Consider the following 54,680-nt stretch of genomic DNA (forward strand, 5'->3'; position numbering starts at 1 on the left):
GCACGATCCACGGCGGCTGTTCACCCTTCCTCACGAGCGGATCAACGATCAGCAGGCCGCCTGGATACGGTGGAGATCATTTTGTTAGGAGTTGTAACTGGGATCAACCTGGACCTGTGCGGTTTCACTCCCTTCACCGGCAGGCTCCATTGCGGCTATGCAGAGGCATACTCTGCTCCAATCAGCAGGCCCAAGTTTCACCCCCGGCCTCACCACCGGGTTCCATTGCGGCAGCGTCCAGCCGCGCTGGGTGACGACGTCGCTCAACCGCTTCTCCCCGGACTCACCGCCGGGCCCCATTGCGGCCGGCACGCCACGCGAAGTGGTTCGGAACCTCAAGCTCTCATGGTTCCCCTGATAGGTTCCGAACTACAACGATCCGTTTCGGGCATAAATCGCCCTGCGATGTCGTGTTATGGCGCTTACCTTCAGCTATTTTCGCAGCTTGCGAAAGCCGAGCATGTGAGCCCACTGGGTCACCCGAAGCTCGGCCAGTTCCTCGAAGCGGCTGCCCGGCATGCCCTGGTGGACATGCTGGCCTACCGGAGGGCGTTCGATCCGGCATTGGCAGCCGCGGGCCAGCCCTTCGGGGTGGGGGTCGCCTGGGGTGCAGGTTTGACCCCGGCAGTCCAGGAGGAAGTGGTGCTGTGTACACCCGACACGCTGAGCCAGGCCATCGAGCAAATTGTCCTATAGAGGTCCGCGTTGCCTTGCCCGGGCACAGTCCCTAAACGTGGTCTTCTCCCTGCAAACCCGGTTGGGTGCGAGCGGCCGGATCGCCTGGTTTCTCGCGCGGTGTCTGCGCTTCGGGCGGAAATATGATTGTGGGGTAGGAGCCCTCGGGTAGTAAGGGAGGCACATCCCAAGACGCGACCCGGGAAAAGTCTAGTGTAAGGTGCCCGTTGTCGGGAAAGTATGCCGGCCTTAAGTGAACTTCGCCACCAGAGAACCTTGCCCTATTGAAGGTTATTCCGCCACGGGAAAACTCTGAGGCGGCAAAGGATACTCTGCCGCCCGAAAATGTGACGTCTGTGAAAAAGATATGGGGCACCCTTTCGAGGTGAGTGAATAGAACTTCTCCTGCGGAAAAAGTTGCGGACTCAAAAAATAGGTCAGCGCGCGTGAATCTCGCACCGACGAACGAGACTAGTGCTCCAGAAAACTGAGCCTCGCGGAAGAACGTCTCGCCGCCGTCGAACTCTGCATCGTCAAATGAGACTCGCCCGCCAGAGAATACCGCCCCAGTGAAGTCAGGGCCTGAATTGAAGGTGGCTCCTGTGAAATCGAAGTTGTACCCGTGCCAAGGAACCGAAGCATCCGCACGTAGCCGAGAGGCTATCTCTCGCACTGCAGTGGCGCGAACCTCGGTTATGCCCTTCCAGGCGGCCACGGCTGCTGGTTCATCTTCATCCTCCGGTTCTGGTTCGGCCGGTATGCGAACGTAGGCGCACAACACATCGATGCACATCTGGCGTTCACCCTCCCAGTCGTCCGCTAGAGCAGCCAGGGCGTGGATGCCAGCCAAACGTACTGCAGGGCTGTCGTGGCCAAGTTTGTCCGTTGCCTTATCAAACCGTTCGATGTACAGCTTCGCCTGTTCGCGCTTCTCCCCATCTTCGGTGAGGCGCTGTTTGCGGTAGGCGACGACCAAGGCGACTACCCCGCCGATGCCAGCCACGATGCTGAGAGAGATTTTTATGACTTCCAGCAGATTGGCCACGGTGGTGGGCTGGGCGGGCCTATTGGGTATCGCAAGCCAGACTAGCGCTGCCCAGGCTAGACCAGCTGCCGTGATAATCGCTACCAGGAGGGTAAGCGTAAGCGCCACCCACATGGGCATGAGACCCTTACTCCTGGACGGCGCAGAAACGTGTCTCGGTCGCGTCGCTAACCTTGGCATGGCCCTACAATGCCACAAAGATCGGGCCCGTGGACGGCTGCAGTGACTACTGCAGGGTTACGGCTGATCCGAGCGCTAACCTAACCCTTAAGACGGTGCACCTCGGCTCTACGATTTTCCTTTCTAGCTGCCTACGGCTGAGCGGCTTGGGCTAAAAGGGACTGCGCACCAGCTGAGCGGCAGACCGTCCTTGAGGCTATGCGTGACCACGTCGATAATTGGCTGCTGACGCTGCAGATGCTTCCATGCCAGTATGCGATCTGTAGGGTGGCCGCACCCGTGCGGCCACCCTTAACACAGCTACGCCGCCTGGCGGCGGGGCGTCCACGACCGCCCGCCCACAAGCGGGAGCCGGATGTTGTCGAGCGGATCGAGGGCACGTCCCGCCCAGCCTTCGCAGAGCAGGACTTTCTCATGCCGCAGCTCATCCGGTACTCGGATCAGCCCGACACCGGTCCATGCCTGCCGCGCGATCGTGCCGGGGGCAAGGTGGGCTCTGATCCTATTCCGCAGGGCGGGAGAGGAGCGGTCGACCGAGCCGACGTAGCGAACCGTGTAGGCGTCGTCGGTGATGACGTACACCGCGCTGGTCACCTCGCCGTATACGTGACCGCGGAGGACCTCCTCGACCGGGACGATGATGGGGAAGAGCGAGCCCGTAACGACGCCCAGGGGGTTGTACGGCTGCGGATGGCCGATCCCCGGGATGAGGTTCGACAGGACGTCATGGACCTGGCGGGCCCGGGCCATGTCGAAGGTGATAGCCGGACGGGTCACTCTTCGTCACCGTCCCCGATGTCCATGTTGCCGTTGAGGACCTCGTGCGCCGTGTGCCAGTTGGACAGCTGCTTGCTCAGCCTGCTGAGGCGGTGCCTGAGCTTGTCGGGGTCCTGCAGGCCGTGCAGCGCAACGTACGGCTTGCCCTTCTTATCGGTATCCACGGCGTCGGCATGTGTCCCAATCCGGCCGACCGTATCCTCAAGTTCGTCGGTGAGTTCGCGAGCATGGAGTGCGTCCTGGGCGACGCGGGCCCGTGCGCTGTCATCCTCTCCTTGCCGATCCTTGTCGGCCTTAGCGGCCGCACCGGCGAGCCAGGCTCGCAACTTTGCGTCGGTGAGAACGTCGTCCTCTGCAGGCTCGGTGTCGAGATCCTGGACCGCGGGGGCGTCAGCGTCCAGCAAGCGCACCTTAAGCCCTTTGCGTCCGTCGAATATAGCCTGCGCCAGTTGATTGAGGCCGGCCGTGGTTGTGCCGAGGTGCTCGATGATCTGGGTGGGCTCACGGTTGTCCCCGCCCGCCTTGCCGCCGACCGGGCTGCGGCCCAGGCCGAGATTGCGGCCGAAGAACAGGTAGAACCCGCCCCGCAACGTGATTTGCCGCATCGCCGGACCCCACACAGGCGGATCACCACGCCGCTTGACCCGCTCGAACTCCTCGAGTTCGGCGAGCGCAGCGGAAAGCAATTCCGGTACAGGCGCGTCGTCGAAGACGACGCCCTTGAGTCGGGGGTTGCGCAGCGCGCGTTCCAGCGCGGACTTGCGCAGCTCCCGATCCCCGACACCCGAATCGACCACGCGCATGATGACCTGCGCAGCGAGTTCGGACCGCAACCCCTTTCTCCGGTCGTCCGGGGCGATCACGCCACGGCTGGCGATCGCCGGAAAGATCAACCGGTCGATGGGGGACCGGGGCGTGGGCAGGAAGACCGCGGCGGCCACCACGGCGACGTCGTCGCCGTGGAAGTTGCCGGCGTCGACGAGCGGGCGGGGATTTTCCAGCAGCTCCAGCAGGTCCCGCTGCGCGACGGTGGGGTGCTCGGGCAGAAGTCCCCGACGGGCTACCTCGGCGATCACTGCCTCAGCGCGCGTCTCGTTCTTCGTGTCGATGGTGAACTCAAGCTGCTTGTCCAGGTGCCGCTCGCTGACCAGACGCCGCCGGACCTCGTCGATTCCCAGGCCTTCGGTGTCACGGACCGCGAGGACAAGCATGGTCTTGGGCATCACAGCCCGCAGCACCGCCTGGGACTCCTCCTCGCTGACCGGCTTCCCCGCACCGATCTTCTCGGCGACGGCCACGAGCTTGTCCCGCATCAACTTGAGCGGGTGATCCTTGAACTCCTTGGTAGTCGTCGGCGGGTACTCCAGCCACCAGTCCAGCACGTCGGGCACCGTGATGCCGCTGTGCTGCTGCGCGAACAGGGTCCTGCTGTAGCAGTCGGTGCTGTCGAACCCACCAATCCGCTGCTTGCCAGGCAGGTCGATAACCACGGGGAAGAGCACGCCACCGCGACGGATACCGTTGCGGCGAATGTCTTCACCGTACGGGCTGCGGCGGTCGATGTGACCATCGACCACCTGCAACTGCTCGGCGATATAGGTCCTCGCGGCAGCCACCGACGCATGCGCCGACAGGTCCGCCCGCAGAGCCCTGTTGTCTTCGAGGCTGGTGTACCGCGGAAGATTAAACTTGCCTCGGTACCGGTGTTCCTCAGCGCGCATGTTCTCCAGGGACCGCAGGATGAATGCGGTCAACACGTCGGCCTCGATCGCGTGGCCGAGGACCCCGCGCACGATGATCTCCTCGCGTGAGGCCGCCGCGCGCAATGCGGACACCATCGCCTGCGGGTCAGCTGCCAACCACGGCAGGGTGGACGCGACCTCGGGCGGCGATCCCAGGTCGATCGCGCTCTGTCGAATTGCCTTGTATTGCCCAAAGGTCATCTGCTTGAGACGTTTTGCGCGCGCCTCCAACTCGATGAGGGCGATACCTTGCACCTCATCCTCGGAGGTCTGGGAGATGAGCTCCGTCATCTTCGCTCCTTCGCGGATCTAGCACGCCGTGCGCTGCACGGCGCCCCTACTGGCCGTGCGATCAACGCGAAGGGCAAGCTCCCCTTCATGCCACGTTCCCGTCCGCGGGGCCCTGGCAGGGTGCCAAGGCCTGACAGCCGGAGCACTTCCACTTTCGAGCGAGGCTGTCCGAGCGCCACCGGCCTGCGATGGCGTAGTCGTCCGTCCCGTATGAGATCCACGGAGCGGGCCCGTCGAGAAGGGGGAGCACTATCGCCGTCGAAGACGGTAGCAGCCATCTCCGACAAAACCTCTCGCTTCTCAACAAGACGCCCGCCGACGGAGGTGATGGTCACCACGGACGCCTCGGTTAACCTTCCCGAAGTGACTGATAACCTGCACGGTCCGCCGTCATCGTTGATCTCGTGGTGAACCGTGACGAATCAGGCCTCAGCCTGGACCTCGGGAGACCCGCTCGCGGTGAAGGACTACGACTCGCCCGAATCGGATCCGTCCGACGGCACCGACAGTCAGAGAGAGCAAGCAGACCGATGGCCATGGCTGAGGTGACAGCGGTGGTGACAGCAACGTCGGCAACCAATGAGACCTTGCGGCAGTCGTACGCGACCGTCTGACCACGGTCTTCAGTGTGCGGACTGGGTGATCGTTCCGCCTGAAAAGCGGACGTTCACTAACCTGGCTCGTGCCTGATGCGGCCGAGTGTCAGCCTTCAGTCGAACTGGGCTTCCAGCGTGCCGCTGCTACGCAGATCTTCCAACTCCGCTGAGGTGATGGTTACAGCCCGGGCAATGCGTTCACTACATGGGCAAATCCAGACGCCCGGGCCGGACTGCACGTCGACCACCGTGCCAGGCGGTGTCGGCTCTCTGCTCGGGTTCTCCGGATGGGGTTCCCGGAACACCACCACATGCCCGCATGGCTCATGCCGATATCCAACGTCGACCTGCTTCACGGCAAGCCATGCTAGGCCTCTGCGAGCCGCAACGCAGAGGTGTCTTACTCATTGAGGCTTCAGATGACTGGCAGCACGGGGTTACTTCTGAGGCCGTTCCCGGGGGTCGTACGGAAACAACCGCGACGACTTCACGATCTCGAACATCGCCCTCACCCGGCCAGCGGCACGGCCGCAGGCCAGATGCTGACGTCTTCCTACGGCATGGGGGACGGCAACTGCGGCAACAACGTGAACCCGCTGACTGGGTCGACCTCGAGTTCCTTGTGGACGCGCCGGCCCGCGGCCTTTCGCGCGGATCCCGACACCACCGCCCTCAAGGACGGCAAGCACACCATCGCCGCGGCGTCGGCCGCCGGCACGGTCGCCACACGCGTCCTGATCACCGAGAACGATCGTCAGTCACCGAGCCAGGTGGTGACCGATTGTGGGCGTGCGAGACATGCACGGGATGATCAAGCACGACGTGATCAATGAATACGATGTCGTCGCAGGTCGAGACCACCTGCCAACCAGAAGAACCAACGCTCTCCTAAAGCGGGTGCCGTAGGTCTCCCTTCAGCCACCGGTTGGAAAGATGCCTCCGCATGCAAAACACAGAGGCGTGTGACTCCTTGGGGCGGCGGCTGTGCCAGCCTCCAGCACCAAGGTATCCTCGGCGCAACCTGGACACCTCTGGATTGGCCAGGTCGCTAAATCTTCGTAGCCCGGCTCCCATTCTTTGCCTAGAGCAATCCCGACGTAGAACTGCGCCAAGTTCACGGGATTGCGGTGCTCTTCATCACAGAATCGGCAGCGAAGCGGTGCAGACCCCACGACCAGGGCCAGTTGGCCGCAATCGGGGCAGCTCACAGTTCGCTCGGCATGTGGGGCAAGCACGGGACTGAGCCGGTCCATGCGGGCCTGAATGAGGGCTCGTATGTGGCTGAGCCGACTGCGGATGTGGTAAGCGGTCTCGTAGGCGTACTCCGCATCCTCGCCACTCAGACCTGGCATCAGGTACTCGTTGATGAACAGTAGGAGGAAGTCCAGTATGTGCGCGGCGCGCGACTCCACTGCCGGCGCCGGCGCTATCAGACCGTAGTGCTGGAGGGCATTACGCCACTTGGTGAGTTGGCTGATTTCATCCGTGGCCGACTTGGGGAGTTCAACCGCGAGGATGTTGCGCAGGCGAATGATGGCCTCGCTGGTAGCGCAGCTCTCGAAGGCACCGCTCTCGAAGCGACCTCGGTCCGCGCGTCCAGGATCCTTGAAGACCAGGCTCCAGTGCTCCTGGAGTAGACGAGCCTTCAAGAGCACTTCAGTAGCGGCCTGCAGGTGCAGTACCGCATACTTCAGGTTGCGTGGGTTGGGCTCCCCGGACAAGTGATCCACCACGCTGTCGAGGTAGTCCAGCCCATTCAGGATCGGCGGGTAGTACAGGTGTGCGTGCCCGTCAGCTTGCCTCTCCGTCATGGCCGGAGCTTACCGGCGAGATGCAGAGAGATATAGGGAGCGATCATGGAGACCGCGGGCGCAGTAGGCGCGGGATATATGCGGGATGATCTTCCTGGGCTCTTCCTCTACTCGAAGCTGAGCCCCAGGTCAGAGGTCGTACGGGTGGAGTAACCGTAGTGCTCTTGAAAACCGCTAGGGGCTTGACGCTCCTCGTGGGTTCGAATCCCACGCTCTCCGCTCCCATCTCCGACAACGGCGTCTGACCAGCGTTTCGCTACGGTTGGACGCCGTTGATCGTTTCCACCCATGTGCAGTCGTAGGCCACCGAGAGCAGCCCCCGGCCGCTGTTCCCGGGATATATCCGGGATGGATCACGGCGCGTTTTCGCAGGTGGGCTAGCCCTTCGAGGCCGGCTTCCACTCCTGGACGAGGAGCCCGAGCAGCACCTGGTCCAGGAACTCGCCCATCACCCAGGCCGAGGAGCGCAGCACGCCCTCGCGGACGAAGCCGTTGCGCTCGGCGGAGCGCAACATCGCGGCGTTGTCCGACAGCGTCTCGATCTGCAGTCGCTGCAGGCCGCGCACGACGAAACCGTAGTGGCACAGCACCGCGACCACGTCGGTGCCGTAGCCCTTGCCGCGGGCCGACGGCAGCAGCCCCAGCCCGATGTGCGCGGACCGGTGGTGGTTGTCGATGCCCCACAGCGTCGCGGTGCCGATCAGCGTGCCGCCGTCCAGCTCCACCACGGAGAACGGGACGTGCCCTTGCTCCTTGTCGTCCACCACGAGCCGCGAGTCCTTCGAGCCGGGCGTGATCGGCCGCCACGGCCGCCCTTCGGACCGCGCGGAATTGACCACGTCGTCGTAGAGCTCGGTCCGCAGGATCGGGATGTCGTCCTCGTGCCGGGCCCTGAGCCCGACTTTGCTGCCTTTTAGCACCCAAGCTTCCTATCCGGCCAGGCTGGCCGGCGGCAAACAAATTAGCGGGGGTTTCGCCCTGGATTCGGCGGAACAGGGGAGGTGCATGGGCCTGTTGGTGCGGAGCGGACATGCGCGGGAAGACCGAGCTGGGAGCTACCGGCCAGGTCCGATGGTGCTGTGCGCAGTCAGCTCGGGTTTCCGGTCAGGCGCCGTTCGCGATGCTCTCCTGTTGTCAACGACGCTCAGTTTTCACGTGTCGTCGACACCTGTTTCGTGCGACTCCTTCGGGCAGGACTGTCGGAAGTCGCTGTTAGGTTGCTGCACAAGTTGAAACGGCCAGGTGATAGGGAGAGAGTCGATGTCGGGTGTGGCGTTGCGGGGTGTTGAGGACGGCGACCTGGATGCGCTGTTCCACCAGATGCGCGATCCCCAGTCGGTTCAGATGGCCGCCTTCACTTCCAAGGACCCCGACGATCGCCAAGCGTTCGATGCGCACATGTCGAAGCTGAGGACGTCCCCCGATGTCATCCTGCGTGCGGTGACCCGGGATGGTCACCTGGTCGGCAGCATCGGCAGCTTCGTCATCGAAGGGGACACCGAGGTCACCTACTGGATCGACCGCGCGGCGTGGGGGCAAGGAGTCGCCACCCAAGCTCTCGCCCAGTTCCTTGAGCTCGTCCCCGTCCGCCCGCTGTATGCCCGTGCCGCCAGTGACAACCTCGGTTCGCTCAGGGTCCTGCAGAAGGCCGGTTTCACGATCACCGGCACCGAGACCTCGTACGCGCCCGCGCGAAACGCTGAAATTGAGGAAAGCATCCTGCGCCTGGGCTAGGCGAAACGAAGAGGGCCCCGGGATGACCGGGACCCTCTGACGCTACCTTGCGCCCTCATGTCTCGAAGGCGTCGTCTATCCGCCGGTTGGCGATCTCTACACCGGCGTCGATGCACTTCGCATAGACCCTGAGCAACACGTCCGCGCCATGCCCGGCGCGTTCGGACACCTCTGGAGCGGCTACCCCTGCGTTGAGCCAGAGCGAGACGGCTGCGTGCCGGAGATCGTAAGGCCGGGCCGCCGGTGGGGACGCGACCTGTTCCGGCGTCAGCGCCAGGATCTGAGCTTTGTGCATGCCTCGCAGTAGGTGCCGATGGAAATCACGCCACCCCGCGAGGTACGGAACAGTCGCCCGTCTTCGTGAACGCCGAACTCTGCGATGTGCTCGCGGAGGATGGCCACACACGACGGGCACTGTCGATTACCCTCGACCCCAGGTCTTCGATGGGCAACAGGGCGACTGCTACACCTGAAAAGCGGAAGGTCGGCAGTTCGACAGTGCCCCTGACTACACTCTCTGAACAGCCCAATCGCCCCAAACCGATCATCGTTCGGGGCTTTTTGATCTCCAGTGGCAGCAACGCTGACAGCAACGGATTCGCAGTCCACCTCCTGTGCGCCTCAAGCGGCCGCGGCCCGGACAGGCGACCGGCCTGTCCGGGGTTCGCGCCCGCACCTGGATCCACTCGCCCTCGTCCGCCACGTTCTTCACGACCAGTGGCGATAACCCGGAGAACACCACATTCACAAGCTCGTCGAGATCATGCACGATTTACCGTCGTGCCGGGACGTTCCGTCACCACCGAATCTGCGACAGAGCCGTTGTTCTTACAGTCCCGCTCGTTTCGTAGCGGTAGGAGTTCAGGGCCGTGTCGTGAGGTCTGACTTCGTGTCGGCGTTCGGCGGCGGTGCGCGGCGGTGGCTCCGCCTCGGCGTACGTGGTGCGGCGGCGCCGGTGGTCGCGTTTTCGTCCCGGGGCGGGTCAGCGCGTGATCATCTCGTCCGGTTGTCCCGGCGTGTTTGGTTCATGTGGTCCGGGGTCCGGCCGGCGCCCGCGGTTGCGTAGCGACCTGAACTGATCGGCCGCCTGGCCGAGCAGGTAGTACAACTGATCGGCCGCCTGGCCGAGCCGGTAGTACAGCCGTGGTGGGACGTGCGGGAGGAGCGGGGAGCGCCGCTGGCCGAGCAGTTCGAACAGTTGCTCCGGTGGAAGGCCGACGTAGCGCGGGAGGTTCTCGTACCATCGGGCGCTATAGCGGGCCGCTCTCAGGGAGAGGCGGATCGCGGCTTGGCGTTCCCGGTCGTAGCGGGCGAGGGCGGCCTGGAGTTGCGTCTCCCCGTGTAATGCGTTGACCAGGAAGGCGGCGTCTTCCAGTGCGAGGGCGGTGCCGGCGCCGATGGAGTAATGGGTGGTGTGCGCGGCGTCTCCGAGCAGGACGAGGTTGTCGTGGTACCACGTCCGGTTGGTCAGGGTACGGAAGTTCAGCCATTGTGTGCCGTCTTCGGTGTGCGCCTGGGCGATCAGCGGGTGTCCGTCCAGGATGTCGGCGAAGAGTTTCTCCAGGAGGGCCAGGCTGTCGGCTTTGTTCGCCTGGTGGAGTCCGAGTCCTTTCCAGGTGGTGGGGGAGCATTCGATGACGCAGGTGCTGTGGTCTTTGCTGAATCCGTAGCCGTAGCACCAGATCCAGCCGTGCTCGGTCTCCACGAAGGTGAAGGTGAAGGAGCGGAAGACCTTGGTGGTGCCGAGCCAGGCGTAGACGTTGCGTCCGACCGTGATCTCGGAGCCGAAGTGGTCGGTGTGGCGTTCGCGCAGCAGGCTGTTGACGCCGTCGCCGGCGACGACGAGGTCGGCGTCGGCGAGTTCGTCCTTGTCGGTGATCTCGTGTTCGAACTCGATGTGCACGCCGAGGGAGCGGGCGCGTTCGGTGAGGATGTCGAGCAGTTGATGCCGGCCGATGCCGAAGCCTTCGCCCCAGTCTTCCCCTGCCACCGTCGCCACCGTGGCGCGGTCATAAACGTGCATCTCCCAGCTGTCCCAGTGGACTGAGTTCTCCTCGATGGTGCGTGCGGATTCGGGGTCGGCGCCGTGGAGGTAGTCGAGTAGTCCGTCCCAGTAGGTCACGCCCCAGCCGTATGTCGAACCGGCTGGGTTCCGCTCGTGGACGGTGATGTCGTGGGATGGGTCCACCCGTTTCATCAGGATCGAGAAGTACAGGCTGGCGGGTCCGCCGCCGACGCAGGCGATCTTCACAATAACCCCCGTTGTTACGCATTGTGATTAATTAGCATCATAGAGTAGCAGGCAGTGGTGTCTACCCAGGTCATCAAGCCAGGCGCCGAGCCGCCAGGGCACGTGCGCGTCCCGGTGGTCGCGGAACTCCGGCACGAGCGGCTCGTCCGGCCCGATGTGTTCCGGGAAGATCCGGCGAGGTAGGCGGAGAGCAGGCTCCCGGCGTTCGGCGACGACGGCCACGCTGCGCGCCCCGGTGTAGCCCACTCCCAGCCCGACGTCGAAGTAGATGTTCGGGTACACCTGGGCGAGGAAGCCGGCGTTGCGGTGGAAGGGGTAGCAGTGCAGCAGCAGCGGGTCGGAGCGGTGCAGGTCGACGTCGGGGTCGCCGTAGCCGATGTGGAGCTGCGGTGGCAGCCCGCGCTCGACGCCCTTCCATGGGTCAGACTCCGAACGCGGCCGGGTAGCGGATGGTGCCGCACGGCACGGGCCGGGTGGTCGAAGACGAGCGCCATCATGTACTTGTCCTCGACGTCGAAGGGCGGCCGGATGGCATGGCGCGAGGCCGGGCCGAAGCCGAAGCGGGGATAGTACTCGGCGTGGCCGAGCGCGAGCACGAGGTTAGCGATCAGCGGATTATGGAAGTGCGCGCCCATCGGGTGCCGTCGGTGATGTTGGTGAAGCCGAGCAGGCGTAGCGCGCCGATCGCGTAGCTGCGATTTCGACATTCGCCGACGCGACCGACGGGGAGGCGTCCTCAGGGAGTACCACCATGCGGATTTACCTGGCCGGATGAATAATCGGCACCCGCACCGTATCGGACATCAGGCTCAGAGAAGGGCGCTTCCGGTGACTCCCGTCACGCCGGCCACGTCCCGCGAGTCCCCCCGCGGCCGGTGGCCGCGGGGGGACGGACGTCAGCTTCCGGACCTGAGGGGCCGGAAGAAGGCGCGCAGCTCGTTGGCGACCTGTTCGGGTTCCTCATGAGCCATGAAGTGCCCTCCCCGTTCCGGGGTGCTCCAGTGGCGCAGGTCGGTGCAGAGACGTTCGGTGAGGCTCCGGGGGATGTTCGCGTAGGCCGGTTCGTTGCTCAGCGTCACCGCGCTGGGCACCGTGATGTTCGGGACCGGTCTGTTCTGGGGGTAGTCGTAGTACTGCCGGAAGGATGAGCCGATGGTGCCGGTGGCCCAGTAGAGGGTCGCGATCGTCAGCAGGGTGTCCTTGTCCCAGCGGGTCTCCAGGTCGCCGCCGCAGTCGCTCCAGTCGCGATACTTGTCGATGATCCATGCGACGAGTCCCGCCGGGGAGTCCGCCAGTGCGGCGGCGATCGTGTCCGGCCGGGTGCACATGATCTCGCTGTAGCCCTGGTCCGTGGCGTCGTACGCGCTGAGGGCTTCGAGGTATGCCGCCTCCTCGGCGGTCGGCGGCTGCTCCCGGAAGTCGGTCGTGATCACTGCGGAGGTGACGTGGACGCCGACGACCTCGCCCGGGTAGAGGGCGCCGAGCCACTGCGTCACCCCGCCCCCGATGTCACCGCCGAAGGCCCCGAAGCGCGGGTAGCCGAGGGTCTCGGTCATGAGCGTGTGCCAGGTCTCGGCGACGCCCCTGCGGGTGAACGGCCCTTGCGGCAGCTCGGAGTACAGGAAACCGGGCAGCGAGGGAATGACCACGTCGAATGCGTCAGCGGGGTCACCGCCGTGGCCAGCCGGGTCGGCCAGCCGCTCGGCGACTCGCAGCATTTCCACGAAGCTGCTTGGCCAGCCGTGGGTCAGGATCAGCGGCAACGGCGCGGGCGCGCCTTCGGCGCCTCTGCCGCGCAGGTGCACGAAGTGCACCTGCTGTCCGGCGATCTCGGCGATGTGATGCGGGTAGGCGTTGAGCGCCGTCTCGGCCGCGCGCCAGTCGAATCCGTCCGCCCAGTACGTGACGAGCTCGCGCAGGTAGCCGGGATCGGTCCCGGCGGCCCAGTAGGTGGTGTCTGACGCCGCCGTGAAGAGGGTGCGGGCGAGGCGCGTACGCAGGTCGTTCAGGACATCATCGGATACGGAGATCTGAAAGGGCTTGACTGTCATTGTTCCTTCGTTCAGGAGTGCTCGACGGGCGGGCGCTCCTGAGTGCCGGTCAGACAGACGCAGCGGCCAGGAGTGCCCGGACAGGGTGGTTCGTGGTCATCGGGCTCACCTCCTCGCGTTACGTGGCTTGGGAGACTATATCCCTATTGGGTTCGCAGATCATGACTTTATTGCCGTTTCGGGGTGGCCTGCGGCCTCATCTCGGTTAATCCGCCTGCTCGGCGGGCCGTCACGCAGACAATGACGAGTGGGCTTGCCTCGACCGCGCTCTTGATCGAGCCGGCCAGGGTGGCGCCGTTGGCGACGAGATCGTCAGCCTTGGCCGACGAGCGGTTCCAGACGGTGATCGGGTGACCATTCGCAAGAGGTCCGTGGCCAACGCATGGTCCATCAGTCCCAGTGGTGGTCGATCCCGCGGCCGATCACGTGTGGCCGGCGGGTGGCGGCTGGAGACGACGACGGCGGGGACCGGCCGCCTGATCCGGGGGAATGACGGATCCCTCTCGAGAGGGATGTGGGAGTTCGCTCGCCTCGGCGATGTCCGTGCGGCCGTGGGAAACCAGGATTGGGGAGGTCATCGCAGCTAAGGAGTCAACGAGATGAACCCCCGTATCGCCTTCGTCGCCGCCCCCGTCCTCACCTTCACCTACGGCGTGATCCGCATCCTGGACGGCCTGGACGGCAGCCGCGGTCCCGGGGTCGCCTGGACGACCGGGCATCTGGCCTTCATCGGCGCCCTGGCGTTCTTCGCCGTGGCCTTTCATGAGATGCGGAGGCTGGCCGGTCGCGGACGCCTGGCCACTGGGCTGGCCTCCACCGGATATGTCGGCATCGCCACGCTGATCGCTCAGTTCGTCATCGACATCGTCTTGGGGTTCCGGTCAGCCGACCACGCCGCGATGGGCGCGCTGTTCGATCAGGTCCAGGCGGTTCCCGGGGTGCAGCAGGTGATCTACGACTTCGGGCCGCTGCTGTTCTTCGTCGCCCAGATCGGCCTGGTCCTCCAGCTTGCGATCCGGCGCCGCGTCAAGGCGTGGACGCCCGTCCTGGTGATCGCCGACGTCCTGGTGCCGTTCGTGGAGAAGGACCTCATGCCGCTGGGCGCCGCCTTCCTGCTGATCTCCTTCCTGGCGCTGGCCCGTGTGTCCCGTGCGTCGCGGCTGACTGACGGCCGGCACCGCGTGGTCGAGCCCGCCGTACCGGCTTCTGTGTGATGAATTGAGAATGCCGAGTCGTGTCCCTTTCGATCGGCTGCGTGCCATCCCACCTACTGGCGCAACGGCAAATGGTTCGGCAGTGACAGCCTCATCAAACGGATGATCGACCATGGCCACCTCTCCGACGCCGCATACGCGCTCCAGGAAAGCAACAAGGTGCCGCGCTCTTCTGAGAAGGCGGAGGCGGTGCGGAAGCGCCTGCGCTCGGGAGAAGAGAGGCTGAAGGTCCGCTGGTGGTGATGTGGGACAACCTGAACACGCACGTGTCGGCGGAGATGAAGAGGTTGATCGCCAGCCGGCCCTGCCTGATTCCAGATTCCCTGTCAGATTATGTCGCTGACTGTCCAGAAGCTGGCAGGAACCCAAAAGGGTGCTTTCTATACAAAAACTATATATGTCGCTGATACCGTTTCGCCGTCGTGATCATTCAAGTCTTGTAGGGAGAAATACTCTTATGGCACTGACTGGCGGCGGCGGTTCATCATCGAGAATCCTTCCCGGCCTTCTGCCACGTACCGCGGCGCTGACGATCGCGTTCGGACTGGTGTTCGCGCAGTTTGGTCAACCGGCGACTGCCGGCACCGGCGCTCACAGCGCCCAAACCATCGCCTCGGTTGAGGGCGACGACATCGGACCAGCCACCGGGGTCGGCACCGACATCATCGACGAGTCGGATGTCGGTGCGGCGGCCGCCTCAAATTGCCAGTGCGTCGCGTTCGTGCAGCGATACTACGGGCTGACCGGACAGATGAGGAACGCCACCGACATGGGAGCCGTTCTGAAGCAGAACGGGTTCAAGTATGTCGGGTACGGCATGGCGCCCAGGAAAGGTGATGTAGCCGTGTGGAAGGACACCTACTACCCACGCTATGGACACATCGCCATCGTCGAGTCGGTGACCTGGGACTCGCCTGGTTGGATCGTCAAATTCCGCGGCGCCAACCAGGGCGGGTCACTCTTCACGCAGAAGAACTGCCGAAATGTCAGCATTAGGGGAAACATGGGCTACACGGCGGCGTACTACTACCGCCGCTAGGGAGCGTCTGACAAATGCTGTCCGTCGCGAGCGCGGATCCAGATGATGCATCGCAAGGCGGAGGAGGAGGCCGTAGCGGAGCCTACGGCTGACATTCCCGGGCCCCGCGGAAATTCCGAGCCTGGCCGGCGGAGGTCCTGACGGCGATCAGATCTGATGCGGTGCCGTGTCAGCGGCCGCGTCAGCACGGCAACGGCCCGGTATCAGAGCGGTCGGCGATCGTGGATGCCATGAACGGTTCAGCGATCGTGGCCTCGGGGCTGCGAAAGGCATACAAAGACAAGATCGTGCTCGACGGCATCGACCTGGATGTTCAGACTGGCACGATCTTCGCCCTGCTCGGGCCCAACGGCGCTGGGAAGACCACGACGGTGAACGTGTTGACCACGCTGCTGGCCCCCGACGCTGGGAAGGTGGTCGTCGCCGGGCACGACGTGGCCACGGAAACCAAGGCGGTGCGCGCGGCGATCGGGGTCACCGGGCAGTTCGCTTCGGTGGATGACCTGCTCACCGGCGAGGAGAACCTGCTGATGATGGCGGATCTCCTGCACCTGCCCAAGGCGGAGGGCAAACGAATCGCCGACCGGTTGCTCGACCGGTTCGATCTGGTTGAAGCGGCGAGCAAACCGGCGGCGTCCTACTCCGGCGGCATGCGCCGCAAGCTGGACCTTGCCATGACGCTGGTCGGCGACCCGCAGATCATTTTCCTGGATGAGCCCACGACGGGACTCGATCCGCGCAGCCGCCGCACCATGTGGGAGATCATCCGGGAACTGGTCGCCGTCGGTACGACCATTTTCCTCACCACCCAGTATCTCGAGGAGGCCGACGAACTCGCCAACCGCATCGCCGTGCTCGATCAGGGCCGGCTGGTCGCCGAGGGCACCGCCGATGAGCTCAAGCGGCGGGTTCCCGGCAGCCATGTCCGGCTACGGTTCACCGATCGGCACGAACTCGACGTCGCGGCGCGGGTCCTGCACGAGTCCACAAGGGACGACGAAGAGCTGACCTTGCGTGTACCCGGCGACGGCGGGGTGAGGTCACTGCGAGAGCTGCTCGATCGACTCGATGCGCAATCCATAGAAGTCGAGGAATTGTCGGTGCATACACCGGACCTGGATGACGTCTTCCTCGCCCTCACCGGTCACGGAAACAAGGAGATCAGCGCACGATGAACGCCATCGCAGCTTCCCTGGCGGATTCCGCGACCATGATGCGGCGCAACTTCCGACACACGATGCGGAACCCGCTGACACTGCTCAACGCCATCATCATGCCGATCTTCGTGATGTTCCTCATGGTCTACGTACTCGGTGGCGCATTCAGCGTCGGTACGGACTACGTCGACTACGCGACGCCAGGAATGATCATTATGACCATCGGCTACGGCATCGGTCCCACCGCGACCGGGGTGAATTCCGATATGACGACCGGGTTCATCAACCGGCTTCGCGTCATGGACGTGTCACGGGCCGCGGTGCTGAACGCGCACGTGATCGCGACCATGCTACGGACCCTGGTGGCCATCGCGTTCATCATCGGGGTCGCGTTCCTGATGGGATTCAGCCCGTCGGCGAGTTTCCCGGAGTGGCTCGGCGCGATCGGCATCGTCGTGCTGACGGTACTGGCGATCAGCTGGCTGACCATCGCCGCGGGTCTCGCGGCGAAGTCACCGGAAAGCGCGGGCATCCTCGGCGTCCCGTTGATGCTCCTTCCCTTTTTGAGCAGCGCATTCGTACCGGCCGACAAGATGGGGCCGGGTGCGCGGCAGTTCGCCGAGTACCAACCGTTCACCCCGATCATCGAAACCCTGCGCGGGTTTCTGACCGGCACGCCATCGACGGGCACGGCCCTCACGGCGGCCGCCTGGTGTGTGGGACTCGCGCTGATCGGCTACCTGTGGGCGCGCGCGACGTTCACGAAGCGAGCGTGATCTCGGCCAGCTCACGCCAGTCCCGCCGCTGTCCGTCGCGGGTCGCCTCGGCGAACACCACTTCGCCGAGGCGATTTCGCGTGTCCGCGGCGATCCTGGAGACGTCCGGCTGCGAACGATCCGGCGTACCGCGCACGCCGTCGCTGGCCGCGAGCAATCGCACGGCCTGCTCGTACTGTCCCTGGCGCAGTGCGAGATCCGCGATCCCGATCAACACCTCGGCGATCAGCGGCGGATACGTCGCACCCACAGCAGCGCGGTACGCCTCGCTCCGATGCGCGCGGGCCCTGTCGAGGTCCTCGGCGAGGTAGCCGTACAGGTCCATGGCCTTGGCGTGGATGAAGTCGCTCAGTTCCTCGTTGCCCAGCACCGCCGGCACCGTGGCCAGGTGCTGGCGTGCCTCGTCCGGCTCGCCGCGCCGGCGCGCCAGCTGCGCCTTCGAAAGCGCCAGCTCGGCAAGCACGTCCGGCCAGGCGATCCCGCCCGCGCACCGCTGCGCTTCCTCCATGGCGGACGTGCTGGATCGCTCATCGCCGAGCAGCCAGTACAGCTGAGCCTGCCGCGCCCGCAGGCTGACCACGTCCTCGGCCGCGCCTACCTCGGTCAGCGCCGCGACCGCCTCTTCGTAGTGCTCACACGCGCGGGCGAACTCGCCGCGCATGGCGAGCCGATCGGCCAGGAAGGTCAGCGCCGTCGAGATCCCCCACCGGTCACCCAGCGTGCGGAACTCGGCAAGGGCGATCTCGATGTCGGTGTCCACGTCAGTCTCGTCGCGGCCGAGCGTGAGCCGCAGTCGGCCACACGTGAGCCTGGCCTGCGCGCGCACCCACGGATCGTCGGCGGCGATGAGCGGCTCGAACGCGGACAGGAAATCCGTCGGCTCCCGCAGCATCCGCTCCAGCGGAGCGACGAACCCGAGGATCGCGTGGCGATACCCGCTGCGCTGGGTGAGCCGGTGCGCCTCGTGGATCCACTCCCGCGCCTGATACTGATCGCGGCCGGGTCCGGAAGTCACGAACACTGCCACGATGCTGTACGCCATCGCCCGCACCTCATCGGACACCTCACCGTGCAGCGAGGCCGCCGCGATGCTCAACTCGGTGCCCTCGGCCCTGTGCCCGCTGAGGAACCAGTACCAGCCCACGGCCGCGACCAGCCGCATCGCCTCCTGGGCCCATCCCTCGGCGATCGCCCCGCGCAGGGCCGTACTGATGTTGTCGTGCTCGGCCCTGAGCGTGGACAGCCATTCCAACTGCTCGGCCCGACGCAGGTGCGGGTCTGCCGTCTCGGCCAGCTCGGTGAAGTAGGCGAGGTGCGCCCGGCGCGCCAGTTCGGTTTCCCCGGCTTCGGTGAGCCGGTGCGCCGCGTATTCCCTGATGGTGTTGAGCATCCGGTAGCGCGGCGCGCCCTCGCCGTCGGCGAGCAGCAGTGACTTCTCGATCAAGGCGGTCAGCACGTCGAATACGTGCTCCCCGGCGAATGCCTCGTCCCCGCACACCCGTTCGGCCGCTTCCAGGCTCGCCCCACCGGAGAACACCGAGAGCCGCCGCAACACCACGCGTTCGGCCTCGGTCAACAGATCCCAGCTCCAGTCCACGACCGCGCGCAGCGTCTTGTGCCGGGGAAGCACCGTACGGCTGCCGCTGGTCAACAGACGGAATCGGTCATCGAGCCGACGTGCCAGCTGATCGATGGACATGGTGCGCAGCCGCGCCGCGGCCAGTTCGATCGCCAGCGGCATCCCGTCGAGCGCCCAGCAGATCCGCGCCATGGCCGACAAGGTGTGCGCGTCGGAGCCGATGCCCTTGCGCACCAGATCCGCACGGTCCCGCAGCAGCCGCACCGCGGGCGAGGACCCGGCCTCGGAGGGGTCCGCCTTCTTCGCGGGCAGCGCGAGCGGCTCGACCTGCCACAGCACCTCCCCGGTGATACCGAGCGGTTCCCTGCTCGTGGCCAGGATCCGCAGCCTCCGGCACTCCCCCAGAAGCCGATCCGCGAAAGCCGCGGCCGCCTCGATCACGTGCTCGCAGTTGTCCAGAATCAGCAGGATCGAGCGCTCCCGGACCGCGGCGATGAGCCGATCCATCGGTTCCCCACCCCGCGCACCACCGAGCAACGCCTGGTCACGCAGGCCGATCGCGGTAAGAGCGGCCTGCGCCAACTCACCGCCTGCCCGCACCGAGGCCAATTCGACCAGCCACGCCCCATCCGGCAGCTCGGCGAGCATCGTCCGCGCGGTCTCCGTGGCCAGCCTCGTCTTGCCAGAGCCACCCGCTCCCGTCAAGGTAACCAGTCGGTGCTTGATGGCCAGACCGGCGACCGCGGAGATGTCAGCGTCCTTGCCGACGAAACTCGTCAGCTCGGCGCGCAGGTTCGTCCTGCGGTTCTCCGCCCGCTCGCCCAGCTCGCCACGCAGCAACGCGGTGTGCAGCGCGGAGAGCTCGGCCGATGGATCGGCGCCCAACTCCTCAGCGAGCCGCTCGCGCGTCCGCTGGTACACGGTCAGCGCCTCAGTTCCACGCCCCGCCTCGGCGAGCGCTCGCATCAAGGCCGCCACGAACCCCTCCCGCAGCGGGTACGTGGCGACCAGCTCGGTCAGCTCGGAGACCAACTCCGAGCCACGCCCGAGGTGGATGTCTGCATCCACCCGATCCCCGAGCGCGGCAACGTGGAGTTCGTCCAGACGCGCGACCGCGGCGTCGAACGCATCGCTGCCTTGCAGTGCGATGTCCGCCATGGCCGTACCGCGCCACAATGCCAAGGCCGAGCGCAGCTGGTCCGCCCGCGCCGCAGGCTCGGCGGCACGGGCCTGGCCGACCAGGTGCTCGAACCGGCACACGTCCACGGCATCAGGAGCCACGGCCAGCCGGTACCCGCCGGAATCCGCCTCGATCACACCGTCTGGCAACACCCTGCGCAGCCTGGACACCAGCGCCTGCAAGGCATTCACTTCGTCCGCGGGCGGCCGTGGCCCCCAAATCCAGTCCACCAGCCTCGCACGCGTGACGATCCGGCCAGATTCGAGGGCGAGTGCAGCAAGCAGTGCGCGCAGTCGAATCCCAGGAACCTCCACCACGGACCCATCGCGGTTTCGGACCTCGAACGGTCCGAGCAATCCGACTCGCACATCGGCAATTGTGCCGAACTGTGACGACGACCGACTAACCGCCACCGCGCGCACACCGCCGACCTTCATCGGACCGTTATCCTCGCAGGTCGGGCGAATAAGGTGGATATTCGGCGTAGGTGGCCGGCCCAGGAAGCGTCTCGTGGGCCCGGCTCAGGAGATGTCGCGGGTGGCGGCGGTCCGGATCCTGGCCACCTGGGATTCCAGGGCCTGGACGTCGAACGGCACGGCTGAGCTCTCGAACTCCCGGCCCAACGCGTGCAGCATGTCCATGCCGTCCCAGCTCGCGGCGAACTCGTCGTCGATCGGCTGCATCAGGTCACCGAGCACGCTCTCGACCCGGTGACGCAGCACGAGGATCCGCCACTTCCCGAGGAACCTGCGGAACTCGGCCAGCCGTTCGCCCGCTTCGGCGACGTCGGAGACCACGTCGCGCAGTGCCTGGTTCACCTGCTGTGCCCTGGCCGACATCTCCAGCACGCTCTCATGTACGGCGTCGCAGAGCTGGGGCACCTCGCGCAGCGAGGTCGGTGGCGCGATGCCGTCCACGACCTCGGCCGCGAACGCGGCGCCCATGTCGTTGTGCAGGCTCGCCAGCGCGATCCGGAACCGCAGGTCCGAGACGTACGAGCGAAGCGCGGCGAGCCGTGGCACCAGCCGCTCCAGCGTGACCACCGCGGTGTGCGTCGGCGTGGCCATCACCCGGGCGACGTTGCTCAGCACCGGCGCGGTGTCGGCGACCACCGCGGAGGCGTCCTGGGCCTTGGCGACCGTGCCGTCGAGTCGGCGGGCGACGTCGAGGACCTTGGTGGACGACCACATGAGCCGCTCGCTGAACTCCCGATAGCTCTCCAGCCGCTCCACCAGGTCGGTCAGCATCGTTTCCAGGGCTCCCGCGCCGGAAAGCACCTCCGCGATCGCTCCCTGGGCACGGGGGCGGGCGTAGGTCGCGGAAGCCAGCCGGCCGCGCGCCGCGACCTCGGTGGTCAGCGCCTCGGTGAGGAACTCGTCGTGTGAGCCGAACCCGAGCTCGCCCAGCAGCTGTTCGATCTGCTCCATGCCGAGCTGCGCCACGTCGCGCCGGTTCATCCCGTTGCGCTTGGCCGCCTCGTATTCGATGTCGGCCACGTACTTGTAGACGCGCTTGACCGCCTCGAACAGTTCGGTCCGCGGCGCCATCCGTACCGACAGGAAGCCGTCTGACGAGGGCGTCATGGTGGCGAAAACCCAGTAGTGGCTGCCGTCCTTCGCCAGGTTCTGGACGTAGGCCCCTGCTGGGCGCCCGGTGAGCAGGCGGTCCCACATCAACCGGAAGACGCCGGCCGGCATGTCGGGGTGGCGCACGATGTTGTGCGGCGCCTCGGTGAGCTCATCGAGGGAGAACCGGGAGGTCCGGACGAACACCGAGTTGCCACTGCGGATCAACCCGTGCCGGTCGGTCGTGGAGAAGAAGAGCTCCTCCGAACCGATGATCTGCTCCACGCCATTGGGCACGATCAACTCGCCAAGACTCATCGTCCACCTTCCGATCTTTCGAGAGAATATCGGTCGGGTTCTGTGGGCCCCGACACGGCCTTACGCGATCACCTGCTACTCGCCCAGATCTGCCTTATGAGCAGGACGAATAGCAGATCGAGCAGATGCGCCCGACGATGCTCCCGGTAATTATGGGCATCCGAAATCCAGGCTCGGTCCCATCGTGGGCATGGCCACACGCCGCGGCGTGACTCTCAACGGTGGAGGTTGGACGATCGGAAACGACCTCACCGCCCGACAGGGCGGGCGGGCATGCCACAGGCCCACGCACGATCTGGATCGACCGCGGCACTCGGCCAGGTCAGGAGCACAGTACGGATCACGTCGTCTCCGGCGCGATCAAGGATATGGGCATTCGATCCTGTCATCGCCCTGAGCCTCGTACGGGGGATCGGGGGCGATATCGCTGATCGCGGGTGAGGTCGCTGACCATCCCCGGCCGCCTGACGGCCCGCGGAATTCCGCTGCGTTCCGTTCCTGCGGTCATTTGGAGCAGGCGTCTCCGCCGGGGGAGATTCCTGACCCTTTCTGTCGACCGAATGACCGATCCCATCGCGATCAGGACGGTCGTCCCCGCGGCCGGGGAGATGAGTTCGGACAGGTCCGGCACAGTCCGTCGAACAATATGGCTGTCCTGTAGACGACGGTCGTTCCCATGGAATGTGCAGCTGTGTCGCCGATCGGTCCGACAACGAATTGTGCGTGAGTTCGACACGGCCGCCGCCGTTCGCCAAAGAAGCGGTCCTGCCCGAAAGCGGTCCTGCCCGATCGGCGGTGATGACACGCCGCGCTTCCTGCCACGGTGTTTGTCGGTGTACGGCGATCGATGCGCCGCACTGAGCGTGAGCGGATCTGTCGAGCTCTTCCGATGCAATTCCCCTGTCTGCTGCCCATAGGCGAGGCACCGGATCCGTCTCCACGGTTAGTTGTGACTTCGCCTGATCGCGCGAACTCCGCACGAGAGCCGGGCGTGAGGAGAAATCCGTTATAGCTGGGGGGTTATCGCGAAGCGAGATTACCTTCGATTCGAACGAGCGCTCACTCTGGGGTCGAAACGCCACGCACACCCCCAAGGAGACGTTGTGCGCCATCCCCTCAGACTCGCCTTGAGCGCGCTGACCGCCGCCACCGTCGTCGCCGTCGGAACTCCGGCGTCCGCCGACACCCCGCCGCCCCGCCCGACATCCACGGAATCGGTGGAGGTCTTCTCCCCCGACGGGAAGATCGGCCGAATCGACATCCCGAAACGGGAGGAATCCATCACGACGTTCGCCGCGCCGCCGCCGGCGAACGTCATCGCACTGCGGCAGACGGGGCGGGCGGTTGCGCGAGAAACGGTAGCCCGAGCAGTTGTGCCCCGCCCGCCTGCCCCGTCACCCGACCCATGGACCCAGACGTCGTACGACATGGGTCCGAAGGCTATCGCGCGCGATCAGGCGAGACGGGAGCCGAGGTGGCCGAGATCACCTTTTCCGGCCGGCGCGGATCGCGAGCCTGATGGCGAGGACGAGAAGGCCGACGGTCAGGCCGAAGATGACCAGCAGGATGATTCCGAAGATGGCGAGTTCTAGGGGGCCGACATTGCCCATGTGGACTCTCCTCACGTCACACCGGACTGCCTGATCCGTTCGTGATGATGGCATGTTCCGGTTCGGCCGGAGGTGAGATCGTGTAAATTGCCCGGATTTCAGTGTCACTACATCGCGTAATCGAGCATGATCATGCTATGTCTGTTCCGATACAGCATAATGACGGCCTTATGGTGACACGTGTCTTGACAATGGGCGGATCCGGTTTCTCGATGAACGGCGACCGGACCGCGCTCGACGAGTACGCGCCGGCAGCCACGGAGAAAGAGCGTCCATCGGTCCGCGTCGGTCGTCTTCACGTCGCCTTCGAGTGGTCGCCCCGCGATCCGACGCACCCGAGCCGTTGACACGCCGGATGCCCACAAAACGGTGGACGAAGCAACTGGTCCTGGTCGCCGCCGTGACCCTCGCGGCGGCGGCCGTACTGATCTGGCAGCCGTGGAGAGAAGCGCTTCCCGTGCCGGTGGCGTGCCCGGAGAGATGGGGCGGAGACGCAGACGGTTTCGGTTTCGGTGGTTGGGTGCCCGCCGCGGCGGACCTTCCCGGAGTCGAGGAGTCGCTGGTGCCCGGAACACCGATCGAGGTGATGATCTGCGCGTATCCGGGCAGCAACACACATCCGGGGAACGAGCGTCTCGCCGGGAGCCGGATCCTGACCGGCGGCGCCGAACAGATGGCGCGCGACCTCGCCTACCTGCCGGTGGGTGCGGACCTTGGAGGGTGCACTCTCATGGGCGGCCCGATGACGAGCTATCTCATCCGGTTCACCTATCCCGATCAGCGGAGGTTGTGGGTCGGAAGCGCCGACGAGGTCAACGCCTGCGTGACGACGACGAACGGCACCGCGACCAGTCGCGCGTACGTCGGGCGCGACATCACCGCCGCCTACCGGAGTGGGACATGGACGCTCAAGGGGCCCGAGGACCCGTGCCGGGATCCCGGAGCACGCCGTGGCCAGAACGTGCGGATGGTGCCGGATGACCCCACATCGGTGCTGATCTGCTGGGACAACGCGAAAATCGCGTACACCGAACGGGCTCCCCGCGCGCGGTACGGCCGTGACGTGGCGAAGTCCCTGACCGCGGCGCTGAACTCCGTGGACATCCTCCCCAGCCGTCCGGGATGCCGCAGGGACGACAGCGCCTCTGATCAGCGTACGTTCCGGCTGATGTTCGGCTATCCCGACGGCCCGGCGGCGCGTGTCACCGTCATGCTGGGCTGTGCGCCGGCCATCGCCAACGGACTGCTCCAGGCGGACATCGACGATTCGGTTCGCCGACAGGTGACGCGGCTCGCTCCGCCGCAGTGACTCCGCCGGCGCGTCGACTGGTTCAGCCTCGACAGATCATCGTGTCCGGCTGCCTGAGAATGCGTCCTGATTGTGCGGGTAGCGCCTGATCCGGTGAACGAAACGGGTGGGCGAGGGAAGATGCCATGACGCGAGAAGATCCTCAGCGTGACTCGCCGGGAGCACCCGAGAGCCCCACTGATCTGCCCAGGAAGTCGTGGCGTGCCGTGCTCAGGCGGACCGTCAGGGAGTTCCAGCGGGACAAGGTCACCGACTGGGCCGCCGCGCTGACCTACTACGCGGTGCTCTCGATCTTTCCTGCGCTGCTGGCGGTCGTGTCGCTGCTGGGCCTGTTCGGCACCTCGGCCACGCAAGCCCTGATGGACAACGTCGGCGCGCTGGCCCCCGGCCCGGCCAAGCAGACCCTCGCGCCCGTACTGCAGGCACTCCAAGGAAGCCGGCAGGCGGCGGGGGTCGCCACCATCATCGGGATCGTCGTGGCCTTGTGGTCCGCCTCGGGGTATGTCGCGGCGTTCATGCGGGTCGCCAACGTGGCGTACGACATGCCCGAGGGGCGGCCGATATGGGTGACCCTGCCGCTGCGCCTCGGCATCACCGCCGTACTCGTGGTGCTGACCGCCGCCGGAATGTTCGCCGTGGTCTTCACGGGTGGGCTGGCGGATCGGGCCGGACGGGCGCTGGGGATCGGCCAGACCGCTCTCGCGATCTGGAACATCGGAAAGTGGCCCGTCCTGGTGGTCCTCGTCGCCCTGGCGCTCGCCCTGCTGTACTGGCTCGCTCCCAACGTCCGGCAGCCGCGGTTTCGCTGGCTGACCCCCGGCAGCATGCTCGCGGTGATCATCTGGATCATCGCGTCGCTTCTGTTCGCCCTGTACGTGGCGAAGTTCGGCTCCTACAACAAGACCTACGCCACGCTCGCAGGCGTCATCGTCTTCCTGATCTGGTTGTGGATCACCAACATCGCGATCCTGCTCGGGGTGGAGTTCGATGCCGAGCTGGCTCGGCAACGCGCCATAGAAGCGGGCCACGCGCCCGACAAGGTGCCGTACGTCGCCCCTCGGGACACCCGGAAGATAAAGAAGGAGCGATGAACGACGAGGTCCGGGAACCGCGCGCCCGGTAGTACCGATGGGAGCGCGGCCCGGGATCGCTCGTCTCAGCTCGGCGGGGGCGAGATGTGGTGCGGCACAGGTCCGGAGGGCGGACCTCCGAACCTGTGCCGGCTGATGCCGTACCGGGAACGTCCGCATGGGACGCGGCGCGGTTCCACCGGTCGGCGTGGTTCTGCGGTTCTAGCGCGGACGTCCGGACTGGCCGGTGTCGCCGAAGTCGTCGCGCTTGGCGCCGGGACGCTCCTTGCGCGACTGTTCCGGTGTCAGGTATCTGCGCAGGCGGGTGCCCAGCGACTCTCTCCTGCGGCCGGCCCCTGTCTCGCCCAGGCGACCCGTCTCTCCCGGGCGGCCCGTCTGGCCCGAGGGCGTGGGCTCGCCGGGCAGTCCGCCCAGGCGCTCGCGCTCCTGCTGGCCGCCGGTGTGCGCCCAGCCCTGGCCGGGCCGGTTGGCCTGATCCCAGGACGTGTCCCAGTTCATGTCGTAGTAGCGGTAGAGCTCACGTTCCTGCTCCACGGACAGATGCCCGCCGGCATCGACGTCGACGTTCGGAGCGCCCTTGACACGCTCCTTGTCGTACGGGACCTCTACATGGTCTTCGACCAGGTCCGCGTTGCGGATCGGAACGAACGTCTCGTTCATGCCGAACAGCCCGGTCTTCACGCACAGCCATTCCGGCTGCCCCGTGTCGTCGTCGAGGAAGACGTGTTTGACCTCGCCGAGCTTCTGTCCGCCGGTGCCCTGGACCGGGATGTCCAGTACCTGCGGAATCTGCTCCTGCCTGATCATCTTCTCCTCCGTCCTTCGCTGTCCTCATCGGCCCTACCGCTGGACCTTGATGGGAAACGCGACGCACTGGATGAAGCGCCTAGATCTTCTGTGGTCCCTCTGTGGCGGTGGGGGTCACCGGTCGACGTCACAGCGCGCGAGCCATTCCCGCGTGAGGTCACGGAAAACCCGAGCTTGCTCGAACGGCACGTAATGTCCCGCATCGGTCAGCGCGCTGAAGGTCGCGTACGGATAGGACGACAAGGCACGGAACTGGTCGGCGTATCCGCCGATCCGGTCCTGCCGCCCGTTGACGAGGCTCGTGGGGCCCGAGTAAATCGCGTCGGCGCCCTCGTCGGAGACCGGATAACCCGTCGCCCGGAGCCGCGCCTGGTAAGCGTCGTCGCCTGTGGCCGAGGAGGCGAGTACGGCGGCCACGCGCTCGGCGACCTCGCGGTCCCGGTTGCCGAGCGCCAGGGAGAGATGGTCGCGCAGGTCGGCGGGCACGCCCGACAGCCACCCGTCGGGGTCGGCACGGTCCGGAAGCTCGGGAAGATCCCGATCTTTCCTCCCGACCTTCACACCTGAGCAGACCAACAGCAGGCCGGCCACCTGTTCCGGGCGTCGGCGGGTGATCGCGGCGGCGATGTATCCCCCGTAGGAGCAACCGGCGAGCAGGAACCTCTCGGAGCCGATCCGCGCGTCGACGAATTCCAGCACGGCGTCCACGACCTCGTCGGAATTCTCGGGACCTCCCGGCGACCGGCCATGCCCCGGCAGATCCGGATAGAACCGGCGCAGGGCGATCGTGTCAGTCAGGGCGGGTTCCATCGCCGCCGCCATGGCGTCGCCGTCCAGCCCGAACCAGGACAGGCAGACAAGGGGAAAACCGTCGCCGTACGTTGTCGATGCCAAGCTCATGCTCTGTGATCCAAGCACACCGGAAATCGCGCGGCGAAGCCGAAGGCCGGGCCTAAAACCGTTTGAACCGCTGGTGGACGCACGGCAGGATTTCAGGTGCCCTGCGTGCGCCCGGTCGGACCGGTTCTTCACTCAACCCCGCCGATCACGACCGTCGTCCTCTCACCGGATCCACTCCGACCCGAAGGAACCACGTGACCGACCAGCTGATCGCCGGCTCCGCCGTACGCGTCCTCGATGTCGGTGACCTGCCTGCGTGCCTGCGCCTGGGCGAGGACCGCGAGTGGTCGCCCGAGGAGCGCAAGTGGCGGTTGCTGTTCGAGGTCGGCGACGTCTACGGGATCGACGATCCCGACGGTGGGCTGGCCGCGACGGTCGTGGCCACCCGCTTCGGCCGGAAGGTCACCGCCATCGGCATGATGCTCGTCGCCAAGCGGCACGAACGCCGTGGACTCGGCGGCGGCCTGTTGCGGTACGCGCTGGACCGGTCGGGTACGTCGAGCGCCTGGCTGACCGCCACCGCGTACGGGAGGCCGATGTACGAGAGGCTGGGCTTCCGGCCGGTCGGCGAGTGCGCCACCTATACGGGACAGGCGGTGGGGCTGCGCCGAGGGTCGTCCCGGCCCGCGGCACCCTCGGATCTGCCGGCGATCCTCGCTCTGGACGCCGAGGTCTTCGGTGCGCCGCGCGTCGAGTTGCTGACCCGGCTGCGGTCGTTCTGGGAGCAGTTCCGCGTGGTCGACGGCCCCGGCGGGCTGGCCGGGTTCGGCGGTGCCTGGCGCAACGTGAGCGACACGGTCCTCGGACCTGTGATCGCGCAGGACGCGGACATCGCGCTGGAACTGCTCTCCGATCTGGCCTCCGATGTCGAGGGGCCGGTGCGCGTCGATATCGACACGGGCAGGCCCGAGCTGGTCGCCTGGGCGATGGAGCACGGTCTGACCCACGGCTTCTCCACCACGATCATGGAGTACGGCGAGGAACTCCCCGGGGACCGAGCTCGCCTGTTCACCCCTGTGATGGTCGCTCTCGGCTGATCGTTCCCCACGTTCGGCGCGGCTCCCCGCGGTCCTCACTCATAAGGCTCCACGGGCTGGGGAATCTCGGTGACGTCGGTGGCCACGAGCTCGGGGGCGACCATCCCGTTGGGAATCCTGTCGGACTTGGGGCGCACCCATGTGCCGGTGACCTCCACCCAGGTGTCCACCGGCGGCCGGGCAGCCTTGAGGACGGCCACCTTCAGCGGGATGCCGTCGGCGGCGCAGCAGTTCATCTGGATGCGCGTGACATACCACCGGTTCTTCTTCGCGGACGGCACCACGAACCCGGTGAGCCGGACCCGCTTCCCCGTGAGGGAGTAGGTCGAGTCCGCCCAGGCCCGGCCGATGAACTCCCCGATCGGCATCGCGGTCACCGTGTCCCCGGCGAGGGCGCTGTAGGTCTCCGCGCTGATCGGCGGCCGCGGCGGAGGCTCCTCGGAGCGGGCGGCGAAGGCCCCGAGCGCGGGCGGGGCGATGAGAAAGATCGCGAACACCGGCAGGCAGAGCAGCCACGCCACCCGCGGACCGTGCGAGTGATCGTGTCCGCCGTGCTTGCCGTGTCCACGGTGCCCCTGTTCACCGTGCTCGACATGCTTGCCGTGTTCATCGTGGCCGCCGTGTTCACTGTGGCCGCCGTCCGGGTGGTGGTCCGGGCCGGTGAGGTACGGCTTGCGCCACTCCTGGATCAGGCCGATGACCCCGAGTGCCAGCACCACGGCACCCGCCGCGATCAGGAACGGGCGGAACCCGGGTTTCACGTAGTTGAGATAGGTCGTGGAGAACACGGTGATCCGCAGCACGGCTCCGCCGAGGAACACCATCACCAGGCTCTGCGACATCCGGTTCACAGCAGGACGCCTCCGACGGCCATGCTCACCAGCACCGCCAATATGAATGTCAGGGGGACGAACCGGGCCGCGAACGCCCGTCCGAACGTCCCGATCTGGAGAGCGATCAGTTTCAGGTCCACCATCGGCCCGACCACCAGGAAGGCCAGCCGTGCGGTAGGGGAGAACGCCGTCAGCGACGCCGCCACGAAGGCGTCCGCCTCCGAGCAGATCGACAGCAGGACGGCGAGCAGCGCGAGCACCACGATGGACAGCAACGGCACGTCCGCCACCGTGGTCAGCCAGGAGCGCGGCACCACGACGTTCAACGTGGCCGCGGTCATTCCACCGACGACCAGGAAGCCTCCGGCGTGAAGCAGATCATGCTGCGCGGCCTCCCGGAACGCCTCCCATTTCGAACCGGCGGCAGCCGTACGGGTGGGGACGCGCAACCAGGTGGAGCGGCCGAAGCGCAGCCAGAGCCACCCGACGAGGACGGCCACGATGAGGGATGCGGCGAACCGCGCGACGGCCATCATCGGCTGGCCGGGGAACGCGACCGCGGTGGCCACCACGACCACCGGGTTGATCGCGGGTGAGGCGAGCAGGAACGCCAGCGCGGCCGCGGGCGTGACGCCCCTCGACATCAGGCCCGAGGCCACCGGGACGGACGCGCACTCGCACCCGGGAAGGACCGCGCCCGCCGCCCCCGCCACGGGAACGGCGGCGTACGGATGCCGGGGGAGGGCACGGGTCCAGAACGAGGCCGGCACGAAGGCCGTGATCGCGGCCGACAGCAGCACGCCGAAGACGAGGAACGGCAGTGCCTGGACGGAGATCGCCACGAAGATCGTCGCCCAGGTCTGGAGCGAGGGGAACGCCAGCAGAGGAGTCAGGACGAACCGGCCCGCGACCAGCAGAACGACGATGGCGGCGAAGATCCACGGCGTCGCAGGAGGCGCCGCGGACCTGCGCCCCCACTCGGAGGGCGGCAATTCCGTTGGTGCGTCGGCCAGGGCACGGTCGGACATGAGGTCATCCTGGCAGACCTCCGGCGCCGTCGGCCGGCCCTGTGGATAACCGGGTTCCGGTTCGTCCTGGCCGGCCGGTCCGGTGTCCATCCGCGGAATTCGCGGTTCGGCGCGGGGCCACTGGGCCGGATCAGTGGCGTGTCCACGAACTGTTCCCGCCCGGCTCGAAGCGGCTCGGCCCCCAGGTTCGGACCCGGCTCCCAGCTGTCCGGACCCCTCTCACTCCGGACCTCGCGCAAAGCGGTTCAGGCCGGAGACCCGGCCCAAAGAGGTTCACACAGGGTTCAGCCGGCACCAGCGGTGACCGGTGGACGACGCGCCGAGGGCCTCCACCCGTCAGAGTTGGTTCAGCAGCCAGCGGGGACCGGTGAACGACGCCCCTAGGGCCTCCACCCGACGGCGGAGTTCGCGGTCCGCCGTGACGACGAGCACCTTCTCCCAGGGCATCGTGTTGCGTACCAGGGCCACGATCGCGTCGTCTCCGCTGCCCGAAGCCTGGACCACCGTGACTCCCGAGACGTTGGAGACCGCCGAGATCTCCGACACCTCAGATACAGCCTCCGGCACCGAAGAGACGCCGGTCGCCCCCTCTGAAACAGCCGGCATGGCAGGGCCTCCGATGGCTCCTCGCGCCGCCCCTTCGACCACGACGGTCAACCGGGGGAACCACTGGGCGAGTTCCGGCAGGCCGTCCGGAGGCCGGCGCAGACCGTGCGCCGCGAGCGTGCCGAGCTCACCGATCAACTGGGCGGTCGCCCCGGCACGGTCCTTCCACCAGCCGTGCTCGGCTCGCGCGCCGATGACGTTGGCCGCGTCCACGACGACGACGAGTGGGGTGAGCGTGAGCCGTATCCGGGGCCAGGTCTCGGCGAACCCGGGATGCAGTTTCCTCGCCGCGATCTCGTCGGCCGCGATCCATCGCATGTCGGAGCTCTCGCCGTTCGCCGGGGAGGCGTCGAGCAGGCCCTCGGCCTGGGCGATCACGGTCTGGAACGACCAGCCGCCGTGGTCGTCGAGATAGACACCCTGGACCCGGAGGAGGTCACCGGTCAGCGCCGCCTCCTCGTGGGCTTCGCGCAGCGCGCCGGTGATCGCGTCCTCGTGGCTGTCGCGGGCGCCGCCGGGAAGCCCCCATGTGCCGCCGTGATGGCTCCACCAGGAGCGTTTCTGCATCAGGACGTACGGCATGCCGTCCAGCGTGTGATGGACGGCGAGTAGGCCGGCCGCGCCGTGGATCCCCCAATGCCGGTGCCCGCGATCGCAGAGGGCCCAGCCGTCCCCGTCCTTAGCCGCCATGACCCTCGTCCTGTCGTGTCAGAGACTCACCACTGCTCGGCCGGGATGCTGGTCCCGGAGGCCAGGTCGTAAAGGATGGCGCCGTCCTCGAGCCGGATGGCCTGCATCTGCGTCACCAGCCCGGTGTCCCTGAGCCGGAGCACGGCTTCGTGCGCGTTCTTGGCGAAATGGTAGCGATCGGTGGAGGAAAACTCGGGGCTCGGCCGCACACAGCGGACTTCGAAGCGGTCCGGTGGCCACAATTGGGCGATTGGACCTGAATTGTTCCAGCCAGACATCTGGTGCTTCTCCTGTCACGCTGTCGTCAGACAAAGCAATTGATCTGTTGGGGACGTGGCCGGTCCGTTGGACGTGACTGGCCCGATGGCTGATCGTTATGGAGTGGTAAGCGTTCCTTCCCGTTCCTCCTGCCACATCCGTTAGCGTGTGAGCCCTCGCTCGCGGTTCCCGGCGGCTCCGGGCACCGCGAGTTGTCATAGCACGGCACAGACGCCCGCCCCTTCGGCCGGAGGAGCGGGCGTACGCGTTCTCATGAGGGTGCCTCCCCTGGCCACATGGCTGTGTCAGCTCCCTCAGTGTCCGGCCGAACTCCGGCGAAGGCCGGACCAGAGGTCAGCGTGACACGCTCGGTCCCGCTAGCACCAGTGCGATTCCCGGCGCGGGACGACTACCTGCCGCTCTTGGAGAAGTGCTGGTAGTCCTTGGCCCCTGACCAGTAGCCGCCCCAGCCCCAGCTGATCGTCTCGAAGGCCCGGACCACCCGGTCGCCCGCGTTGATCACTCCGGGCTTGTGCAGCGGGCGCTTGACGTACGCGTCGGCGTTGCGGTGCGCGTGCGACCCGTTCGCGTACACGTACGGGTTCTCGAGGGGGTTGAGGTCGACCGCCTGGCCGTACGCGTGCTCGGACCAGTTGGTCGTCCCCGTGGCGGCCCGGCAGTTGAACGCCGAGGTGTTGTCCGCGTCGATCGAGGCGTAGTCGTCGCCCTTGTAGGCGTCCACCGGCTCCATCCTGCGGATCGGATAGCGGAAGCCGTACAGCTTCTTGAAGACCGACACGACGTCGTCGGCGACGGTCTGGTTGACGACGAGCCTGCCGGTGTGCACCTTGCCGTCGAACCCCCAGTGGGGCATCGTGATCATGCGCAGACCGTTCAGAGGGACCGGGCATCCCTGCCGCCAGGAGTACCGCACCTGGTCTCGCGAAACCTTGGTGATCTTGGCCGAGAACGGAGGAGGGCCCGACGGGGAGGGTTTCTCCGTCGCCCCCGGACTCTCCGTCGCCCCCGGGCTCGCTGTCGAAGCCGGTGAGGGAGTCACCGCGGCGCTTCCCGTGGGTGTGGCCGTGACCGGGGCGGACATCGCCGACTTCCCCTCGGCGCTGCACGCCGTCACTCCGGCGATGGCCAACATCACTATCGCTGATCTGCGGAAACGTGTGGTAGCCATACGTCAGAGTAACTCCGCCGCGGCCACGGGACCGGACAATGGGGCGCCGAAACCGTCGGAGTGCCCCGCTATGGTGACGATCGTGCTTCCCGAGCTGCGCTTCGGCGGGCTGGCCGTCCCCACCCACGGCTTCTTCGTCGGCCTCGGCGTGGTCGTGGCGGCCGTCGTCTTCGTCCTCGAGGCCCGCCGCAGGGGGACACTGCACGAGGACTCGCTGGTCGCGGTCACCGGCGCGCTCGTGGGCGGCGCGATCGGGATGCGCCTGTCCGGCTGGGCCGAGCACCTGGACCCGCACCTGAACCCCAGCCTTCTCGAAGCGTGGATGTTCGGCTCCCGCAGCATTCTCGGCGGGCTCACCGGGGCCTACGCCGGCGTGTTGATCGCCAAGCGGATCATCGGCTATCGCGGCAAGACAGGCGATCTGTTCGCCCCCGCCGTCGCGCTCGGCATGGCCGTGGGCCGGATCGGCTGCTTCCTCACCGAGGCGCCGGGGCGTCCCACCGGCCTCCCGTGGGGTGTGCACGCGCCCGCCACCGTCCCCGAGTGCCCAGGGTGCCTCGCCGGGCAGGCCATGCATCCGTCCTTCCTGTACGAGGTCGCCTTCCAGCTGGCCGCTTTCTTCGCCCTGCTCTGGGCGCGTGACCGGGTCAGCCGGCCGGGCGAGCTGTTCACGCTGTACGTCGGCGCGTACGCGGTGTTCCGCTTCCTCGTCGAGTTCACCCGGGCGAACGAGACGGTCTGGCTCGATCTGACCCGGCCTCAGTGGTTCCTCGTCCCCGGCCTCGTGCTCGTCTTCTTCAGGATCCTGTACGGCTATCGCCACGGTTATTACGACATGCTGGTACACAGGACGGACCGCCGGATCTACACGCGACAGGAGGAAGGCGCCTCTCCGGGCCCGAAGACGCCATGACCACTCCCCCCGAGCCTCCCGGCGAACCCCGGGACGACCGGGGCTCCGAGCAGGAGCCCGGCACCCCGAGCCGGAGCGGCCCCCAGCCGCCCCAGCACCACCAGCCGCAAGGGCCCGGTCCCCAGGGACCCCAGGGGCCGTACGGACCGCCACCGCCCGGCTACGGCTGGCCGCCGCCACCGCAGCCGCCGAAGAACACGACGGGGATCGTCGTCGCCATGACCTTCGTCGGGCTGGCGGTCTTCGTCGTCGTCAATTTCGCGGCCGTCCTGCTCACGTTGACCCTCGCGGACACCGGCGACCACGCGGTTACGATCATCGGCGCGGGTGCGCTGATCCTGGCGGCCTTCGCGCTCGGCGGCGGCGCGGGGCTCGTCTTCCTGCGCAAGCCGTGGTCCAAGGGGCTCGGCCTCGGTCTCATGATCGGCTGGGCGCTGGTCTCGATCGTGTCCGTCGGATACTGCACCGGGATCAACCCGTCCATCTACGCGGGCGGTGTCCTGTGAGCGGCATGCCCCTGCGCGGTGATCGCATCCTGCGTTACGTCAACGCGTTCTGCCCCCGTTGCCACGACGAGCGGCCGGACCGCCCGCTCGACCAGGTCCCCCGGCTGTCGGGCTGGCTGGCCGCCAGGAACGACCGGGTCTATCTGGAACGCGGCTGCCGTACGCACGGCATGGTCCGCACCATGTACGACGAGGATCCGGAGATCCTCGCCTATCTGGAGGAATGGACCGCTCCCACCAAGGCCCACATCCCCGACGTCGCGGGAAACTTCGCCCCGATCCCCGAGGCGTACCTCCACGGGCTCCCGGAGATGCAGACCCAGCACACCTGCATCCTGCTGGAGGACATCGCCGAGACCTGCAACCTCCGCTGCCCGACCTGCTTCACCGAGTCCTCGCCCGATCTGCGCGGTGTGGTGCCGGTCGAGGAGATCCTGGCCAGCGTCGACCAGCGGCTCGCCCGCGAGAACGGCCGCATCGACGTGCTCATGTTGAGCGGCGGCGAGCCGACCCTGCACCCCGCGCTGCCGGAGCTGCTCGGGCGACTCGTGTCCCGGCCCATCACCCGGATCCTGATCAACACGAACGGCGTCCTCATAGCCAGGGACGACGCCCTGCTCGACCTCCTGACCGAGCACCGGGAGCGGGTCGAGATCTACCTCCAGTACGACGGCGTCAGCGCGGAGGCGTCCCGCCACCACCGGGGCGGTGACCTGCGGCGGTTCAAGGCGCAGGCGCTCGACCGGCTCTCCGAGCGAGAGATCTTCACCACACTCGTGATGACCAGCGCCCTCGGCGTGAACGACGGTGAGATCGGCGACGTCGTGCGGCTCGCGCTCGACACGCCGTACGTCGGCGGGGTGTCCATCCAGCCCCAGTTCGGCTCGGGCCGTTCGGGGCTGATCGACCCGATGGACCGGCTGACCCACACGGGCGTGCTGAAGCGGCTCGGCCCGCAGACGGACGACCTGGTCACCTGGCGTGACCTGACCGCGCTGCCGTGCTCGCATCCGCACTGCTGCTCGGTCGGTTACATGATCAAGGACGACGCCGGACAGTGGCGGTCGCTCACCGCGCTCATCGGCCACGACCGGCTGAAGGAGAACCTGGGCCTGGTCTCCAACCGGATCGCCGACTCGGAGATCCCGCGTGAGCTGCGCCTCGCCGTACAGGAGTCGCTCCTCGGGCTGCTATCCGAGCAGTCGTCGCTGTCCCACCCCGAGGTCGGCAAGCTCTGGCGCGACATCTGCGAGAACTGCGATCTCGGCCTGTCCACCCTGCTGACCCTCGCGTCCTCGGCGCTGCCCGGACGTAAGCGTCGCCTGCGGCGGCTGCTCGGGGAGCGTGTGGTCCGCATCACGATCAAGCCGTTCATGGACATGTCGACCATGATCGAGGAGCGGTTGACCCAGTGCTGCGTGCACGTCGGCACCCGCTCCGACCAGGACCAGTGCGCGCCCTTCTGCGCGGTCCAGGCGTGGCCGGCGCTCGCCCGCCAGCGCCTGTCCGCCGTCGCCTCCGTCGACGCCGGCGCACCGCTCCCGCTGGTGGAGCTCACGTGACGTCCGATCGGGGGAGGGCGCCGCTGACCGGAGTGGCGTACGAGGAGGCTCTCGCGGCCCAGGCGTCCGCGGCGCGCGGCGACACGGTGGGCGGATCCACGGTGGGCGGGTTCACGGTGGGCGGGTTCACGGTGGGCGGCGACACGGTGGGCGGATCCACGGTCCACAGCGGCCGGAGAGGGCCGGGCGCCGCCCCGTTCGATCCGTTGCGGCTGTGCGTCTACACGACGGTGGCCCTGCTGGGCTGGTTGCTGGGCCCGCTGGCGGTGCTCGGCTTCGCCGTCGTCGGGTTCGCGGGTTACGTCCGGGCCCGAAGGGCCGGGCTCGTGCGGAGCAAGTGCCTCCTGCGCGACACGCGCCTGGTCCTGGCCTATCTCGCCCTCATCGTGGTCGCCGCGGTCGCCGCCATCGTCCTGCGCTTCTTCACCTAGTGCCCTGACGCGCCCCTTCTTTGCGGTGGCTTTTTTCGCAAGACGTCGCGCACATGTTCGAGGGAGCGCTACAGTCTTCGACATCGGATCGAACAGGGGTTCGGTCGCCGAGTCTGCAGGTGAGGTGTGCCATGGCGTTGCTCGCGGCACCGATGGCGTCCCGGGAACGGACGCCGGCCACCTCGGGGCGATGTGTCCCGCTCCGGCCCGGAGCGACACGCCGTAGCGCTTTCTACGGAAATCTACGACGGCCGCTATATCCGGTCATAAAGTCCGAGAGCGTGGACCCCGTGCGCAACCCCTACGCCCCCGGTGCGGGGCAGCGCCCACCCGAGCTCGCCGGGCGCGATCGTGAGCTGCAGCAGTTCGAGGTCGTGCTGGAACGGGTGGCCCGCGGCCGCCCGGAGCGGAGCATGGTGCTCACCGGGCTTCGTGGCGTCGGCAAGACCGTCCTGCTCAACACCTTCAAGTCGATGGCCATCCAGCGCCTGTGGGGCACCGGCAAGATCGAGGCGCGGCCGGAGCAGTCGATCCGCCGCCCGGTCGCCGCCGCCCTCCACATGGCGATCCGCGAGCTGGCCCCCCGGCATCGCGCCCCTGACCGCATCGAGGAGTTCCTCGGCGTGCTCAAGGCCTTCGCGATGCGCGACCCGGCCGCCGCCAAGGGCACCTCCCACTGGTCACCCGGCATCGACGTCCCCGCGTCGCGCGGCCGGGCCGACTCCGGCGACCTGGAGATCGACCTGACCGAGCTGTTCGTCGACGCCGCGGGGGTCGCGACCGATCTCGGTGTCGGCATCGCGCTGTTCATCGACGAGATGCAGGACGTGCAGGCTCCGGACATCTCCGCACTGTGCGCCGCGTGTCATGAGCTGTCCCAGAACGGCGGCCCGCTGATCGTGGTCGGCGCCGGGCTGCCGCACCTCCCCGGCGTCCTGTCCGCGAGCAAGAGCTACTCCGAGCGGCTGTTCCGGTACGCGCGGATCGACCGTCTGGACCGGGACGCCGCCGATCTCGCGCTCATCGCCCCCGCCGAGCGTGAGGACGTCGAGTTCACCGCGGAGGCGCTCGACGCCCTCTACGAGGCGGCCGACGGCTATCCCTACTTCGTTCAGGCGTACGGCAAGGTCGCCTGGGATCTCGCCCCGCGCAGCCCGATCACGGCCGACGACATCAAGGTGTCGGCGCCCGAGGCCGAGGAGGAGCTCGCGGTCGGGTTCTTCGGCAGCAGATACGAGCGCGCCACCCCGGCCGAGCGTGACTACATGCACGCGATGGCCCAGCTCGGTGATGACCCGGTGCCCACCGCCGACGTCGCCGACGTGCTCGGCCGCAAGCCGTCGAGCCTGTCGCCGGCACGGGACAGCCTCATCAAGAAGGGCCTGATCTACAGCGCGGAGCGTGGCGTGATCGCCTTCACCGTGCCCCATTTCGGGAGGTTCCTGCGTGCGCAACCGCTGTAGCGATCCCCGCCATTGACCTCTCTACGGCTTTCTAGTGGGGAAGCTAGAGAGCCGTAGAGAGCTGAATTCGCCTGCCCGCATTCGAGAATCTACGGATGTCTAGTGTCAGGCCGATACAGCGATAGATTCCTGTATCGGCTCGACGAGGGTGCCGTCCTGGCCGACGACCGCCACCCTGACGGCCGGGCGCCGCCCACTCAGATAGACGGCGAAGACCACCTCCGTGCCTCCTCGGCCGGGGAAGGCCAAGAACCGCCAGCACAGCTCGCGCCATGAGTCGAACGGCTCGTCCGACTCCAGCACATCGGCGTGCGCGCGCCACTCCGTACTCGACCTGAGCCGCGACAGGGCGCGGCCGGCGGGGATCGACCGCTCCTCACAGGGGGCCCGGTGGCGGAGCCGGGAGAAGGTCTCCTCGACCTCGGGCGAGAGCGACAGCAGCAGCGCGAGGCCGCACACGGCCCAGGCCGCGGCCGTCCAGGATGCTCTGGACAGGGCCTCGGCGGGGCCGACGTCGGTCGTCGCCACCACCGCGGCCAGCACCGCGAGCACGGCCGTACGTGCGACAGACCGTAGGCCGACCGGGGCGGAGCTCACCTCGCCGAAGCAGCCGCATCCCACGTCGGGACGGCGGCGCCGCAGGTCCCACAGCACGTACGTCGAGACGGTGAAGAACACGACGGTGAGCCAGCGGGCGACGGCGAGGTCGGCGACGAGCTGCCCGGCGACCAGCGCGAACTCGCCGAGCGCGCAACAGAGCATGGCGGCTCTCCTGAAACGCTCCGGCACGAGTACGGCGGGGCCGAGCCGGTTCAGCGCGCCCTGCCGGGCATCGTCTCCGGCGCTGATCAGCTTGGCCGCGCCGCCCATGATCAGGAGCAGCGTCAATATGGGCAGGGCGGCCACGGCCGCGGTCACCAGCACACCTCACCCCAATCCGACCTGGGCGTTGAAGCAGCCCTTGGTCAGGTCGCCACCGAGTCGTACGTACGAGAGCGCGGACAGCTCCACGATCCTGCCGCGCGGAGACGTGTCGCAGTCGAGGCAGCGGTCGCAGAAATGACCGGCCATGCAGCCGCACCCCACGATCGGAACGGTTCCGGACCGCCGCGCGCAGACATTGCGCACGAAGAGCATCGACCCCAGCGAGAGGTACGGCAGCCGGGCGCAGGAGACCACCCCCTGGTCGCAGCCTGTGTCGGAGCTCTCCAGCATCGGATAGGCCGCGCCGTGGTCCGTGTAGTCGGACCACACGGCCGTCCCGGAGATCCTGGTCCGCGTCCCGCCGAACGCCGGAGGCGGGGGAGGCAGCGCCTCCGCCCGGTACGGAGGCTGCGACGTGGCGGGGACCTGGGCCACGGCGGCGCCGTCCTGCATCGTCCCGATGGCGTCGAAGAGATATCCGGGCTCCAGCCGCGGATGCCGTACCAGGATCCGGCCGGTCGACCGGTAGGGGATCACGATCGAGCGCCGTCCCCGATGTGGTCCGCCATCGATCTCGACGGTGAGGTCACGCCTGCCTCGGACGTCGAGGATGATCCCGGTCATCCGGGTCATGTCCGCCCACACGCAGTCGGCGACCCGGCCCGCACGCGTCCTGATGATCACGCGGGAGCCGATGGGCAACCTGGTCGGGGGGACGGGGCCGCCGCGCCAGGCGGTCGCCCACGGGGCGATGACCAGGCGTTCCTCCTGGCCGTCGTCGTTCTCGACGACCAGGAGGTGGGTGGTGGCGTCGACGATCTGGCCGCTCACGGCGTCGATCGCCGTGCCGTCGTCGTCGTCGGCCGGCCGGGGCGTCTGGACGTCGCGGCCCAGGGCCGCCGCGGACAGCAGGTGCCGGCGCTCGACCCGTGCGTGCGACATCGGAACTCTCACCCGCCCAGCGTCACATGACGCCGATGACCGATAGAGACGTATTCGGGACCGATGGTGGATTCGGGAGCAATATTCCTCCACTTGGTGGAAGCTGTTTGTCTCCCGAACCCCGGTGAACCCGGGCCGACGGGTACCGAACGGGGCCCATGAGCGCCGTGTCGTTCCGCCACCGATCTGCCGTCTCTTTGCACTTGACGGTACGAAACCTGGATGACGGTTCAGTCGGATCGCGGGTCCCAACTGCGATTCTGGCGACGAAGCAGCCTCTCCACGGCCGGACCGGTGATCGTTTTATGGGGAATCATGAGGAGTTCCGCGAGTACGTCGTGACGCGCGGGCCGGCACTCCTGCGTGCCGCCCATCAGCTCACCGGGAACCCCTCAGACGCCGAGGACCTGCTGCAGGCCGCGCTGGCCAAGACATATGTCGCCTGGGACCGGATCCAGGATCGTTCCTCACTCGACGGGTACGTGCGCCGGGCGATGGTCAACATCAACATCTCGTGGTGGCGGCGGCGCAAGCTCCAGGAGTACCCCTCCGACGAGCTCCCCGAGGTGCCCTTCCAGCAGGACGTGCGGCATCACCACGAGGACCTGGAACGGGCCCTCGAACGGCTCCCGGTGCGGCAGCGGACCGCGATCGTGCTGCGCTACTACGAGGACATGACCGAGCCCGAGATCGCCAAGGCCCTCGGGATCAGCATCGGAACGGTCAAGAGCACGGTGTCACGCGGGATGGCCAAGCTTCGTGGGGACATGGCCGTCCAGCCTTCGTTGAACTGAGGGCTTCTCCGGTCATTCGACCTTGACGGGCTCCGTGACCCCCGCCGTGGCGCAGGGCCGTACGACGTCGCGGATGAGGCGGAGCGTGGTCAGGAAGTCGGTGAGCTGCTCGGGGGTGAGCAGGCCGGTGAACCACGTCTCGATGTCGTCGAGGTGCTGGGGAAGCACGCTCAGTAGCCGGTCCCTGCCTTCGTCGGTGAGGACCGCGTACGACGCGCGGCGGTCGCTGTGGCAGGCCCGGCGGATCACGAGGTTGTCGCGCTCCAGTCGGTCGACCACGCGGGTGATCCCGCTGGTGGACAGCGATGTCTGTGCGGCCAAGTCGCTCATCCGAAGGCCGTGTTCTGGGGAGCGGGCGAGCCTGATCAGCGTCTCGAAGTCGGCGTCGGACAGCCCGGCACCCGCGAGGGCGGGGCTGATCTTTCCGGAGATCCCCGACATGACCTCGGCGAGCAGGCCCATCGCGGTGAGGCGGGGATCATCAAATGGGCTCATATGGCGCAGTCTACCGCGTCTTATTTGACATGGGGAATATTCCTCCTGTAGACAATTGCTTGCTCAGACATCCACGCGGCAAGTACATCGGGAGGCCAGCATGAGCATCCGTGAGTGGGAAGGCATCAAGATTCCGACGGCAGGGACCTTCGCCCTGGACATCGCGCACACGCGCGTCGGGTTCGTCGTCAAGCACATGATGGTCAGCAAGGTCCGCGGCAACTTCGCCGAGTTCGAGGGCAAGATCGTCATCGCCGAGAACCCGCTGGAGTCGGGCGTCGAGGCCGTGATCAAGACCGCGAGCATCCACACCGGTGTGGGCGACCGCGACAACCACCTCCGCAGCGACGACTTCCTCTCCGCCGAGAAGTTCCCGGAGATCACCTTCCGCAGCGCCCGGGTGGCCGACCACTCCGACGACGAGTTCGTCCTCGTCGGCGACCTCACGATCCGTGACGTCACCAAGGAGGTCAAGCTCAAGGTCGAGTTCGGCGGTGCCGCGCAGAACCCGTGGGGCCAGGAGATCTTCGGCTTCAGCGCCGAGACCGAGATCGACCGCGAGGACTTCGGCCTGACCTACAACCAGGCCCTGGAGACCGGTGGCGTTCTGGTCGGCAAGAAGGTCAAGATTGAGATCGAGGGCGAAGCCGTACGGCAGGCCTGAGCGAGTTCCCCAGCTTTACGCACAGCTCTTGTCCACAGGCTGTGGACAAGAGCTGTGCGTTCGGGATCGCGACCCAGCCGACGGGTGATCGCGGGGTGATGTCGTCCACCTGCCGGCATACCCTCCTCGCGCTGTCGCCTGTCGGGATCGATCAAGGCCGGTTTCGCTTTGCTGGCTGGCACAATCGCCGGTACTCTGTCTTGAGCCGATCGGCAACCAGGAGGCTTCGCCTAGTCAGGTCTATGGCGCCGCACTGCTAATGCGGTTTGGGTCTTAAGCCCATCCGGGGTTCAAATCCCCGAGCCTCCGCAGGTCAGAGCCCCTCTCGCGACTTCAGCGAGGGGGGCTCTTCTGGTTTCTGGGACCGTCAAGGTCGCAGTTTGAGTTGCAGTTAGTCGTCATCGCCCCAGAGAGCCGCCCCATGTGCGTGCTTGCATCCTTCACCTGTTGACTGGCGACGTGACGCCCTGAACGTCAACCTGAGCCCCGAAGCGGACCACATGCAGTGGCTCGACCTCGTCGTCCTGGTCGAGTTCGTCGAGCGCTTCATCCCAGGCGGGCAGGCGTGCGCAGTTCAGGCCCTCCGCAAACGCGAACACCCCGGAACCGGCGGCGGCGGTTCCGGGGCGGGCGGCCGTTCCGGGATCGGGCCTCCGGGATCGGGCCTCCGGGATCAGGTCGCGAGCGCGGTGCGGCGGCCGCGGCGGGCCACCTCGCGCTCCAGGTACCACTCCACGGCCAGCAGCGGGATCGTCCAGCCGAGCCAGCCGGACAGCCCGGAGATCGTCCACGCCATCAGGTCGGGGTCGCCGTGGAAGACGGTGTCCTGCAGCGGGGACAGGGCGATGATCAGTATCCCGGTCCACACCCGGTTGGTGATGATGGAGTAGGTCAGCACGGCGCTGCGCAGCATCCAGCGCCGGTGGTCGGCGTACCGGCGGGCGCGGGCGGCGCGCCAGCCCGCCACGGTGAAGGCGAGCCACAGCAGGGCGAGGAGCACGTCGCTGACCGCGAGGAACGGCCCGAACGGGGTGCGCGCCCCGATGACCAGGCCGGTCAGCCCGGCCGGCAGCACCCCGGCGAACACGTAGACCCGCCCGGCGCGCCGGTGCCACACCGGGTGCCGCCGGCGGAACCACGGCCACACCTGGAAGAACGCGGTGACCATGGCGACCGAGGCGAACAGCACGTGCGCCACGAGCAGCGGGTAGTGCGGGCCGAACCCCTCTGGCTGCGGCACCCGGGACAGCGACGGGTCGCCGGTCAGGTACGGCGGCAGCGAGAACGCGAGGAACCCGGCCGTGACCAGGCCGAGCGGCACCGTCCAGCGGCGCCGCCACCACGGACGCCGGCGGGCCGGTACCGGCGGAGGACTGTCGATCGTCGTGTGCATGACGGCTCCAAGGAGGACGGTCGAATGGATGCGTATGGCATACGCTTAATGCGTACCATATACGCAACGCGTATGACATACGCAAACTGGTAAGCTCCCTGGAATGCCGGACGACATCGGAGACGAGCTGCCGCACGCGCTGAAGGTGCTGTGGGGGCGGGCCAAGCCGAAGGGGCGGGGACGCACGCCCGGGCTCAGCCTGGAGCGGATCGTGGCGACGGCCGTCGCCCTCGCCGACGAGGAGGGTCTGGCCGCACTGTCCATGGCGCGGCTCGCCGAACGGCTCGGCTGCGCGCCCATGTCGCTGTACCGGCACGTGGCCGGCAAGGACGACCTGCAGCTGTTCATGCTGGACGCTGTGCCCGGCCCGCCGCCAGAGTTCGGCACTGCGCCGGCCGACTGGCGCGGCTCACTCACTCGGTGGGCCGTCGAGCTGTTCGGCGTCTACCTGCGGCATCCGTGGATCGTCCAGCTGGTGAACTCCCCGCCGATGGACCCCGGCCAGCTCGCCTGGCTGGACGCCGCGCTACGCGCCCTCGGCGGTACGCCGCTGGACCAGCGGGCCCGGTTCTCGGTGGTCATGCTGGTGCTGCACTACGTGCGCGGCGCGGCCCAGCTCCTGGCGTCCATGCCCGCCGAACCAGAGGAAGGGGCCGACGGGGCGTACGCCGCCCTGCTCACCGAGCTCGCGAGCCCCGGCCGGTTCCCGGCGCTGGCCCGCGCCGTCGAGGCCGGGGTGTTCGCCCCCGACCCGGGGGCCGGTCCGGACGACGACTTCCGCGCCGGCCTGGACTACCTGCTCGACGGCGTGGGGGTGGCGATCGAACGCGCCGCCCGGGCCTGAGCCGGGTCAGCCGGCCGACGCGGCGACGACACCTCCCCTGCATGAGAACAGGCCGGCCGCCGCTCGTCTCCACTGGTTGCGGCATCGTCGGCCAGCATGTGACCTCGGGCTGGTCGGCCGAGTGGTCGCAGGCCGGAGCCGTGGTGACGGCCAGGGGCGTGGCATGGAACAAGGACATCGCCCCTGGACAGACCCTTCACATCGGATTCAATGGCACCAACACGGGCGCCGACCTTACCCCGGCACGCTTCCTGATCAACGGCGCCGCGTGTAGTTAGGCGTGTGCTGGTCGCCCGTGCGGGTCGCATGGATGGCCGGCCGGCCGCCGGATCGGTGGGTCGATCCGTCAGCCCTCGGCGAGCAGGATGCCCTTGGAGACATCGAACACCCAGAATTCGAAGTCCCGATATTCGCCCGGAGTCGTCTTGCTCACCTACGGAGTCTTTCAGCGCTGGAAGGGGCTTTGGGGACACGTCTGTTCGGGCGTGATCACCTCGCTGAGCAGGCTGCGAAGTACGATCGGTTAATGACCGAAATGACCGAAACCACGCCCAGTTGGCTCAGCCCAGAAGAACTGGAGTCGACCCGCGCGCGGATGCCGATCCTCTACGTCGACGCCGTGCCGGTACGCGTCGACGACACAGGAGTGGTCACGCATGTCGGCCTGCTGCTGCGCATCGGATCGGACGGGACGGTCAGCCGGGCCCTCGTCTCCGGCCGCGTGCTGCACCACGAGCGGGTCCGTGACGCGCTCATGCGCCACCTGGAGAAGGATCTCGGGCCGACGGCGTTGCCGCGCGTCCCCGCCTCTCCGCAGCCGTTCACCATCGCCGAGTATTTTCCGACGCAGGGCATCACGCCCTACCACGATCCCCGGCAGCACGCGGTGTCCCTCGCCTACGTGGTGCCGGTCGTGGGCGACTGCCGTCCCCGGCAGGACGCCCTCGACCTCGTCTGGTTCACGCCGGAGGAGGCCGCGTCGCCCCTGGTGCAGCAGGAGATGGCCGGCGGGCAGGGCGTCCTGCTGAAGCAGGCACTCGCGTACGTCGGGTGCCTTTCCTGACCGCTCAGGCGGGGTGGTGATCGAGGCTCCAGGGCGCCACGGTTCGGTGTCAGAGCGTGAGCATCATCAGGATCTCGTCGCGATCGTCGCCGGGCGCGAGCCGCAGCGCGCCGGGCCGGCGGCCGATCTCCTTCCAACCCAGCCGGCCGTAGAAACCTTCGAGTCCCACACCGCCGCGCGCGGCGAGGTGAAGCTGTGCAAGGCCCATCTCCTCGCGCGCCAGGTCGCGTACGCGGTGCATCAACGCGGCGCCGACACCCCTGCCCCGGAAGTCGGTGTGCGTCTGGACGTGGTGAACTGTGCCCCAGTGCGCGATCAGCGGGTTGACGTCCCGGCGCACGTTCAGCCAGCCCGCCAGCACCCCGTCAACGAAGGCCAGAAGGAAACGGCTGCGCCGCGGATCGAGGCCGGCGATGAGCTGATCGGCCACCGACGCCACCTCGTCGAAGCCGACAGGAGGGAAGGGGAAGCCGGCCGCGCCTCCCGCGTTGCTCACCGTGACCCAGCACTCGATCAGTTCCCGTCTCAGCTCGGGAGACATCTCCCGCCGATCGGTGATCTGGCGGAAGTCCGGCGCATCCTTGTTCCTCACGGGCCATCAGCCTGCCAGAGGCCTCCGACAGACGTGTTCCTCACCTCTTGATCACGCGGGAGGCGACATGTCAGTCGGACTCGGGGCGTCGCCTGAGGAGCCGCCAGCCCGCGAAGGCGATTGCGGCGCCGGCGCCGGCCGCTCCCGTATAGATCCCGATCGGGGCCCGGCCGTCTCCCGAGGAACTGCCTGAGGTGTTGGGGGTGAGGGTGACCGCGGGCGACGGCGTGGGTGCCGGAGCCGCTGTCGGCTTGCCGAGTGCGGTGAGAAGCGCCTTGCCCAGGCGCTCCCCGCTGTAGCCGTCCTGGTCGCGTACGATCCCGTCCCTCGGGCGGAGCGGGCCCGTACCGGGGCGGACCATCTGGTCCCCCGAGCACAGCGACGTGTGCAGGCGTACCCCGGGGTCGACCTGGAACAGGCCCGACTTGCCCGCCGAGGCGAAGACCAGGTAGCGGGAGCCGACCGTGAAGTTGTATCCGCACGCGGCGCTGTCGGCGTTGGTGGCGACCTGGAACTCCGCCTTGGCCGCGCCCTTGTAGATCTGGTCGGCTCGGAAGGTGTAGACGATCGGTGGCGTTGGGCCGAGGGGATCACCGTCGATCCGGCGGATCGCGGTCACCGTGCCCGTGAACACGGAGGCCGACCCCTTCATCTGCTGGGACGGCTTGAGCGGCATGCAGGAGCAGGCGCATGCCGTACTGGGAGTGAACGCGACCGTCCCGATGATCAGCAACAGGACGGCGAGCAGTCGATATCTCATGCCCGTATCACGTACCCGTCCCCAGGCCGGTTCGGTGCTGAGTGATCTTCAGATGTGATCTACCTCCCGATGTACGGTGTCCGGACGGTGGCGGGAGCCGGTCCCCGGCGCGCCGGTTCTCCGCCGTGCGTCTCACAGGACTAGGTCGCGGGAGAACTCTGAGAGGTCCATGGGCGGCGGGATCATGAGATGCCCGCGCTCGATGGAGGAAGCGCCTTCCCGCTCTTGTTCAAGCAGGCTGTTGAGAACGTCGACCTGATGTTTGGTGAGGACCGGCTCAGGCAGTGAGGTGTAGACCTCGCAGTACGCGATGTCGATCTGCTGAACCTCGTTGGGGTCCAGCGGGGCATGCCGAGTCGGATTCAGCTCCAACACGTCGTCAGCGACGGCGTGGCGTCCGACCGGGGAGAGAACTCCGACCACGGGGATCCCGTCGAGGTCCTGGGCATAGTGACGCCATTGGCGCGCGTTCACTTCGAGTCCGCGCCACGAGTAGCCAACGGCGACTCTCCGGCAGATGTCCTTGGGGATCTTGCCGTAGAGGTGTGCTCCCTGACGCAGGTTGACCTTCAACGTCAGGCGAGGATCCAGCTGGGCCGCTTGGCGCAGGAACTCACCGCCTTCGGCCAGAGATCCTTTGTTCAGCAGCAGCACGCCCAGTTCGAAAGCCGCGAGGGCTTGTCGTTCCCCGGCCCAGTCGAGGAGCTCGGCACCTCGCGGCCCGAACCACATCAACATCCGGCTTCGATCGGGTGAATGCGATCGCGAGACGCCGGAACCTGCCTCGGCTGTGGTGACTCGGGTTCGACTTTCGATGTCCTGAACACGGGTGTCGGGTGTGAGGACGGGGGAGATCGCCCCCGTGGGCAGGTCCCCGGCTTCGGCGGCTTCTTGCTGGGGGGCGCCATTGTGCAGGTAGCTGCAGTACCGCTGATGCCAGTCCGCCACCGTCCCGAGCGCTTCATCGGGATCGATACCAGTCTGTTCCAGGGCCTTACGGCAGGCGTGCACGAGGCTGGAAACTGTCTCCCACCGCAGAGGAGTCAGCCGAAGTCCGTTCAGAATGTCGTGGACGGCGGTCTTGCTCAACGGATGGGTTTTGGGAGTGTAGCGAGACAACGCGCCGTAGGACGGGTTCCCTGCTATCTCACGGGCTTCCCTGAGCGCTGCGACAAGCTGTTCGCTCCCCTGGCTCGGGGGACGGCCGTTCACGGCTATGGACACCGCCAATCGTTCATCACCATTGATGCGATCTCCGAATTGTCCCGCATGTCCGAGGTGTCAGGAGCATCTACGAGGGCGCTCCGGTCGCCGCAAACCATTTCGGAACGAATAAGATCAATGATCGTCTTCTCTGGGCGAGTGTTCCAAGTCGGTCCGAATCGCTCTGATCAGCGAGAATGACTCGGAATGATCATGTGCGGCCTTGGGTGTCATTGGGACGTGCCGCATAACAGAATCTTCGTACGGTCCGTTCCGTTCCGCATTGACCGGAAACCTGCCGTGATGATCTGTGTGGATATGTCCACATTCATCAACCGATAGATAAGTAAGCGAGTAAATAGCGGCTTCCGGTCAACCAATAGGTCCGGAGGCTTTTCGATTCGGAGGTTGGATGACCCAGTCCGGCGCGATGATCAAGGCGATCATCGCCATCGCCCTCTCGGTTGCTGTGGGAGGGGGCGCCGCCCTGCTGGCTCGGCGCTCAGGCAAGTCGCGGTCGGCCTCGCTTCTGGTGGGGCTGACTGTCGGGACCGCCGCCTTGGGCGGCTTCTCTCCGATCCTGTCCAGCTAGAGCAGGGCCGTAGGGAGCGCGGGTTGTAGAGGAGGGGGCCTTGCGTACGGAGCACCAGGCGCATGCCGGATACGGCTGGTGCTCCATCGCCTCTCGAGTGGCTGGCTGTTCGCGACGCCTACGGCTTGCGGCCGACGCCGCCGAACTGGAACACGTCGCGGTCCTGGAAGCTGGTCTCCGGCTCGGGCCGCCACTTCGGCAGTGACACCAGGCCGGGCGTCAGCAATTCCATCCCCGCGAAGAACTCCTTGAGCTGCTCGGGGGTGCGCAGGGTGAGCGGGCTGGCCTCGCTGGCGTTCCACTTGGCCGCGGCGTCGTCCATCGACGGGCTGTGCACGCTGTGCGCGATCGCCATGTAGCTGCCGGAGGGGAGCGCGTCCCGCAGCGCGCCCACGGCGGCGTGCGCCAGTTCGGCGTCGGGGACGAACTCCAGCACGCCCATCAGCATCAGCGCGATGGGACGGGAGAAGTCGAGCGTCAGCGCGGCCGCCTCCAGGATGGGCTCGGGCTTGCGCAGGTCGGCGTCGATGTACGCGGTGGCTCCGTCAGGCGTGCTCTGCAGCAGCGCCCGGGCGTGGACCAGCACGATCGGGTCGTTGTCGACGTAGACGATCCGCGCCTTGGGGTTGACCCGCTGGGCGACCTCGTGGGTGTTGTCCGCGGTCGGGATGCCTGTGCCGACGTCGAGGAACTGGTCGATGCCGGCGTCGCCGGCGAGGTGGCGTACGACGCGGCCGATGAACTGGCGCTCGGCCCGCGCGTTGACCGGCAGGTCCGGCATGACCTTCACGATCTCGTCGCCGACTTCGCGGTCCGGTCCGTAGTTGTCCTTGCCACCCAACCAGTAGTCCCATACACGGGCCGAATGCGGGACGGAGGTGTTGATGCGTGCCAGCACCTCGTTGTCGATCTCGCGGGAATCCCCACCCATCACAGCCTCCTCAGCGGTGTCGAAGACGACATGCCCAGGAGATCAACTTAAACGATTCGCGCCTGATAGGCGGGCAAATCACGACACATCAGCGTATTTCACCGCATTGCCGTCAAGTTGTACGACTGCGCGGTGTCGAGGCGCGAAGCGCGACAGGTAACGAATCCGAAGCGTGAGCATGGCGGTACGAAGGGTGAAGTAGGGAGATTGCGGGGGTACAGGAGACCTATCTTCCGCAACTCGGTTGGAGGGACCATGGGTCGCTTCGGGGTTGTCCGTATCGGGGTGGCGTGTGCGGGCTTGGTGGCGCTCGCGGCATGCCAGTCCACAGAGACCAAGACGGCGGCGCACGCGACGCCCAACGCGAAGGCGGCGGCCGCTTCCGCCGAGCTGACGCGGAAGGCCAACGCGGCCGCTGCCGCCAAGGTGAGAGCCAACGAGCTGGGTAAGATTCCGGTGATCATGTACCACCGGATCACCGACAAACCCGGCGGGACCGACGACCGCACTCCCGCGCAGTTCCGGACCGAACTGGAGCGTCTGGCCTCCGAGAAGTACGTGCCGATCACCGCGGCCGAGTACGTCACCGGGAAGATCGCCATCCCGGCGGGCACGCACCCGGTCGTGCTGACGTTTGACGACTCCTCGCCGTCGCAGCTCACGCTGGACGAGATGGGCACGCCCAAGGCGGACACCGCGGTGGGCATCCTGCTCGACGTCGCCAAGAAGCACCCGGGCTTCCGGCCTGTCGCCACCTTCTACGTGATCCGCGACATGTTCGGGAAGTTCAGCCCGGAGGAGCGGGCACAGGTCCTCGGCTGGCTGTCCCAGAACGGGTTCGACATCGGCAACCACACGCGGGATCACCTGAACCTGCTCGGAAAGTCGGAGAAGGAGGTGACCGAGCAGATCGCCGCCGGGCAGAAGCTGATCACCGATCTGGACAAGAAGGTCCAGGTTCACACCCTGGCCCTGCCGTACGGCAACCAGCCGCGTGACAAGAAGTGGGCGCTGCACGGCTCCGGGAACGGCGTCCGGTACGACTACCAGGGGGTCTTCCTGGCGGGGTACACCCCGGCGCCGTCACCGTTCACCAAGGAATTCGACCCGGTCGGGATCCCGCGGATCCGGTCGATGGACAAGAAGGGCGACTGCGTGAAGTTCTGCTCGACGGCCTGGCTGGACGAGCTCAACGCGCACCCGGACGAGCGCTTCACCTCCGACGGCAACGTCGCCACGGTGGCGTACCCGAAGTTCAAGGCGCCTTTCGTGGACAAGAACTTCGCCGCCATCGCCCTGCCGTACTAGCGGAACCGGGCCGCGACAATCAGTCGCGGTCGTGTGCCTGCCTGCGGCCCTCCTCCAGGAACGCCGTGACCGCGTCGGCGCCGCCCAGCTCGGATATCGGGCGGGCCGCGCCGAAGGTCATGTTCCAGAACGAGCCCTCCCTGGACTGCCAGGGCCCGACGTAGGCGTACGGTTCCTCGATCTCGCTGTTCCCGAGGGACACGCCGTAGTTGACCTCGTCGCTGCTGATGCCGAGGTCGAAGTGCTCGGGCCAGAGCACCGGGGTCAACTCGGGGTCCAGGTGGCGCAGCGCCGTCTCGCCGATGGCCAGGCAGTCCGCGATGTACTCGGCGGCGGCGGGATCGACGTCGACCACCTCGTCGCTCTGGACGCCGGACCCGTCGCGGTAGAGCCCCGGGGGCGCGCCCGCCCGGACTCCGGCGGCTTCGGCCAGAGCGGCGAAGGTGACGCCCCTGAGGGGGAGGACCAGCCCGGTCCCCGTCACCAGCGTGTCGCCGTCGACCCGCAGGTCCGGCGCGGTGATCGTGGCGAATCCACCGGAGGCGGCCCTGAGCCGGATGGTGCCGCTCAGCCGGTACTGCGGGCCGGCCATGACCAGTTCGGCCACTCCGTGCAGCGCACGCCGGGTCCTCGGCAGGTCTTCGATGCGCATCCTCATCTCCTCCTCGGCTCGGCCGTACCCGTCCATCGTGTCTGACGGAGCGGCCGGGGAAAGGATTTACGCGCGGAGTAGGCTTGCGGTGAAGTCCGCAGTACGTCAAACGGGGGCGGGCCGATGGTGACCACTGAGCCCACATGCGAGCTTCATCTCCGTATGGTCGGGCAACTGCACGACCTCGTGTTGCGCGTGCACAAGCCGCCGCTGACCGAGGACGAGGTGGCCCGCTGGATGCAGTCGGGCGCGGTGATCCGGCTGGAGGTCTCCGAGATGGGCACCCAGGTCGCGCACAGCATGCTGGTCAACTTCGGCAACGTCGGGTTCGCCTGGCTGTTGCCTTATCGGGCGGGTCGCGGCCTGAACTTCTGACGGGTCACTCGCAGTGGTTCGCGTGCCGCTGCTCCGTACGGCCGATGGTCAGCACGTCCGGTGACGCGTGGTCCACCTGCAGCGTGGTGTGCCTGATGCCGTACTCCTCGTGCACGAGCCGCTCGGCGGCCAGCCGTACGGCGTGGCAGTCCGCGCCGGGGGCGACGAGGATGTGCGCGGACAGGGCGGGGTAACCGGAGGTCACCTCCCAGACGTGCAGGTCGTGCACCTCGACCACAGCGTCGAGCGCGGCCGTCCTGCGGCCGATCTCGGCCGGGTTGATCCCGGCGGGCGCCGCCTCCATGAACACCCGCGCCGAGGCGCGGACCAGACGCCAGCCCGCCTTGAGCATCAGCGCCGCCACGACCAGTGCGGCGACGGCGTCGGCCCGGCCCCAGCCGGTCAGCCAGATGACCAGCCCGGCGATGGTGGTGGCGATGAACGCGTAGAGGTCGTTGAGTATGTGCTGGAAGGCGCCCTCGACGTTGAGGCTGCCCCTGTCGGCGCGGGCGAGCAGCCAGGTGGCGGCGATGTTGACGGCGATCCCGGCCAGGCCGGTCACCACGACGTAGACGCCCTCGACCTCGGGCGGCGTGACCAGCCGGTGCGCGGCCTCGTAGACGAAGTACGCGCTGAGCAGCAGCAGGGTGATGCCGTTCAGCTGGGCCGAGATGATCTCGGCGCGTTTGAGGCCGTAGGTGAACCCGCCCTGCGGAGGGCGGGCGGCGATCCGCATCGCGACCAGCGCGAGCACGATGGCGATGGCGTCGGTGAGCATGTGCCCGGCGTCGGAGATGAGCGCGAGCGAATCCGCGATGACGCCGATGGCCACCTCGACGGCCATGAACGTGACGATCAGCAGGAGGGCCGCCGTCAGGAGGCGCCGGTCGGCGGTCGGGCTGACACCGTGTCCATGACCGTGTCCCTGATCGTGTCCGTGACCGTGGCCGTGGTCCGCCATCGTACGGATCCCTCTCGTTTTGTCCCGTTATGCGAGCTTAGCGCGGGCCGGTGGAAATAATCGAGGCATTGTCAACGATTTGTAAGTGAGCGACTACGCTTCGTGAGCATCATAGGTTGTATGGCAGTCAGCCTTCCCAACGCGTTGGGGACCACGCTCCTGGTGATCACGATGCTGGATCCGTCGCCGGGGCGGACCCACCTGGCCACCTCGTCGTCCTGTCCCGCCCCCCGGCTCGTGTCCCATCGCGGCTACGACGCGACGGAGAACACGCTCGCGGCCTTTGAGAACGCGCTGGACGCCGGCTCCGACCGGGTCGAGTTCGACGTCCACTTCACCAGTGACCACCAACCCGTGCTGATGCACGACCCCACGGTCGACCGTACGACCACGGGAACGGGACGGGTCGCGGACATGACGCTGGCGGAGTTCCGCGCGCTGCGCACCGCGGACGGCCAGCGGCCCCCGACCCTGATGGGCGCGCTGCGGCTGGTCCGTGACTGGGGCGGCCGCGCCATGGTGGAGCTCAAGGAGGTTCCGGACGCGGAGGACGTGCGCGCACTGCGCGAGGTGTACGACGTCCTTGACGCCCGCCGGTGGGCGAGCATCACGTCGTTCTCCGCCGCCGCGCTGCGGGCGGTGGGCTCCATCGGGGCCACGCGGGGGCTGCTTTCCTCGTCCGCGCTCCGGGTGTCGGCCGCCGCGGGGTTCTCCTTCGTCGGCGTCCGGTACGACCGGCTCACCAGGGCGCTGGTGCGGGAGTTCCGTGCGGCCGGACTTCCCGTCTACGCGTGGACCCCCAACGACCGGGGCGACTGGCGGCGTCTGGCCGATTACGGCGTGAGCGGCGTCGTGACCGACCGGACGCCGGCCTACCTGGCCTGGGCCAGGTCGGCGTGTTCCGTCCCGGTCACAGAGTGAGCAGGACCTTGATCGCGCCGTCGCGCTTCTTCTGGAAGATCTCGTAGCCGTGCGGCGCCTGGTCGAGCGGCAGGCGGTGCGTGGCGAGATCCATCACGCCCAGCGGATCCCTGTCGTCGTCGACCAGTGGCATGATCTCGTCGATCCACCGCTTGACGTGCGCCTGACCCATCCGCAGCGTGATGCCCTTGTCGAACATCCGCAGCATGGGCATCGGGTCGGCCATGCCGCCGTAGACGCCGATGATCGATATCGTGCCGCCGCGCCGTACGGACTCGATGGCGTGGTGGAGCGCGGAGAGCCGGTCGACGCCCGCGTTCTCCATCAGCGGCGCCGCGACCCGGTCAGGCAGCATGCCGGTGATGCTCTGGGCGAGCTTGGCCACGGGCGATCCGTGCGACTCCATGCCGACCGCGTCGATCACCGAGTCGGGTCCGCGGCCGTCGGTGAGGTCGCGGAGGGCCTCGGGGATGTCCCGGTGGCTCTGCGCGTCCACGGTCTCGACGCCGTGCCTGCGTGCCATGGCGAGGCGTTCGGGTACGCCGTCGACCGCGATGACCCGGTGGCCGTGATGCCGCGCGATGCGGGCGCACATCTGGCCGATGGGGCCGAGGCCGAAGATCGCGACCGTGCCGCCCTCGGGGATGTCGGCCCACTCGACGGCCTGCCAGGCGGTGGGGAGGACGTCGGAGAGGTAGACGTACCGCTCGTCCGGAGGCCCCTCGGGGACCTTGATCGGGCCGAAGTGGGCCTGCGGGACGCGGAGGTACTCCGCCTGCCCGCCCGGCACCTCGCCGTACAGCTTGGTGTAGCCGAACAGGGCGGCGCCCATACCGTGGTCGCGGACCTGGGTGGTCTCGCACTGGGCGAAGAGCCGGCGGTCGCACATGAAGCAGTGCCCGCAGGAGATGTTGAACGGGATGACCACCCGGTCGCCCGGTTTGATGTTCTTGACGTCGGAGCCGACCTCCTCGACGATGCCCATCGGCTCGTGGCCGAGGATGTCGCCCTCCAGCATGAACGGGCCGAACAGCTCGTACAGGTGCAGGTCG

General features: G+C 67.2%; 58 protein-coding genes, 1 tRNA gene and 1 pseudogene (1 of these 60 running past the window's edge). 28 read left to right on the forward strand and 32 right to left on the reverse strand.

Annotated features, from left to right (window positions below; translation table 11 throughout):
- The first annotated feature begins 462 nt into the window (after window positions 1–462).
- Window positions 463–696 (forward strand): hypothetical protein, encoded by a 234-nt coding sequence (locus AB0I59_RS39745; protein WP_358141736.1) that lies wholly within the window; start codon window positions 463–465, stop codon window positions 694–696.
- A 31-nt stretch (window positions 697–727) separates the two neighbouring features.
- Here the strand turns inward: AB0I59_RS39745 and AB0I59_RS39750 are convergent, their stop codons facing one another.
- The 4 genes from AB0I59_RS39750 to AB0I59_RS39765 all read right to left on the reverse strand — a co-directional run bounded on the left by AB0I59_RS39750 (window position 728) and on the right by AB0I59_RS39765 (window position 5,662).
- Window positions 728–1,720: a hypothetical protein gene (locus tag AB0I59_RS39750; RefSeq protein WP_358141739.1), complete on the reverse strand. Its 993-nt coding sequence runs from the start codon at window positions 1,718–1,720 to the stop codon at window positions 728–730.
- A 480-nt stretch (window positions 1,721–2,200) separates the two neighbouring features.
- Complete coding sequence (locus tag AB0I59_RS39755) at window positions 2,201–2,677, reverse strand: GIY-YIG nuclease family protein (RefSeq protein WP_358141742.1); 477 nt, start codon at window positions 2,675–2,677, stop codon at window positions 2,201–2,203.
- Window positions 2,674–4,710 (reverse strand): hypothetical protein, encoded by a 2,037-nt coding sequence (locus AB0I59_RS39760; protein ID WP_358141745.1) that lies wholly within the window; start codon window positions 4,708–4,710, stop codon window positions 2,674–2,676. The genes AB0I59_RS39755 and AB0I59_RS39760 overlap by 4 nt, the downstream gene beginning before the upstream one ends.
- Window positions 4,711–5,419: 709 nt before the next feature.
- Window positions 5,420–5,662, reverse strand: a complete 243-nt coding sequence (locus tag AB0I59_RS39765; RefSeq protein ID WP_358141747.1) for a hypothetical protein — start codon at window positions 5,660–5,662, stop codon at window positions 5,420–5,422.
- 183 nt (window positions 5,663–5,845) lie between these two features.
- On the opposite strand from AB0I59_RS39765, the gene AB0I59_RS39770 reads away from it, so the two are divergent.
- Complete coding sequence (locus AB0I59_RS39770; protein WP_358141751.1) at window positions 5,846–6,139, forward strand: hypothetical protein; 294 nt, start codon at window positions 5,846–5,848, stop codon at window positions 6,137–6,139.
- An 81-nt stretch (window positions 6,140–6,220) separates the two neighbouring features.
- On the opposite strand, the gene AB0I59_RS39775 is transcribed toward AB0I59_RS39770, so the two are convergent.
- Together AB0I59_RS39775 and AB0I59_RS39780 are read right to left on the reverse strand one after the other, a co-directional pair.
- The gene (locus AB0I59_RS39775) at window positions 6,221–7,117 is read right to left on the reverse strand and encodes a hypothetical protein (protein ID WP_358141754.1); all 897 of its coding nucleotides are present in this window, start codon (window positions 7,115–7,117) and stop codon (window positions 6,221–6,223) included.
- Window positions 7,118–7,494: 377 nt separating this feature from the next.
- Complete coding sequence (locus tag AB0I59_RS39780; RefSeq protein WP_358141757.1) at window positions 7,495–8,037, reverse strand: GNAT family N-acetyltransferase; 543 nt, start codon at window positions 8,035–8,037, stop codon at window positions 7,495–7,497.
- A 340-nt stretch (window positions 8,038–8,377) separates the two neighbouring features.
- Between AB0I59_RS39780 and AB0I59_RS39785 the strand changes: the two genes are divergently transcribed.
- Complete coding sequence (locus AB0I59_RS39785; protein WP_358141760.1) at window positions 8,378–8,851, forward strand: GNAT family N-acetyltransferase; 474 nt, start codon at window positions 8,378–8,380, stop codon at window positions 8,849–8,851.
- A 55-nt stretch (window positions 8,852–8,906) separates the two neighbouring features.
- Here the strand turns inward: AB0I59_RS39785 and AB0I59_RS39790 are convergent, their stop codons facing one another.
- From AB0I59_RS39790 to AB0I59_RS39800, 3 genes are all read right to left on the reverse strand, one after another.
- Window positions 8,907–9,146 carry a site-specific integrase gene (locus AB0I59_RS39790; RefSeq protein ID WP_358141763.1) on the reverse strand — a complete coding sequence of 80 codons (240 nt, stop codon included), beginning with the start codon at window positions 9,144–9,146 and terminating at the stop codon, window positions 8,907–8,909.
- A 687-nt stretch (window positions 9,147–9,833) separates the two neighbouring features.
- Complete coding sequence (locus AB0I59_RS39795) at window positions 9,834–11,102, reverse strand: FAD-dependent monooxygenase (RefSeq protein WP_358141766.1); 1,269 nt, start codon at window positions 11,100–11,102, stop codon at window positions 9,834–9,836.
- 27 nt (window positions 11,103–11,129) lie between these two features.
- Entirely contained in the window at window positions 11,130–11,384 is a 255-nt protein-coding gene (locus AB0I59_RS39800) for a hypothetical protein (protein ID WP_358141768.1), read from the reverse strand.
- A 167-nt stretch (window positions 11,385–11,551) separates the two neighbouring features.
- Here AB0I59_RS39800 and AB0I59_RS42205 point away from each other — a divergent pair, with 167 nt between their 5' ends.
- On the forward strand, window positions 11,552–11,794 hold the full coding sequence (locus AB0I59_RS42205) for a hypothetical protein (protein ID WP_435831188.1): 243 nt from the start codon (window positions 11,552–11,554) through the stop codon (window positions 11,792–11,794).
- 204 nt (window positions 11,795–11,998) lie between these two features.
- On the opposite strand, the gene AB0I59_RS39810 is transcribed toward AB0I59_RS42205, so the two are convergent.
- Together AB0I59_RS39810 and AB0I59_RS39815 are read right to left on the reverse strand one after the other, a co-directional pair.
- Entirely contained in the window at window positions 11,999–13,153 is a 1,155-nt protein-coding gene (locus AB0I59_RS39810) for an epoxide hydrolase family protein (RefSeq protein WP_061255836.1), read from the reverse strand.
- A gap of 167 nt (window positions 13,154–13,320) precedes the next feature.
- A pseudogene (locus AB0I59_RS39815) lies at window positions 13,321–13,503 on the reverse strand (NAD(P)-binding domain-containing protein); the annotation flags it as partial.
- Window positions 13,504–13,752: 249 nt separating this feature from the next.
- Between AB0I59_RS39815 and AB0I59_RS39820 the strand changes: the two are divergent.
- From AB0I59_RS39820 to AB0I59_RS39840, 5 genes are all read left to right on the forward strand, one after another.
- The gene (locus tag AB0I59_RS39820; RefSeq protein ID WP_358141771.1) at window positions 13,753–14,367 is read left to right on the forward strand and encodes a hypothetical protein; all 615 of its coding nucleotides are present in this window, start codon (window positions 13,753–13,755) and stop codon (window positions 14,365–14,367) included.
- A gap of 102 nt (window positions 14,368–14,469) precedes the next feature.
- Complete coding sequence (locus AB0I59_RS39825; protein WP_358141773.1) at window positions 14,470–14,610, forward strand: hypothetical protein; 141 nt, start codon at window positions 14,470–14,472, stop codon at window positions 14,608–14,610.
- Window positions 14,611–14,824: 214 nt separating this feature from the next.
- Window positions 14,825–15,406, forward strand: coding sequence for a CHAP domain-containing protein (locus AB0I59_RS39830; RefSeq protein ID WP_358141776.1), 582 nt, complete (start codon window positions 14,825–14,827; stop codon window positions 15,404–15,406).
- 230 nt (window positions 15,407–15,636) lie between these two features.
- Window positions 15,637–16,581, forward strand: coding sequence for an ATP-binding cassette domain-containing protein (locus AB0I59_RS39835; RefSeq protein ID WP_358141779.1), 945 nt, complete (start codon window positions 15,637–15,639; stop codon window positions 16,579–16,581).
- Window positions 16,578–17,339, forward strand: coding sequence for an ABC transporter permease (locus AB0I59_RS39840; protein ID WP_061255828.1), 762 nt, complete (start codon window positions 16,578–16,580; stop codon window positions 17,337–17,339). The genes AB0I59_RS39835 and AB0I59_RS39840 overlap by 4 nt, the downstream gene beginning before the upstream one ends.
- Here AB0I59_RS39840 and AB0I59_RS39845 read toward each other — a convergent pair.
- Complete coding sequence (locus tag AB0I59_RS39845; RefSeq protein WP_358141783.1) at window positions 17,323–20,535, reverse strand: AfsR/SARP family transcriptional regulator; 3,213 nt, start codon at window positions 20,533–20,535, stop codon at window positions 17,323–17,325. The two genes, AB0I59_RS39840 and AB0I59_RS39845, sit on opposite strands and share 17 nt — an antisense overlap.
- Window positions 20,536–20,619: 84 nt before the next feature.
- Window positions 20,620–21,981 carry a PAS domain-containing protein gene (locus tag AB0I59_RS39850; RefSeq protein ID WP_358141786.1) on the reverse strand — a complete coding sequence of 454 codons (1,362 nt, stop codon included), beginning with the start codon at window positions 21,979–21,981 and terminating at the stop codon, window positions 20,620–20,622.
- Between the two features lie 1,103 nt (window positions 21,982–23,084).
- Here AB0I59_RS39850 and AB0I59_RS39855 point away from each other — a divergent pair.
- From AB0I59_RS39855 to AB0I59_RS39865, 3 genes are all read left to right on the forward strand, one after another.
- Window positions 23,085–23,573: a hypothetical protein gene (locus AB0I59_RS39855; protein ID WP_358141789.1), complete on the forward strand. Its 489-nt coding sequence runs from the start codon at window positions 23,085–23,087 to the stop codon at window positions 23,571–23,573.
- A gap of 373 nt (window positions 23,574–23,946) precedes the next feature.
- On the forward strand, window positions 23,947–24,900 hold the full coding sequence (locus AB0I59_RS39860) for a hypothetical protein (RefSeq protein ID WP_358141791.1): 954 nt from the start codon (window positions 23,947–23,949) through the stop codon (window positions 24,898–24,900).
- A 125-nt stretch (window positions 24,901–25,025) separates the two neighbouring features.
- Window positions 25,026–25,991 (forward strand): YihY/virulence factor BrkB family protein, encoded by a 966-nt coding sequence (locus tag AB0I59_RS39865; RefSeq protein ID WP_358141794.1) that lies wholly within the window; start codon window positions 25,026–25,028, stop codon window positions 25,989–25,991.
- Between the two features lie 201 nt (window positions 25,992–26,192).
- On the opposite strand, the gene AB0I59_RS39870 is transcribed toward AB0I59_RS39865, so the two are convergent.
- On the reverse strand, window positions 26,193–26,798 hold the full coding sequence (locus AB0I59_RS39870) for a PRC-barrel domain-containing protein (RefSeq protein ID WP_061255818.1): 606 nt from the start codon (window positions 26,796–26,798) through the stop codon (window positions 26,193–26,195).
- Between the two features lie 114 nt (window positions 26,799–26,912).
- Window positions 26,913–27,698 (reverse strand): alpha/beta fold hydrolase, encoded by a 786-nt coding sequence (locus tag AB0I59_RS39875; RefSeq protein ID WP_358141797.1) that lies wholly within the window; start codon window positions 27,696–27,698, stop codon window positions 26,913–26,915.
- Window positions 27,699–27,892: 194 nt separating this feature from the next.
- Here AB0I59_RS39875 and AB0I59_RS39880 point away from each other — a divergent pair, with 194 nt between their 5' ends.
- Complete coding sequence (locus AB0I59_RS39880; RefSeq protein ID WP_061255814.1) at window positions 27,893–28,735, forward strand: GNAT family N-acetyltransferase; 843 nt, start codon at window positions 27,893–27,895, stop codon at window positions 28,733–28,735.
- A 35-nt stretch (window positions 28,736–28,770) separates the two neighbouring features.
- Here AB0I59_RS39880 and AB0I59_RS39885 read toward each other — a convergent pair whose 3' ends face one another.
- The 5 genes from AB0I59_RS39885 to AB0I59_RS39905 all read right to left on the reverse strand — a co-directional run bounded on the left by AB0I59_RS39885 (window position 28,771) and on the right by AB0I59_RS39905 (window position 33,033).
- Window positions 28,771–29,577: a TIGR03943 family putative permease subunit gene (locus tag AB0I59_RS39885; RefSeq protein ID WP_358141800.1), complete on the reverse strand. Its 807-nt coding sequence runs from the start codon at window positions 29,575–29,577 to the stop codon at window positions 28,771–28,773.
- A 5-nt stretch (window positions 29,578–29,582) separates the two neighbouring features.
- On the reverse strand, window positions 29,583–30,596 hold the full coding sequence (locus tag AB0I59_RS39890) for a permease (RefSeq protein ID WP_061255810.1): 1,014 nt from the start codon (window positions 30,594–30,596) through the stop codon (window positions 29,583–29,585).
- 336 nt (window positions 30,597–30,932) lie between these two features.
- Window positions 30,933–31,892, reverse strand: coding sequence for an NUDIX hydrolase (locus tag AB0I59_RS39895; RefSeq protein ID WP_358141803.1), 960 nt, complete (start codon window positions 31,890–31,892; stop codon window positions 30,933–30,935).
- 26 nt (window positions 31,893–31,918) lie between these two features.
- Window positions 31,919–32,170, reverse strand: a complete 252-nt coding sequence (locus tag AB0I59_RS39900; RefSeq protein WP_358141806.1) for a hypothetical protein — start codon at window positions 32,168–32,170, stop codon at window positions 31,919–31,921.
- A 389-nt stretch (window positions 32,171–32,559) separates the two neighbouring features.
- Window positions 32,560–33,033: a M15 family metallopeptidase gene (locus AB0I59_RS39905; RefSeq protein WP_228640952.1), complete on the reverse strand. Its 474-nt coding sequence runs from the start codon at window positions 33,031–33,033 to the stop codon at window positions 32,560–32,562.
- A 76-nt stretch (window positions 33,034–33,109) separates the two neighbouring features.
- On the opposite strand from AB0I59_RS39905, the gene AB0I59_RS39910 reads away from it, so the two are divergent.
- The 5 genes from AB0I59_RS39910 to AB0I59_RS39930 all read left to right on the forward strand — a co-directional run bounded on the left by AB0I59_RS39910 (window position 33,110) and on the right by AB0I59_RS39930 (window position 38,214).
- On the forward strand, window positions 33,110–34,252 hold the full coding sequence (locus AB0I59_RS39910) for a prolipoprotein diacylglyceryl transferase (RefSeq protein WP_358141809.1): 1,143 nt from the start codon (window positions 33,110–33,112) through the stop codon (window positions 34,250–34,252).
- Window positions 34,249–34,758: a hypothetical protein gene (locus AB0I59_RS39915; protein WP_358141812.1), complete on the forward strand. Its 510-nt coding sequence runs from the start codon at window positions 34,249–34,251 to the stop codon at window positions 34,756–34,758. The genes AB0I59_RS39910 and AB0I59_RS39915 overlap by 4 nt, the downstream gene beginning before the upstream one ends.
- 5 nt (window positions 34,759–34,763) lie before the next feature.
- Complete coding sequence (locus AB0I59_RS39920) at window positions 34,764–36,320, forward strand: radical SAM protein (RefSeq protein WP_061255803.1); 1,557 nt, start codon at window positions 34,764–34,766, stop codon at window positions 36,318–36,320.
- Complete coding sequence (locus AB0I59_RS39925) at window positions 36,317–36,751, forward strand: hypothetical protein (RefSeq protein ID WP_358141815.1); 435 nt, start codon at window positions 36,317–36,319, stop codon at window positions 36,749–36,751. Before AB0I59_RS39920 ends, AB0I59_RS39925 begins: the two co-directional genes overlap by 4 nt.
- A 281-nt stretch (window positions 36,752–37,032) precedes the next feature.
- Entirely contained in the window at window positions 37,033–38,214 is a 1,182-nt protein-coding gene (locus AB0I59_RS39930) for an ATP-binding protein (protein WP_228640944.1), read from the forward strand.
- Between the two features lie 105 nt (window positions 38,215–38,319).
- Here the strand turns inward: AB0I59_RS39930 and AB0I59_RS39935 are convergent, their stop codons facing one another.
- Both AB0I59_RS39935 and AB0I59_RS39940 read right to left on the reverse strand, forming a co-directional pair.
- Window positions 38,320–39,132 (reverse strand): MauE/DoxX family redox-associated membrane protein, encoded by an 813-nt coding sequence (locus AB0I59_RS39935; protein WP_358141818.1) that lies wholly within the window; start codon window positions 39,130–39,132, stop codon window positions 38,320–38,322.
- Window positions 39,133–39,141: 9 nt separating this feature from the next.
- Entirely contained in the window at window positions 39,142–40,080 is a 939-nt protein-coding gene (locus AB0I59_RS39940; protein ID WP_358141821.1) for a hypothetical protein, read from the reverse strand.
- A 305-nt stretch (window positions 40,081–40,385) separates the two neighbouring features.
- On the opposite strand from AB0I59_RS39940, the gene AB0I59_RS39945 reads away from it, so the two are divergent.
- The gene (locus AB0I59_RS39945; protein WP_061255799.1) at window positions 40,386–40,874 is read left to right on the forward strand and encodes a SigE family RNA polymerase sigma factor; all 489 of its coding nucleotides are present in this window, start codon (window positions 40,386–40,388) and stop codon (window positions 40,872–40,874) included.
- A gap of 12 nt (window positions 40,875–40,886) precedes the next feature.
- Here AB0I59_RS39945 and AB0I59_RS39950 read toward each other — a convergent pair whose 3' ends face one another.
- Window positions 40,887–41,369, reverse strand: a complete 483-nt coding sequence (locus AB0I59_RS39950) for a MarR family winged helix-turn-helix transcriptional regulator (RefSeq protein WP_061255798.1) — start codon at window positions 41,367–41,369, stop codon at window positions 40,887–40,889.
- 100 nt (window positions 41,370–41,469) lie between these two features.
- Between AB0I59_RS39950 and AB0I59_RS39955 the strand changes: the two genes are divergently transcribed.
- A complete protein-coding gene (locus AB0I59_RS39955) occupies window positions 41,470–42,033 on the forward strand; it encodes a YceI family protein (RefSeq protein WP_061255797.1) in 564 nt (187 codons plus the stop codon).
- A 219-nt stretch (window positions 42,034–42,252) separates the two neighbouring features.
- Window positions 42,253–42,342, forward strand: a tRNA-Ser gene (locus tag AB0I59_RS39960).
- A 131-nt stretch (window positions 42,343–42,473) separates the two neighbouring features.
- On the opposite strand, the gene AB0I59_RS39965 is transcribed toward AB0I59_RS39960, so the two are convergent.
- Together AB0I59_RS39965 and AB0I59_RS39970 are read right to left on the reverse strand one after the other, a co-directional pair.
- Window positions 42,474–42,632: a hypothetical protein gene (locus tag AB0I59_RS39965; protein WP_358141825.1), complete on the reverse strand. Its 159-nt coding sequence runs from the start codon at window positions 42,630–42,632 to the stop codon at window positions 42,474–42,476.
- A gap of 74 nt (window positions 42,633–42,706) precedes the next feature.
- Window positions 42,707–43,426, reverse strand: coding sequence for a DUF2306 domain-containing protein (locus tag AB0I59_RS39970; protein WP_358141828.1), 720 nt, complete (start codon window positions 43,424–43,426; stop codon window positions 42,707–42,709).
- Between the two features lie 103 nt (window positions 43,427–43,529).
- Between AB0I59_RS39970 and AB0I59_RS39975 the strand changes: the two genes are divergently transcribed.
- From AB0I59_RS39975 to AB0I59_RS39985, 3 genes are all read left to right on the forward strand, one after another.
- Window positions 43,530–44,270, forward strand: coding sequence for a TetR/AcrR family transcriptional regulator (locus AB0I59_RS39975; RefSeq protein ID WP_358141831.1), 741 nt, complete (start codon window positions 43,530–43,532; stop codon window positions 44,268–44,270).
- A 41-nt stretch (window positions 44,271–44,311) separates the two neighbouring features.
- A complete protein-coding gene (locus AB0I59_RS39980; RefSeq protein WP_082776901.1) occupies window positions 44,312–44,548 on the forward strand; it encodes a cellulose binding domain-containing protein in 237 nt (78 codons plus the stop codon).
- Between the two features lie 248 nt (window positions 44,549–44,796).
- Window positions 44,797–45,333 (forward strand): NUDIX hydrolase family protein, encoded by a 537-nt coding sequence (locus tag AB0I59_RS39985; RefSeq protein WP_358141835.1) that lies wholly within the window; start codon window positions 44,797–44,799, stop codon window positions 45,331–45,333.
- Between the two features lie 49 nt (window positions 45,334–45,382).
- Here AB0I59_RS39985 and AB0I59_RS39990 read toward each other — a convergent pair whose 3' ends face one another.
- From AB0I59_RS39990 to AB0I59_RS40000, 3 genes are all read right to left on the reverse strand, one after another.
- Window positions 45,383–45,925 (reverse strand): GNAT family N-acetyltransferase, encoded by a 543-nt coding sequence (locus AB0I59_RS39990; protein ID WP_358141838.1) that lies wholly within the window; start codon window positions 45,923–45,925, stop codon window positions 45,383–45,385.
- Between the two features lie 70 nt (window positions 45,926–45,995).
- The gene (locus AB0I59_RS39995) at window positions 45,996–46,685 is read right to left on the reverse strand and encodes a hypothetical protein (RefSeq protein WP_358141841.1); all 690 of its coding nucleotides are present in this window, start codon (window positions 46,683–46,685) and stop codon (window positions 45,996–45,998) included.
- Between the two features lie 132 nt (window positions 46,686–46,817).
- Window positions 46,818–47,774 carry a hypothetical protein gene (locus tag AB0I59_RS40000; protein ID WP_358141843.1) on the reverse strand — a complete coding sequence of 319 codons (957 nt, stop codon included), beginning with the start codon at window positions 47,772–47,774 and terminating at the stop codon, window positions 46,818–46,820.
- A 526-nt stretch (window positions 47,775–48,300) separates the two neighbouring features.
- On the opposite strand from AB0I59_RS40000, the gene AB0I59_RS40005 reads away from it, so the two are divergent.
- Window positions 48,301–48,480: a hypothetical protein gene (locus AB0I59_RS40005; protein ID WP_061255792.1), complete on the forward strand. Its 180-nt coding sequence runs from the start codon at window positions 48,301–48,303 to the stop codon at window positions 48,478–48,480.
- Between the two features lie 118 nt (window positions 48,481–48,598).
- Here the strand turns inward: AB0I59_RS40005 and AB0I59_RS40010 are convergent, their stop codons facing one another.
- On the reverse strand, window positions 48,599–49,411 hold the full coding sequence (locus AB0I59_RS40010) for an SAM-dependent methyltransferase (protein WP_358141846.1): 813 nt from the start codon (window positions 49,409–49,411) through the stop codon (window positions 48,599–48,601).
- A 255-nt stretch (window positions 49,412–49,666) separates the two neighbouring features.
- On the opposite strand from AB0I59_RS40010, the gene AB0I59_RS40015 reads away from it, so the two are divergent.
- On the forward strand, window positions 49,667–50,719 hold the full coding sequence (locus AB0I59_RS40015; protein ID WP_061261639.1) for a polysaccharide deacetylase family protein: 1,053 nt from the start codon (window positions 49,667–49,669) through the stop codon (window positions 50,717–50,719).
- Between the two features lie 19 nt (window positions 50,720–50,738).
- On the opposite strand, the gene AB0I59_RS40020 is transcribed toward AB0I59_RS40015, so the two are convergent.
- Window positions 50,739–51,371 carry a hypothetical protein gene (locus AB0I59_RS40020; protein WP_061261640.1) on the reverse strand — a complete coding sequence of 211 codons (633 nt, stop codon included), beginning with the start codon at window positions 51,369–51,371 and terminating at the stop codon, window positions 50,739–50,741.
- 162 nt (window positions 51,372–51,533) lie between these two features.
- Here AB0I59_RS40020 and AB0I59_RS40025 point away from each other — a divergent pair, with 162 nt between their 5' ends.
- A complete protein-coding gene (locus tag AB0I59_RS40025) occupies window positions 51,534–51,746 on the forward strand; it encodes a hypothetical protein (protein WP_358141850.1) in 213 nt (70 codons plus the stop codon).
- A gap of 4 nt (window positions 51,747–51,750) precedes the next feature.
- Here the strand turns inward: AB0I59_RS40025 and AB0I59_RS40030 are convergent, their stop codons facing one another.
- Window positions 51,751–52,707: a cation diffusion facilitator family transporter gene (locus AB0I59_RS40030; protein WP_358141853.1), complete on the reverse strand. Its 957-nt coding sequence runs from the start codon at window positions 52,705–52,707 to the stop codon at window positions 51,751–51,753.
- Window positions 52,708–52,827: 120 nt separating this feature from the next.
- Between AB0I59_RS40030 and AB0I59_RS40035 the strand changes: the two genes are divergently transcribed.
- Window positions 52,828–53,628: a glycerophosphodiester phosphodiesterase gene (locus AB0I59_RS40035; protein WP_358141856.1), complete on the forward strand. Its 801-nt coding sequence runs from the start codon at window positions 52,828–52,830 to the stop codon at window positions 53,626–53,628.
- Here the strand turns inward: AB0I59_RS40035 and AB0I59_RS40040 are convergent.
- Window positions 53,618–54,680: the 3' portion of a zinc-dependent alcohol dehydrogenase gene (locus tag AB0I59_RS40040; protein ID WP_358141859.1), read on the reverse strand. It continues 119 nt past the right edge of the window; only the last 1,063 of its 1,182 coding nucleotides appear in the window; its start codon lies off the right edge, out of view; it ends in the stop codon at window positions 53,618–53,620. The genes AB0I59_RS40035 and AB0I59_RS40040 overlap by 11 nt on opposite strands.

The sequence above is a fragment of the Microtetraspora glauca genome, assembly GCF_040656155.1.
In the GTDB taxonomy this organism is placed as follows: domain Bacteria; phylum Actinomycetota; class Actinomycetes; order Streptosporangiales; family Streptosporangiaceae; genus Microtetraspora; species Microtetraspora glauca.

Excerpts from the sequence above, each read along its gene's own strand:
- AB0I59_RS39760 (WP_358141745.1), bottom strand. The coding sequence starts at position 4,710 with ATGACGGAGCTCATCTCCCAGACCTCCGAGGATGAGGTGCAAGGTATC.
- AB0I59_RS39770 (WP_358141751.1), top strand. The coding sequence starts at position 5,846 with ATGCTGACGTCTTCCTACGGCATGGGGGACGGCAACTGCGGCAACAAC.
- AB0I59_RS39775 (WP_358141754.1), bottom strand. The coding sequence starts at position 7,117 with ATGACGGAGAGGCAAGCTGACGGGCACGCACACCTGTACTACCCGCCG.
- AB0I59_RS39785 (WP_358141760.1), top strand. The coding sequence starts at position 8,378 with ATGTCGGGTGTGGCGTTGCGGGGTGTTGAGGACGGCGACCTGGATGCG.
- AB0I59_RS39790 (WP_358141763.1), bottom strand. The coding sequence starts at position 9,146 with ATGCACAAAGCTCAGATCCTGGCGCTGACGCCGGAACAGGTCGCGTCC.
- AB0I59_RS42205 (WP_435831188.1), top strand. The coding sequence starts at position 11,552 with ATGGTGCCGCACGGCACGGGCCGGGTGGTCGAAGACGAGCGCCATCAT.
- AB0I59_RS39810 (WP_061255836.1), bottom strand. The coding sequence starts at position 13,153 with ATGACAGTCAAGCCCTTTCAGATCTCCGTATCCGATGATGTCCTGAAC.
- AB0I59_RS39820 (WP_358141771.1), top strand. The coding sequence starts at position 13,753 with ATGAACCCCCGTATCGCCTTCGTCGCCGCCCCCGTCCTCACCTTCACC.
- AB0I59_RS39825 (WP_358141773.1), top strand. The coding sequence starts at position 14,470 with ATGATCGACCATGGCCACCTCTCCGACGCCGCATACGCGCTCCAGGAA.
- AB0I59_RS39830 (WP_358141776.1), top strand. The coding sequence starts at position 14,825 with ATGGCACTGACTGGCGGCGGCGGTTCATCATCGAGAATCCTTCCCGGC.
- AB0I59_RS39835 (WP_358141779.1), top strand. The coding sequence starts at position 15,637 with ATGAACGGTTCAGCGATCGTGGCCTCGGGGCTGCGAAAGGCATACAAA.
- AB0I59_RS39840 (WP_061255828.1), top strand. The coding sequence starts at position 16,578 with ATGAACGCCATCGCAGCTTCCCTGGCGGATTCCGCGACCATGATGCGG.
- AB0I59_RS39845 (WP_358141783.1), bottom strand. The coding sequence starts at position 20,535 with ATGAAGGTCGGCGGTGTGCGCGCGGTGGCGGTTAGTCGGTCGTCGTCA.
- AB0I59_RS39850 (WP_358141786.1), bottom strand. The coding sequence starts at position 21,981 with ATGAGTCTTGGCGAGTTGATCGTGCCCAATGGCGTGGAGCAGATCATC.
- AB0I59_RS39860 (WP_358141791.1), top strand. The coding sequence starts at position 23,947 with ATGCCCACAAAACGGTGGACGAAGCAACTGGTCCTGGTCGCCGCCGTG.
- AB0I59_RS39865 (WP_358141794.1), top strand. The coding sequence starts at position 25,026 with ATGACGCGAGAAGATCCTCAGCGTGACTCGCCGGGAGCACCCGAGAGC.
- AB0I59_RS39870 (WP_061255818.1), bottom strand. The coding sequence starts at position 26,798 with ATGATCAGGCAGGAGCAGATTCCGCAGGTACTGGACATCCCGGTCCAG.
- AB0I59_RS39875 (WP_358141797.1), bottom strand. The coding sequence starts at position 27,698 with ATGAGCTTGGCATCGACAACGTACGGCGACGGTTTTCCCCTTGTCTGC.
- AB0I59_RS39885 (WP_358141800.1), bottom strand. The coding sequence starts at position 29,577 with ATGTCGCAGAGCCTGGTGATGGTGTTCCTCGGCGGAGCCGTGCTGCGG.
- AB0I59_RS39890 (WP_061255810.1), bottom strand. The coding sequence starts at position 30,596 with ATGTCCGACCGTGCCCTGGCCGACGCACCAACGGAATTGCCGCCCTCC.
- AB0I59_RS39895 (WP_358141803.1), bottom strand. The coding sequence starts at position 31,892 with ATGGCGGCTAAGGACGGGGACGGCTGGGCCCTCTGCGATCGCGGGCAC.
- AB0I59_RS39900 (WP_358141806.1), bottom strand. The coding sequence starts at position 32,170 with ATGTCTGGCTGGAACAATTCAGGTCCAATCGCCCAATTGTGGCCACCG.
- AB0I59_RS39905 (WP_228640952.1), bottom strand. The coding sequence starts at position 33,033 with ATGATCACGATGCCCCACTGGGGGTTCGACGGCAAGGTGCACACCGGC.
- AB0I59_RS39915 (WP_358141812.1), top strand. The coding sequence starts at position 34,249 with ATGACCACTCCCCCCGAGCCTCCCGGCGAACCCCGGGACGACCGGGGC.
- AB0I59_RS39920 (WP_061255803.1), top strand. The coding sequence starts at position 34,764 with ATGCCCCTGCGCGGTGATCGCATCCTGCGTTACGTCAACGCGTTCTGC.
- AB0I59_RS39940 (WP_358141821.1), bottom strand. The coding sequence starts at position 40,080 with ATGTCGCACGCACGGGTCGAGCGCCGGCACCTGCTGTCCGCGGCGGCC.
- AB0I59_RS39945 (WP_061255799.1), top strand. The coding sequence starts at position 40,386 with ATGGGGAATCATGAGGAGTTCCGCGAGTACGTCGTGACGCGCGGGCCG.
- AB0I59_RS39950 (WP_061255798.1), bottom strand. The coding sequence starts at position 41,369 with ATGAGCCCATTTGATGATCCCCGCCTCACCGCGATGGGCCTGCTCGCC.
- AB0I59_RS39955 (WP_061255797.1), top strand. The coding sequence starts at position 41,470 with ATGAGCATCCGTGAGTGGGAAGGCATCAAGATTCCGACGGCAGGGACC.
- AB0I59_RS39970 (WP_358141828.1), bottom strand. The coding sequence starts at position 43,426 with ATGCACACGACGATCGACAGTCCTCCGCCGGTACCGGCCCGCCGGCGT.
- AB0I59_RS39975 (WP_358141831.1), top strand. The coding sequence starts at position 43,530 with ATGCCGGACGACATCGGAGACGAGCTGCCGCACGCGCTGAAGGTGCTG.
- AB0I59_RS39980 (WP_082776901.1), top strand. The coding sequence starts at position 44,312 with ATGAGAACAGGCCGGCCGCCGCTCGTCTCCACTGGTTGCGGCATCGTC.
- AB0I59_RS39985 (WP_358141835.1), top strand. The coding sequence starts at position 44,797 with ATGACCGAAATGACCGAAACCACGCCCAGTTGGCTCAGCCCAGAAGAA.
- AB0I59_RS39995 (WP_358141841.1), bottom strand. The coding sequence starts at position 46,685 with ATGAGATATCGACTGCTCGCCGTCCTGTTGCTGATCATCGGGACGGTC.
- AB0I59_RS40005 (WP_061255792.1), top strand. The coding sequence starts at position 48,301 with ATGACCCAGTCCGGCGCGATGATCAAGGCGATCATCGCCATCGCCCTC.
- AB0I59_RS40010 (WP_358141846.1), bottom strand. The coding sequence starts at position 49,411 with ATGGGTGGGGATTCCCGCGAGATCGACAACGAGGTGCTGGCACGCATC.
- AB0I59_RS40015 (WP_061261639.1), top strand. The coding sequence starts at position 49,667 with ATGGGTCGCTTCGGGGTTGTCCGTATCGGGGTGGCGTGTGCGGGCTTG.
- AB0I59_RS40020 (WP_061261640.1), bottom strand. The coding sequence starts at position 51,371 with ATGCGCATCGAAGACCTGCCGAGGACCCGGCGTGCGCTGCACGGAGTG.
- AB0I59_RS40025 (WP_358141850.1), top strand. The coding sequence starts at position 51,534 with ATGGTCGGGCAACTGCACGACCTCGTGTTGCGCGTGCACAAGCCGCCG.
- AB0I59_RS40030 (WP_358141853.1), bottom strand. The coding sequence starts at position 52,707 with ATGGCGGACCACGGCCACGGTCACGGACACGATCAGGGACACGGTCAT.
- AB0I59_RS40035 (WP_358141856.1), top strand. The coding sequence starts at position 52,828 with ATGGCAGTCAGCCTTCCCAACGCGTTGGGGACCACGCTCCTGGTGATC.